At 65.0% G+C, this 55,804-nt stretch carries 55 protein-coding genes and 1 pseudogene (1 of these 56 cut by a window edge); 20 read left to right on the top strand and 36 right to left on the bottom strand.

The window, feature by feature from the left end:
- A protein-coding gene (gene trmFO, locus AC0QTX_RS17445) for a methylenetetrahydrofolate--tRNA-(uracil(54)-C(5))-methyltransferase (FADH(2)-oxidizing) TrmFO (protein WP_474605081.1) crosses the window boundary here: on the top strand, positions 1 to 592 show its final stretch. The gene continues 827 nt to the left of window position 1, outside the view; the window shows 592 of its 1,419 coding nt (coding positions 828-1,419); its start codon lies off the left edge, out of view; its stop codon occupies positions 590 to 592.
- Positions 593 to 865: 273 nt separating this feature from the next.
- Here trmFO and AC0QTX_RS17440 read toward each other — a convergent pair whose 3' ends face one another.
- From AC0QTX_RS17440 to yajC, 5 genes are all read right to left on the bottom strand, one after another.
- Positions 866 to 1,708: a phytoene/squalene synthase family protein gene (locus tag AC0QTX_RS17440; protein WP_474605080.1), complete on the bottom strand. Its 843-nt coding sequence runs from the start codon at positions 1,706 to 1,708 to the stop codon at positions 866 to 868.
- A 1-nt stretch (position 1,709) separates the two neighbouring features.
- A complete protein-coding gene (locus tag AC0QTX_RS17435) occupies positions 1,710 to 2,096 on the bottom strand; it encodes an Mth938-like domain-containing protein (protein ID WP_474605079.1) in 387 nt (128 codons plus the stop codon).
- Between the two features lie 4 nt (positions 2,097 to 2,100).
- Positions 2,101 to 3,039: a protein translocase subunit SecF gene (gene secF / locus AC0QTX_RS17430; protein ID WP_474605078.1), complete on the bottom strand. Its 939-nt coding sequence runs from the start codon at positions 3,037 to 3,039 to the stop codon at positions 2,101 to 2,103.
- 12 nt (positions 3,040 to 3,051) lie between these two features.
- Entirely contained in the window at positions 3,052 to 4,659 is a 1,608-nt protein-coding gene (gene secD / locus AC0QTX_RS17425) for a protein translocase subunit SecD (protein WP_474605077.1), read from the bottom strand.
- 87 nt (positions 4,660 to 4,746) lie between these two features.
- The gene (gene yajC, locus AC0QTX_RS17420) at positions 4,747 to 5,025 is read right to left on the bottom strand and encodes a preprotein translocase subunit YajC (protein WP_190846479.1); all 279 of its coding nucleotides are present in this window, start codon (positions 5,023 to 5,025) and stop codon (positions 4,747 to 4,749) included.
- A gap of 367 nt (positions 5,026 to 5,392) precedes the next feature.
- On the opposite strand from yajC, the gene AC0QTX_RS17415 reads away from it, so the two are divergent.
- Positions 5,393 to 6,268, top strand: a complete 876-nt coding sequence (locus AC0QTX_RS17415) for an ATP-binding protein (protein ID WP_474605076.1) — start codon at positions 5,393 to 5,395, stop codon at positions 6,266 to 6,268.
- An 86-nt stretch (positions 6,269 to 6,354) separates the two neighbouring features.
- Here the strand turns inward: AC0QTX_RS17415 and AC0QTX_RS17410 are convergent, their stop codons facing one another.
- The 14 genes from AC0QTX_RS17410 to AC0QTX_RS17345 all read right to left on the bottom strand — a co-directional run bounded on the left by AC0QTX_RS17410 (position 6,355) and on the right by AC0QTX_RS17345 (position 20,916).
- The gene (locus AC0QTX_RS17410; protein ID WP_474605075.1) at positions 6,355 to 7,398 is read right to left on the bottom strand and encodes a M23 family metallopeptidase; all 1,044 of its coding nucleotides are present in this window, start codon (positions 7,396 to 7,398) and stop codon (positions 6,355 to 6,357) included.
- Between the two features lie 168 nt (positions 7,399 to 7,566).
- Complete coding sequence (locus AC0QTX_RS17405; protein WP_474605074.1) at positions 7,567 to 8,253, bottom strand: protein-L-isoaspartate O-methyltransferase family protein; 687 nt, start codon at positions 8,251 to 8,253, stop codon at positions 7,567 to 7,569.
- A gap of 16 nt (positions 8,254 to 8,269) precedes the next feature.
- The gene (surE, locus tag AC0QTX_RS17400; RefSeq protein WP_474605073.1) at positions 8,270 to 9,031 is read right to left on the bottom strand and encodes a 5'/3'-nucleotidase SurE; all 762 of its coding nucleotides are present in this window, start codon (positions 9,029 to 9,031) and stop codon (positions 8,270 to 8,272) included.
- Between the two features lie 2 nt (positions 9,032 to 9,033).
- Positions 9,034 to 10,395, bottom strand: coding sequence for a serine--tRNA ligase (gene serS, locus AC0QTX_RS17395; RefSeq protein WP_474605072.1), 1,362 nt, complete (start codon positions 10,393 to 10,395; stop codon positions 9,034 to 9,036).
- A gap of 99 nt (positions 10,396 to 10,494) precedes the next feature.
- A complete protein-coding gene (gene tatC / locus AC0QTX_RS17390) occupies positions 10,495 to 11,298 on the bottom strand; it encodes a twin-arginine translocase subunit TatC (RefSeq protein WP_474605071.1) in 804 nt (267 codons plus the stop codon).
- A complete protein-coding gene (gene tatB, locus AC0QTX_RS17385) occupies positions 11,295 to 11,855 on the bottom strand; it encodes a Sec-independent protein translocase protein TatB (protein WP_474605070.1) in 561 nt (186 codons plus the stop codon). Before tatB ends, tatC begins: the two co-directional genes overlap by 4 nt.
- Before the next feature lie 73 nt (positions 11,856 to 11,928).
- Positions 11,929 to 12,174, bottom strand: a complete 246-nt coding sequence (locus tag AC0QTX_RS17380; protein WP_474605069.1) for a twin-arginine translocase TatA/TatE family subunit — start codon at positions 12,172 to 12,174, stop codon at positions 11,929 to 11,931.
- 59 nt (positions 12,175 to 12,233) lie between these two features.
- On the bottom strand, positions 12,234 to 13,355 hold the full coding sequence (locus AC0QTX_RS17375) for an ABC transporter ATP-binding protein (RefSeq protein WP_474605068.1): 1,122 nt from the start codon (positions 13,353 to 13,355) through the stop codon (positions 12,234 to 12,236).
- Entirely contained in the window at positions 13,352 to 14,083 is a 732-nt protein-coding gene (scpB, locus tag AC0QTX_RS17370) for an SMC-Scp complex subunit ScpB (protein ID WP_474605067.1), read from the bottom strand. The genes AC0QTX_RS17375 and scpB overlap by 4 nt, the downstream gene beginning before the upstream one ends.
- A 1-nt stretch (position 14,084) precedes the next feature.
- Positions 14,085 to 14,885, bottom strand: coding sequence for a segregation and condensation protein A (locus AC0QTX_RS17365; RefSeq protein ID WP_474605066.1), 801 nt, complete (start codon positions 14,883 to 14,885; stop codon positions 14,085 to 14,087).
- Between the two features lie 154 nt (positions 14,886 to 15,039).
- Positions 15,040 to 16,059, bottom strand: a complete 1,020-nt coding sequence (gene nagZ / locus AC0QTX_RS17360) for a beta-N-acetylhexosaminidase (RefSeq protein ID WP_474605065.1) — start codon at positions 16,057 to 16,059, stop codon at positions 15,040 to 15,042.
- A gap of 74 nt (positions 16,060 to 16,133) precedes the next feature.
- Positions 16,134 to 17,570, bottom strand: coding sequence for an SPOR domain-containing protein (locus AC0QTX_RS17355; RefSeq protein WP_474605064.1), 1,437 nt, complete (start codon positions 17,568 to 17,570; stop codon positions 16,134 to 16,136).
- 108 nt (positions 17,571 to 17,678) lie between these two features.
- Positions 17,679 to 19,439, bottom strand: coding sequence for an arginine--tRNA ligase (gene argS, locus AC0QTX_RS17350; RefSeq protein ID WP_474605063.1), 1,761 nt, complete (start codon positions 19,437 to 19,439; stop codon positions 17,679 to 17,681).
- Positions 19,440 to 19,701: 262 nt separating this feature from the next.
- A complete protein-coding gene (locus AC0QTX_RS17345; RefSeq protein WP_474605101.1) occupies positions 19,702 to 20,916 on the bottom strand; it encodes a deoxyguanosinetriphosphate triphosphohydrolase in 1,215 nt (404 codons plus the stop codon).
- Positions 20,917 to 21,004: 88 nt separating this feature from the next.
- On the opposite strand from AC0QTX_RS17345, the gene erpA reads away from it, so the two are divergent.
- Together erpA and AC0QTX_RS17335 are read left to right on the top strand one after the other, a co-directional pair.
- Positions 21,005 to 21,331, top strand: a complete 327-nt coding sequence (gene erpA / locus AC0QTX_RS17340; RefSeq protein WP_474605062.1) for an iron-sulfur cluster insertion protein ErpA — start codon at positions 21,005 to 21,007, stop codon at positions 21,329 to 21,331.
- A 90-nt stretch (positions 21,332 to 21,421) separates the two neighbouring features.
- Complete coding sequence (locus AC0QTX_RS17335) at positions 21,422 to 23,281, top strand: hypothetical protein (RefSeq protein ID WP_474605061.1); 1,860 nt, start codon at positions 21,422 to 21,424, stop codon at positions 23,279 to 23,281.
- Positions 23,282 to 23,609: 328 nt separating this feature from the next.
- Here AC0QTX_RS17335 and AC0QTX_RS17330 read toward each other — a convergent pair whose 3' ends face one another.
- Positions 23,610 to 25,913, bottom strand: a complete 2,304-nt coding sequence (locus AC0QTX_RS17330; RefSeq protein WP_474605060.1) for an NADP-dependent malic enzyme — start codon at positions 25,911 to 25,913, stop codon at positions 23,610 to 23,612.
- A 99-nt stretch (positions 25,914 to 26,012) separates the two neighbouring features.
- Here AC0QTX_RS17330 and AC0QTX_RS17325 point away from each other — a divergent pair, with 99 nt between their 5' ends.
- A complete protein-coding gene (locus tag AC0QTX_RS17325; protein ID WP_474605059.1) occupies positions 26,013 to 26,633 on the top strand; it encodes a CatB-related O-acetyltransferase in 621 nt (206 codons plus the stop codon).
- Positions 26,634 to 26,760: 127 nt separating this feature from the next.
- Here AC0QTX_RS17325 and AC0QTX_RS17320 read toward each other — a convergent pair whose 3' ends face one another.
- On the bottom strand, positions 26,761 to 27,615 hold the full coding sequence (locus tag AC0QTX_RS17320; protein ID WP_474605058.1) for a glycosyltransferase family 2 protein: 855 nt from the start codon (positions 27,613 to 27,615) through the stop codon (positions 26,761 to 26,763).
- Complete coding sequence (aspS, locus tag AC0QTX_RS17315) at positions 27,612 to 29,420, bottom strand: aspartate--tRNA ligase (protein ID WP_474605100.1); 1,809 nt, start codon at positions 29,418 to 29,420, stop codon at positions 27,612 to 27,614. Before aspS ends, AC0QTX_RS17320 begins: the two co-directional genes overlap by 4 nt.
- A gap of 132 nt (positions 29,421 to 29,552) precedes the next feature.
- On the opposite strand from aspS, the gene AC0QTX_RS17310 reads away from it, so the two are divergent.
- Together AC0QTX_RS17310 and AC0QTX_RS17305 are read left to right on the top strand one after the other, a co-directional pair.
- Positions 29,553 to 29,780 carry a hypothetical protein gene (locus AC0QTX_RS17310; protein WP_474605057.1) on the top strand — a complete coding sequence of 76 codons (228 nt, stop codon included), beginning with the start codon at positions 29,553 to 29,555 and terminating at the stop codon, positions 29,778 to 29,780.
- A 697-nt stretch (positions 29,781 to 30,477) separates the two neighbouring features.
- Positions 30,478 to 30,840 carry a Rap1a/Tai family immunity protein gene (locus AC0QTX_RS17305; protein WP_474605056.1) on the top strand — a complete coding sequence of 121 codons (363 nt, stop codon included), beginning with the start codon at positions 30,478 to 30,480 and terminating at the stop codon, positions 30,838 to 30,840.
- A gap of 1 nt (position 30,841) precedes the next feature.
- On the opposite strand, the gene AC0QTX_RS17300 is transcribed toward AC0QTX_RS17305, so the two are convergent.
- Positions 30,842 to 31,258: a GNAT family N-acetyltransferase gene (locus tag AC0QTX_RS17300; protein ID WP_474605055.1), complete on the bottom strand. Its 417-nt coding sequence runs from the start codon at positions 31,256 to 31,258 to the stop codon at positions 30,842 to 30,844.
- 96 nt (positions 31,259 to 31,354) lie between these two features.
- On the opposite strand from AC0QTX_RS17300, the pseudogene AC0QTX_RS17295 reads away from it, so the two are divergent.
- From AC0QTX_RS17295 to AC0QTX_RS17280, 4 genes and pseudogenes are all read left to right on the top strand, one after another.
- Positions 31,355 to 31,670 (top strand): annotated as a pseudogene (locus tag AC0QTX_RS17295) (YnfA family protein).
- Between the two features lie 86 nt (positions 31,671 to 31,756).
- On the top strand, positions 31,757 to 32,137 hold the full coding sequence (locus AC0QTX_RS17290) for a hypothetical protein (protein WP_474605054.1): 381 nt from the start codon (positions 31,757 to 31,759) through the stop codon (positions 32,135 to 32,137).
- A 124-nt stretch (positions 32,138 to 32,261) separates the two neighbouring features.
- On the top strand, positions 32,262 to 33,512 hold the full coding sequence (locus AC0QTX_RS17285) for a beta-barrel domain-containing protein (RefSeq protein ID WP_474605053.1): 1,251 nt from the start codon (positions 32,262 to 32,264) through the stop codon (positions 33,510 to 33,512).
- Positions 33,509 to 35,677: a peptidase domain-containing ABC transporter gene (locus AC0QTX_RS17280; protein ID WP_474605052.1), complete on the top strand. Its 2,169-nt coding sequence runs from the start codon at positions 33,509 to 33,511 to the stop codon at positions 35,675 to 35,677. Before AC0QTX_RS17285 ends, AC0QTX_RS17280 begins: the two co-directional genes overlap by 4 nt.
- A 57-nt stretch (positions 35,678 to 35,734) precedes the next feature.
- Here the strand turns inward: AC0QTX_RS17280 and AC0QTX_RS17275 are convergent, their stop codons facing one another.
- A complete protein-coding gene (locus AC0QTX_RS17275) occupies positions 35,735 to 35,857 on the bottom strand; it encodes a bacteriocin (RefSeq protein ID WP_474605051.1) in 123 nt (40 codons plus the stop codon).
- A gap of 175 nt (positions 35,858 to 36,032) precedes the next feature.
- Here AC0QTX_RS17275 and rnd point away from each other — a divergent pair, with 175 nt between their 5' ends.
- On the top strand, positions 36,033 to 37,193 hold the full coding sequence (rnd, locus tag AC0QTX_RS17270) for a ribonuclease D (protein ID WP_474605050.1): 1,161 nt from the start codon (positions 36,033 to 36,035) through the stop codon (positions 37,191 to 37,193).
- A 305-nt stretch (positions 37,194 to 37,498) separates the two neighbouring features.
- Here rnd and AC0QTX_RS17265 read toward each other — a convergent pair whose 3' ends face one another.
- The 6 genes from AC0QTX_RS17265 to AC0QTX_RS17240 all read right to left on the bottom strand — a co-directional run bounded on the left by AC0QTX_RS17265 (position 37,499) and on the right by AC0QTX_RS17240 (position 44,243).
- A complete protein-coding gene (locus tag AC0QTX_RS17265) occupies positions 37,499 to 38,038 on the bottom strand; it encodes an NUDIX domain-containing protein (RefSeq protein WP_474605049.1) in 540 nt (179 codons plus the stop codon).
- A 4-nt stretch (positions 38,039 to 38,042) separates the two neighbouring features.
- Positions 38,043 to 39,563: an exopolyphosphatase gene (gene ppx, locus AC0QTX_RS17260; RefSeq protein WP_474605048.1), complete on the bottom strand. Its 1,521-nt coding sequence runs from the start codon at positions 39,561 to 39,563 to the stop codon at positions 38,043 to 38,045.
- 1 nt (position 39,564) lies between these two features.
- Positions 39,565 to 41,733, bottom strand: a complete 2,169-nt coding sequence (locus tag AC0QTX_RS17255) for an RNA degradosome polyphosphate kinase (RefSeq protein WP_474605099.1) — start codon at positions 41,731 to 41,733, stop codon at positions 39,565 to 39,567.
- Positions 41,734 to 41,879: 146 nt separating this feature from the next.
- Positions 41,880 to 42,572: a P-loop NTPase family protein gene (locus AC0QTX_RS17250; protein WP_474605047.1), complete on the bottom strand. Its 693-nt coding sequence runs from the start codon at positions 42,570 to 42,572 to the stop codon at positions 41,880 to 41,882.
- Complete coding sequence (locus tag AC0QTX_RS17245) at positions 42,565 to 43,683, bottom strand: AI-2E family transporter (RefSeq protein ID WP_474605046.1); 1,119 nt, start codon at positions 43,681 to 43,683, stop codon at positions 42,565 to 42,567. The genes AC0QTX_RS17250 and AC0QTX_RS17245 overlap by 8 nt, the downstream gene beginning before the upstream one ends.
- Before the next feature lie 29 nt (positions 43,684 to 43,712).
- Positions 43,713 to 44,243 carry a CDP-alcohol phosphatidyltransferase family protein gene (locus AC0QTX_RS17240; protein ID WP_474605045.1) on the bottom strand — a complete coding sequence of 177 codons (531 nt, stop codon included), beginning with the start codon at positions 44,241 to 44,243 and terminating at the stop codon, positions 43,713 to 43,715.
- Positions 44,244 to 44,627: 384 nt separating this feature from the next.
- Here AC0QTX_RS17240 and purM point away from each other — a divergent pair, with 384 nt between their 5' ends.
- From purM to AC0QTX_RS17225, 3 genes are all read left to right on the top strand, one after another.
- Positions 44,628 to 45,698, top strand: coding sequence for a phosphoribosylformylglycinamidine cyclo-ligase (gene purM, locus AC0QTX_RS17235; protein ID WP_474605044.1), 1,071 nt, complete (start codon positions 44,628 to 44,630; stop codon positions 45,696 to 45,698).
- Complete coding sequence (purN, locus tag AC0QTX_RS17230) at positions 45,698 to 46,366, top strand: phosphoribosylglycinamide formyltransferase (protein WP_474605043.1); 669 nt, start codon at positions 45,698 to 45,700, stop codon at positions 46,364 to 46,366. The genes purM and purN overlap by 1 nt, the downstream gene beginning before the upstream one ends.
- A 71-nt stretch (positions 46,367 to 46,437) precedes the next feature.
- Positions 46,438 to 46,848, top strand: coding sequence for a cupin domain-containing protein (locus AC0QTX_RS17225; protein WP_474605042.1), 411 nt, complete (start codon positions 46,438 to 46,440; stop codon positions 46,846 to 46,848).
- Between the two features lie 81 nt (positions 46,849 to 46,929).
- On the opposite strand, the gene AC0QTX_RS17220 is transcribed toward AC0QTX_RS17225, so the two are convergent.
- The 3 genes from AC0QTX_RS17220 to ndk form a co-directional block, all read right to left on the bottom strand.
- On the bottom strand, positions 46,930 to 47,295 hold the full coding sequence (locus AC0QTX_RS17220) for a hypothetical protein (RefSeq protein ID WP_474605041.1): 366 nt from the start codon (positions 47,293 to 47,295) through the stop codon (positions 46,930 to 46,932).
- A gap of 271 nt (positions 47,296 to 47,566) precedes the next feature.
- Complete coding sequence (locus AC0QTX_RS17215; RefSeq protein WP_474605040.1) at positions 47,567 to 49,720, bottom strand: molybdopterin-containing oxidoreductase family protein; 2,154 nt, start codon at positions 49,718 to 49,720, stop codon at positions 47,567 to 47,569.
- Positions 49,721 to 50,105: 385 nt separating this feature from the next.
- Positions 50,106 to 50,528 (bottom strand): nucleoside-diphosphate kinase, encoded by a 423-nt coding sequence (ndk, locus tag AC0QTX_RS17210; protein ID WP_196264062.1) that lies wholly within the window; start codon positions 50,526 to 50,528, stop codon positions 50,106 to 50,108.
- Positions 50,529 to 50,695: 167 nt separating this feature from the next.
- Here ndk and AC0QTX_RS17205 point away from each other — a divergent pair, with 167 nt between their 5' ends.
- Complete coding sequence (locus AC0QTX_RS17205) at positions 50,696 to 51,100, top strand: DUF2147 domain-containing protein (protein WP_474605039.1); 405 nt, start codon at positions 50,696 to 50,698, stop codon at positions 51,098 to 51,100.
- Between the two features lie 121 nt (positions 51,101 to 51,221).
- Here the strand turns inward: AC0QTX_RS17205 and AC0QTX_RS17200 are convergent, their stop codons facing one another.
- Positions 51,222 to 51,929 (bottom strand): glutathione S-transferase N-terminal domain-containing protein, encoded by a 708-nt coding sequence (locus AC0QTX_RS17200; RefSeq protein ID WP_474605038.1) that lies wholly within the window; start codon positions 51,927 to 51,929, stop codon positions 51,222 to 51,224.
- 188 nt (positions 51,930 to 52,117) lie between these two features.
- Between AC0QTX_RS17200 and AC0QTX_RS17195 the strand changes: the two genes are divergently transcribed.
- A complete protein-coding gene (locus AC0QTX_RS17195) occupies positions 52,118 to 52,369 on the top strand; it encodes a hypothetical protein (RefSeq protein WP_474605037.1) in 252 nt (83 codons plus the stop codon).
- A gap of 35 nt (positions 52,370 to 52,404) precedes the next feature.
- The gene (locus tag AC0QTX_RS17190; RefSeq protein ID WP_474605036.1) at positions 52,405 to 52,767 is read left to right on the top strand and encodes a hypothetical protein; all 363 of its coding nucleotides are present in this window, start codon (positions 52,405 to 52,407) and stop codon (positions 52,765 to 52,767) included.
- Positions 52,768 to 52,782: 15 nt separating this feature from the next.
- On the opposite strand, the gene AC0QTX_RS17185 is transcribed toward AC0QTX_RS17190, so the two are convergent.
- Both AC0QTX_RS17185 and AC0QTX_RS17180 read right to left on the bottom strand, forming a co-directional pair.
- Positions 52,783 to 53,241, bottom strand: coding sequence for a GNAT family N-acetyltransferase (locus tag AC0QTX_RS17185; protein WP_474605035.1), 459 nt, complete (start codon positions 53,239 to 53,241; stop codon positions 52,783 to 52,785).
- A complete protein-coding gene (locus AC0QTX_RS17180; RefSeq protein ID WP_474605034.1) occupies positions 53,238 to 53,879 on the bottom strand; it encodes a glutathione S-transferase family protein in 642 nt (213 codons plus the stop codon). Before AC0QTX_RS17180 ends, AC0QTX_RS17185 begins: the two co-directional genes overlap by 4 nt.
- A 164-nt stretch (positions 53,880 to 54,043) precedes the next feature.
- Here AC0QTX_RS17180 and AC0QTX_RS17175 point away from each other — a divergent pair, with 164 nt between their 5' ends.
- A complete protein-coding gene (locus tag AC0QTX_RS17175; protein WP_474605033.1) occupies positions 54,044 to 55,237 on the top strand; it encodes an MFS transporter in 1,194 nt (397 codons plus the stop codon).
- A 17-nt stretch (positions 55,238 to 55,254) separates the two neighbouring features.
- Complete coding sequence (locus AC0QTX_RS17170; protein WP_474605098.1) at positions 55,255 to 55,665, top strand: DUF4345 domain-containing protein; 411 nt, start codon at positions 55,255 to 55,257, stop codon at positions 55,663 to 55,665.
- Positions 55,666 to 55,804: the final 139 nt, after the last annotated feature.

Raw genomic sequence — 55,804 nt, 5'->3', positions numbered from 1 at the left:
GCTGCGCCAGGACAACGCGCTCGGCACCCTGTTCAACATGGTGGGCTTCCAGACCAAGCTGAAATACGGCGCCCAGAGCGCGATCCTGCGCATGATCCCGGGCCTGGAGAACGCGGAGTTCGCGCGCCTCGGCGGCATTCACCGCAACACCTATCTCAACTCGCCCAAGCTCCTCGACCCGACGCTCCGCCTGAAGGCGATGCCGCGCCTGCGCTTCGCCGGCCAGATCACCGGCTGCGAGGGCTATGTGGAGAGTGCTGCGGTCGGCCTCATGACCGGCCGCTTCGCCGCCGCCGAGCGACTGGGCCGTCCGATCCAGCCCCTGCCCCACACCACGGCGCTCGGCGCGCTCATCAACCACATCACCGGCGGGCATATCGAGACCATCGACGAGGGGCCGCGCTCCTTCCAGCCGATGAACGTCAATTTCGGCCTCTTCCCGCCGCTGGCGCAAGCTCCGAAGGCCGAAGACGGGAAGCGCCTGCGCGGGCCGGCCAAGGCCGTCGCCCGGAAGAAGGCGCTGACGGACCGCGCGCGGGGTGATCTGGCAGTGTGGATGTCGGGTGGTGTGCTGCCGCAGGCTGCGGAGTAGTCACACATTGTCATCCCGGACATCGAAGATGATCCGGGATCGCGACCAGGATTAAGCGCTGGCATCTCAACATTGTCATCCCCGCGAAGGCGGGGATCCATAAACGCTACGTATCAAAAAGGGGCGATCAGTGTCGCACTCTTCTCTGCAGCGTTAGCCATTATGGATCCCGGGCTCCGCTGCGCGGCCCCGGGATGACAGTGCTGGACTGGTTTGCACGATCTAGGATCTGGTTTCGCCTCATCCGGGATGACACCAGAGGGCACGGCGCTCCTAAAACGGTCCGCGCCACAACGCCCAGATGCGCCGCCATTGGGGCAATTCCACCACCGTATGAAACGGGTCGTAGTCCCGACGCTCCATGGCCCTGAGATAAGGCTCCACCAGTGCAATCGGCTGAAACGCCGGCTTGGCGGCATTCGGGATCGTGGTGCGCAGAGCACGCGCCTGCTCGAGATGCCTGCGGGCAACGGCGCGAAGATCGGCGAGCGCTCCCTTCAGGCCTGGCCCGCCGCGTCCCGTGACGATGTCCTCGCGCACCACGCCGTGTTTGTTAAGAATATCCGCCGGCATATAGACCTGTCCCTGCCGCGCATGGATCGGGAACGCACGCAGCAGACCCGCGATGGCATAGGCCACACCGCCATGACCAGCCGCATCGGCGGTGCCGGGATTCGACCCGTCCGAGAGGATGAGGCTCGAGAGCTGGATCAGACTCGACGATGTCTCGCCGCAATAGCCTTCCAGGTCGTTGAGGCTGGGCATGGGATCCTCGTAGAGATCGAAGATCCTGGCATCGATCAGGTCGACCAGGGACTGCCGCGGCAGTCGGAACCGGACAATGGTATCGTCGAGCGCTGCCGCCACGGGGTTGGCCCGCACATCGCCCCGCGCCTCGCCCTGGAGGGCATCGCGCCACCATTGCAGGCGGATCTCGCCGACGAGCGCCTCGCGCACCGCCTCGCGAACCCGGGCGATCTCGAAGTTGAAGGCGTAGAGCGCGTAGAGATGCGGGCGCTTGTCGGCCGGCGCAAAGAAGCTGGCCCAGTACCGGTCCGGATCGGCTTCGCGCACGAGCGCCTCGCAATGGGCGAAGTTGGAGATCTCTTCCGCCATCTCAAGGGACGGCGATCAGGGCGGCGCCAACCTTGCGGTTCTCGGCGAGCAGGATGTTGTAGGTACGTGCAGCGGCCCCGGTCTGCATCACGTCGAGCCCGATTCCCGCCTCACGAAACCTATTCCGGAACGCAACTGGCAGCGCCGCGATGTCGACGCCCGTGCCGAACAGCAGGAGTTCGAGCGCATCGCCCTCGGCAAAGATCGGATCGAGCACCTCGCCCGTCAGGTCTGTCATGGCCGCGACAGGCCAAGCCTTGACCCCCGAAGGCAGCGCGAGCAGGGAGCCGCGATGGGACATGTCCGCGAAGCGAAAGCCCCCATTGCCATAGGCATCGAACGGGTAGCGTCCCGGCAGGAACCCGTCGTAGAGGCGGCCAGAGCTCATCGGCTTACTCCGCTGCGGCGGCCCTGCCCTCCGGCACCTTCACGGTCTCCGACCCGCGCAGGCCGATGTAGATCAGCATGGGAGACGAGATGCAGATGGCCGAATACGTACAGATGACCACGCCATAGAGCATGACCTGCGCGAAACCCTGGATCGCCTGACCGCCGAACAGCACCAGGGCCAGAAGCGAGAGCGCGGTGGTCGCCGCCGTCATCACCGTACGGGACATGGTGTGGTTGATCGACAGGTTCAACAGTTCTTCGGCCGGCATCGTCTTGTAGCGGCGCATCAGCTCGCGGGTTCGGTCGAACACCACCACCGTTTCATTGAGCGAATAGCCCACGATGGTCAGGATCGCCGCGATCGAGGTCATGTTGAACTCGTGACCGGTGATCACGAAGAAGCCGATGGTGAGCACGATGTCGTGCAGCGTGCCGATGATGGACGCCACTGCCAGCTCCCGCTCGAAGCGGAACCAGAGATAGAACAGCACCGCGATGACCGAGAGCACCACGCCGATGGTACCGGACTGGACGAGCTCGCCCGAGACGCGGGGTCCGACGGTCTCGACGCGGCGGAACTCGTAATCGGCGCTGAACGTGTCACGCGCCTTCTGAACCACAGCCGCCTGTGCTGCCTCGCCTCCCTCCTGAATCGGGAAGCGGATCGAGACCTCGCCGGCGGAGCCGAATTCCTGCACCTCGACATCGCCGAAGCCGAAGCCCGCGGAGGTCTGCCGGATCTGGCCGACATTGGCCTGACCCGATTTGGCCTGGATCTCCATGAGCGTGCCGCCCCGGAAGTCGATGCCGAAATTGAGGCCGCCGGTCAGGAGCATTACCGCGGTCAGGATCGAGATGACGGCCGACAGCGGGAATGAGAAGCGCCTGAAGCGCATGAAGTCGAAATGGGAGTTTTCGGGCCAGAGGCGAACGAGGCGCACGATACGCACTCCTTAAAACGGAAGGACTTTGGGACGCATCGAGTGGTACCAGAGCGCAATCATCATGCGCGTCAGGGTCACGGCGGTAAGAACCGTCGTCAGGATGCCGAGGATGAACACGACTGCGAAGCCGCGCACGGGGCCGGAGCCGAGGAAGAACAGGATCACCGCCGCAATGGCCATGGTGCTGTTCGAGTCGACGATTGTCGCGAAAGCACGGTCGAAACCCGCCTGAATCCCTGAGACGATGGACCGGCCTGCACGCACCTCCTCGCGGATGCGCTCGTAGATCAGCACGTTGGAATCCACCGCTGTGCCGATGGTGAGCACGATGCCGGCGATGCCAGGAAGGGTCAGGGTGGCCTCCAGCACGGACATGAGTCCGAAGATAAGGCCCACATGGACGATGAGCGCGATGTTCGCGAAGAGGCCGAACAGGCCATAGGTGGCGAACATGAAGATGATCACGAAGATGGCCGCCACGTAGGTGGCCATCTTGCCGGCCTCGATGGAGTCGCGTCCGAGTCCCGGGCCGACGGTGCGCTCCTCGACGATGGTGAGCTTGGCCGGGAGGGCGCCGGAGCGGAGCAGCACGGCGAGGTTGTTCACCTGCTCGACCGTGAAGCTGCCGGAGATCTGGCCCGAGCCGCCGGTGATGGGCGACTGGATCGTCGGAGCCGAGATCACCTGGTTGTCGAGCACGATGGCAAGCTGACGCCCGAGGTTTTCCGTCGTCGCCTGGCCGAAGCGCTGCGCGCCACGGATGTTGAAGCGGAAATTGACGATGGGCTGGTTGGTCTGCGTGTCGAAGGCCGGCTGGGCATCGATCAGGTCGCCGCCCTCGGCGATAATCCGGCGTTCGACGGGAACCCGCTGGCCGCCGGCATCCTGCATCGGCAGCATGTCCACATCGGTCGCGCCCTGTTGGGCAAGCAGGCGGAACTCGAGGTTGCCGGTCTCGCCGAGCAGAGCCTTCAGCTGCTGCGGATCCTGGAGACCCGGGACCTGTACGAGCACTCGGTCGGCGCCCTGGCGCTGAATGCTGGGCTCGGTCGTGCCCGTAGCGTCCACGCGGCGGCGGATGACCTCGATGGACTGGTCGACGGCTCGGCGCACGCGCTCGTTGGTGCCGATCTCCGAATAGGTCAGCGTGATCACGCCGTCCGGAGCCGTGTTGATGTCAATGGTGTTGCCGCCGGTCTGGCCAAGCATGGCGTTGCCGACGGGCTGAGCCAGCTCGCGCAGGCGCGGCAGCAGCCGATCGCGGTCTGCCGCATCCGGCACGCGGATCTGAACGCCGCGCTGAACCGTCTGAATGCCGTTCTGAGACGACACGCGGGTGTCGCGCAGGATGCGGCGGACGTCGTCGCGCAGGGTGGTGACCTGCACGCGCATCAGATCCTGGGCGTCGACTTCGAGCAGAACGTGAGACCCGCCCTGCAGGTCGAGGCCCAGCACGATCGCGCGGGACGGGACGAGCCAGGACGGCACCCAACCCGGGATCGCATTCAGATACGCCTGACGCTGCTCACGGGACATCATGCTCGGAACCGCCAGAAGCAGACCGATCAGAATGACCCCCACCGTGGCGATGATCTTCGATCTCGAGAAGCGCAGCATCGTCAGCTCAACCTTTCAAACTCTTCTGCCGCAGCGTGCTGCGGCGAACCGGCCCATCCGCGCACGAAAGGGCCGGCCTTGTCCCACTCAGGCCTTGACGGGCTCGCTCTTGGAGCGGACGTCGGAAATCATGGCCCGGGCCACCTTCACCTTCACGCCGTCGGCGATCTCGACCTCGATGTCGGCCGCGTCCTCGGTCACCTTGGTCACCTTGCCGATGATGCCGCCGGAGGTGACGATGGTGTCGCCGCGACGCACATTCTTGATCATCTCCTGGTGTGTCTTCACCCGGCGCTGCTGGGGCCGGATGATCAGGAACCACATGATGACGAATATGAGGATGAACGGGACGAATTGAAGGATCATCTCCATTCCGCCCCCCGCGGGGCCCCCCTGTGCGTAGGCAGGTGAAATGAACAAGCGGCTCTCCATGGATAAAGGCGCGTGGCAGGCACTTATGGGGCCTACCCGCGCCGGACGGGATACAAAGCGTGGCGGACTATACCCATCGACTCGACGAAATCAATGAAGTTACAGGCGCATCGTGCGGAAAAGTGGTCCCGGTTTTCCGGACCACACGATGCACCTTTTCCAGCAGTGAGCATCGGACTGAACCCAAAAGTGCCCTCCACTTTTGGGGCCGATGCTCGCTTTCCCAAGGCTCCTTCCATGGACCCATTGACGCTTTTTGCGCTAAGCAGTCGCTTTCCGCCCCTTCTGGCCCGGACCTGAAATGCCCACAGACCTCAATTCTCCCGAAACCCTGTCGCTTCTTACGCGCATCGCCGCCGCCCTGGAGCGTCTTGCTCCCATCAGCACGGCTCACGCCGATTTTACGGCGGCGGACGCATTCGTCTGGCAGGCGGCGGGGCGCAGGCTCTCCCCGGTGGCGAAAGTGAACCGGGTCGAAATGAGCCTCCTGCGGGGCATCGACCGGGTGCGGGACCAGCTGGCGGAGAACACCGGGCGGTTCGCCGGGGGGCTGCCGGCCAACAATGCCCTGCTCTGGGGCGCCCGGGGGATGGGCAAATCCTCCCTGGTCAAGGCGGTCCATGCGGAGATCAACCACACGCGGCCCGGTGATTCCCGTCCTCTGAAACTCATCGAGATCCACCGGGAGGACATCGAGACCCTCCCCGACCTCATGAGCCTGCTGCGGGCCGATCCGCACCGCTTCATCGTGTTCTGCGACGACCTCTCCTTCGACGCGGACGATACTTCCTACAAGTCGCTCAAGGCCGTGCTGGAGGGCGGGATCGAGGGACGGCCGGACAACGTGATCTTCTACGCCACGTCCAACCGCCGCCACCTCCTGCCGCGCGACATGATGGAGAACGAGCGTTCGACCGCCATCAATCCTGGCGAGGCGGTGGAGGAGAAGGTCTCGCTCTCTGACCGTTTCGGCCTCTGGCTCGGCTTTCACAAATGCAGCCAGGATGAATATCTCGAGATGGTATTCGGTTATGTCGACCATCTCGGGCTGGAGGCGGACCGCGACGCGATCCGCGCGGAAGCCCTCGAATGGGCGACGACCCGCGGCGCCCGTTCCGGTCGCACGGCCTGGCAGTTCATCCAGGACCTCGCGGGACGCCTGGGAAAAGCCATCTGAAACGACAAAGGGACGGTGGCTGAGCTCCACCGTCCCTTCATTCGATCGGCTTCAAAGTTCGAACCCGACCTAAGCTTTGTGCGGGATCAGCCGCCGAGATGCTTCAGCGGATCGACGGGCTGCGCACCCTTGCGGATCTCGAAGTGCAGCTGTGGCGAGGTCACGTTACCGGTCTGACCCGAGGTCGCGATCACCTGGCCGCGCTTGACCTGCTCGCCGCGCTTCACGTTCAGCGATCCGTTGTGGGCATAGGCCGAGACAAAGCCGTTCTCGTGCTTGATGAGGACGAGGTTGCCGTAGCCCTTCACCTCGCTGCCGGCGTAGGTCACCGTGCCGGCTTCGGCTGCCTTCACGGGGGTTCCTTCGGGAACGGCGATGTTGATGCCCTCGTTGCCGCCGTTTGCGCCGAAACCGGCGATGACGCGGCCGCGGGCCGGCCAACGGAAGTCACCCGATACGCTGGCGGTCGCCTCGGGTTCCGGCGCGGGAGCCTTGGCAGCTTCCGGCTGTGCGGCCGGGGCAGGAGCCGCCGGCACCGGAGCAACGGCCTTCACCGGCTCAGGCTGGGTGAGAGCAGCCACCTTGGGCTGCTCGACAACCGGCTTAGGGGCGGAAACGAGCGGCTTCGGGGCTGAAACAAGAGGCTCGTCGGTGGCCGAGGCGACCTGCATCGGAGCCGACTTTGCAGCAGCCGGAGCAGCGGGGGCCGGAGTCTGCGCCATGGCAGTCATGCCGGGGCGAACACGCCTGGCGGGCTCTGCGGCAGCGACCGGAGTGGTAGCTGCCGGCACCTTGGATGTGTCGACGAGGCGGAATTTGGGCTGAGACGCCGATTGGGCCGAAGCAGGCTGAACGGCCGGCAGAGGGCGCGGCTGGACGGAAGCGGGAGCCGAGGCGATGCGGGCGGACTGAGACAGGGGCTGGGTCTGCACGGGCGGCAGGGCCTGAGCCTGGACCGAAGCGGTCGGCATCGGAGCAGCCGCGTAGGAGGGAGACGACTGAGGCTGCGAAGGAGCCGCAGCGCCGGTATCCATCCGCTCGCTGGCGGCGAAAGGATTGGAGAAGGGGTTCTCCGCGAACCGCGCGCTGTCGGTACTGCAGGCCGCCGCGGCACTCCCGATCAAAGCCACCAGAGCGATCCGAGACACCGCACCCCAATGCCCAGAACTCACACGCAAACGCATCACTCAACCCCAACCGAACGCAACTCGATGGAGCGATTAAAAGCCTGTTCAGGTTAAGCAACGGTTGATGCCACGCACTTTGCCGTAACCTTGTCGAAAAAATTTTTGATTCCGTCAGAGAGTCGCCGCAATGCCCGTGACGAGGGGCGAAATCCGCAGCTGTGCGCCAGGGCTCTGCGTCAGCTCTCCGTCGGCATTGCGCTCGATCCTTACGAGGCGGGGCATGCCGTCGACGGTCAGGGCCCCCACGAGGCGCCCTCCGGGTCCCAGGAGCGGCATCAGCGTTTCCGGAAGCTCCGGACGTGCGCCGTTCAGCAGAATACGATCGAACCGATCCCGCACCCGCGTGGCGAGCCCGTCGCCTACCTCCAGGCGGACCTTGCCCGCTTCGACGATCTTGAGGTGCTGTGCCGCCGCGGCCGCCAGGGTGTTGTAGCGCTCGACGGAGGTCACCTCCGCGCCGAGCCGCGCCAGGAGCGCCGTCACGTAGCCGCTGCCCGTCCCGACCTCAAGCACGCGGTGGCCGGGCTGCACGCCGAGGGCCAGCAGCATGGCGGCTACGGTGGCCGGTCCTGTCATGGTCTGCCCGCAGGGCAGCGGCAGGGCGACGTCGGTGCGGGCGAGATCGGTGAAGCGGCGCGGAGCGAAAACCTCGCGCGGCACGAGCTCCATGGCCCGCAGGAGTGCCGTGTCGCGGATGCCCTTCGCCCGCAACGAGAGGATGAAGGACGCCGCCCCGATCGCTGCCTGCTCGCCGCGGGCATCGTCCGCCTCGGGCAGGAATGGCAGATCCTGGTTCATCGCGCCCGCACGACCATCAGCCGAAGGCCTGCGCGTAGCGGGTCAGGGTCGGCTCGTCAGTCATGTCGATGCGCAAAGGCGTGACGGCGATCCGCCGGTTGGCGATGGCCCAGAGGTCCGTGCCGTTGCCGGGGGTGAAGGGCCGACGCTCGAAGGCGATCCAGAAGTAAGGGTTGCCGCGCCCGTCCCTGCGCTCGTCGAGGCGTAAGAGTTCCTGTGTGCGCTGGCCCTGGTTGACGAGAGCCGTCCCCTCGACGTCTTGAGGCTCGCAATCCGGGAAGTTCACGTTGACCAGGATGCCCTTGTCGATTCCCGCCTCAAGGATCCTGCGGACCACCTTGGGGCCATGATGCTCGGCGCATTGCCAGCGGGGCGCCTCGCGCGTCGTCGGCCCATAGGCCTGAGAGAGCGCGATGGAGGGAACGCCGAGGATCGTGCCCTCGATGGCGCCCGCCACCGTGCCGGAATAGGTCACGTCCTCGGCCACGTTCTGCCCGCGGTTCACGCCGGAGAGCACGAGATCGGGCTTGGCGTCCCGCATGAGGTGGCGCACCCCCATGATCACGCAATCCGTCGGCGTGCCTCTGACGGCAAAGTGCCGGCTGGAGATCTCGCGCAGACGCAGGGGATCGTTGAGGGAGAGCGAATGGGCGACGCCGCTCTGATCCGTCTCCGGCGCGACGACCCAGACATCGTCCGAGAGGTTGCGGGCAATCGCCTCGAGGGTCTTCAATCCCGGAGCGTGTATGCCGTCGTCGTTGGTGCATAGAATGCGCATGTTCAGCCCTGACGCTCGATGCGGGTGAGGCCGCCCATATAGGGCTGGAGCACCGAAGGGATCGTGATGCTGCCGTCCTCGTTCTGGTAGTTCTCCAGAACGGCCACCAGCGTGCGGCCGACCGCGAGGCCCGAGCCGTTGAGCGTATGCACGAAGCGCGGCTGCTTCTCGCCGGCGGCGCGGTAGCGCGCGTTCATGCGGCGGGCCTGGAAGTCCGAGCAGACGGAGCAACTCGAAATCTCGCGATACATCCCCTGCCCCGGCAGCCAGACTTCGATGTCGTAGGTCTTGGTCGAGGAGAAGCCCATGTCGCCGGTGCAGAGCGTCATGGTGCGGAACGGCAGCTCAAGCTTCTTCAGCACGTTCTCGGCGCTTGCGAGCATGCGCTCGTGCTCGTCTGCCGACGTCTCCGGCGTGGTGATGGAGACCAGTTCGCATTTCACGAACTGATGCTGGCGGATCATCCCGCGCGTGTCGCGGCCTGCCGATCCCGCCTCGGCGCGGAAGCTCGGGGTAAGCGCGGTGAACCGCAGCGGAAGCTCCTCCTCGGACAGGATCTGCTCGCGCACGAGGTTGGTGAGCGTCACCTCCGCGGTCGGGATCATGCCGTATCGGGTGTCCTTGATCATCTTGGCGACCGCGTCCCGCGGCTGGCCTTCGAGGGCAGCCGCGACGACCTGCTCGAGCGCGTTGCCCGGGAAGGCCCAGAACTGGTCATCCTCGAACTTCGGCAGTTGGGCCGTCCCGAACATCACATCGTCCCGCACCAGCAGCGGCGGGTTCACTTCCGTATAGCCGTGCTCAGTCGTATGCAGGTCGATCATGAACTGGCCGAGGGCCCGCTCCAGGCGGGCGAGACCCGCTTTGAGCACGACGAAGCGGGAGCCGGAGAGCTTCGCCGCCGTCTCGAAATCCATCAGACCGAGGGCCTCCCCGAGTTCGAAGTGCTGCTTGGCGCTGTTCGACATCCGGGGCGAACCGACGCGGTGGCGCTCCACGTTGCCGTGCTCGTCGGCACCGACGGGCACGTCCGCCTTAGGGATGTTCGGGATGCCTGCCAGGGCCTCGAACAGGGCCTTCTCGGCCACGCGTTCGGCCTCCTCCAGCTCCGGCATCGTCTCCTTGATCCGGGCCACCTCGGCCATCAGTTCCTGAGCCCGCGCCTCGTCCTTCTTGGCCTTGGCCTGTCCGATCTCCTTGGATAGGACATTGCGTCGCTCGGTGGCAGCCTGCAGGGCGGAGATGGCGCTCTTGCGCCCGTCGTCGAGGGCGATCAGGCGGGTGGACAGGGGCTCCATGCCCCGGTTCCGGAGGCCTTGGTCGAAAGCCGCGGGATTCTCGCGGATGGAACGGATGTCGTGCATGGAATGTGGACCTGCTTGATCAAGGGGCCCTGTCCCTTCGACACGACCGCCCCTTCAACGTTTGCCGAGGATGGCGGCCGGTGTGGAGGCCCGAAGGCCCTACTCCTCTGCCGCGCGCGCGGCCTCGGCTTCCGCACGCTTCTTCTCGACCATGATGACGGAGAAGATGGACGCCTCGTAAAGAAGCAAGGTGGGGATCGCAAGGGCGAACTGGCTGATCACGTCCGGCGGGGTCAGAACCGCCGCGATCACGAAGACGATGACGATGGCGTAGCGCCGCTTGTCCTTCAGGAACTGCGAATCGATGATCCCCGCCCGGGCCAGCAGGGTCAGAATCACGGGCAGCTGGAAGCAGATGCCGAAGGCGAAGATCAGGGTCATGATCAGCGACAGATACTCGCTGACCTTGGGCAGGAACTCGATGGTCGGGCCGGATTCCATAGCCAGCTGCTGCATGCCCACGGAGAAGCGCATGAGGAGCGGCATGGCGATGAAGTAGACGCAGGCCGCGCCGACGGCGAAGAGGACAGGCGTTGCGACCAGATAGGGCACGAAGGCCCGGCGCTCGTTCTTGTAGAGCCCCGGTGCCACGAACTTGTAGACCTGCATGGCAATCACCGGGAAGGCCAGGAAGCCCGCCCCGAAGGCCGCCACCTGGATCTGGGTGAACAGGTATTCCAGGCCGTGGGTGTAGACGAGGCGCGCCGCCTCAGGCGAACCGACAGCCAGGACATAGGGCCAGACCAGGGCGTTGTAGATGTACTTGGCTGCGGCAAAGCAGGCGAAGAACATCACCACGAACGCGGCCAGCGCCTTGATGAGGCGCGAGCGCAGCTCGGTCAGATGCTCGATCAGAGGCGCGCGCGAAGCCTCGACCTCATCCTGTTCAACGGCAGTGGTCATACGACTTTCGCGTCCGGTTTTTCTGAGAGCTGTTCAGCGAGAGCAGCCTGCTGGGCTTCGTACTCGGCTTCCCGCCGCAGGGACTCCGCGATCTCCGCTGCCGGATCGGCGGTGGGCGGCACCGGCAGGTCGATGAGCGGATCGGCAGGCGCCGGGGCGCGGCCCTCGACGACAGCCTGCACCGAAGCATCGGAAGGCGCTTGAGCGGCTGCCTGGGCATCCTCCGGGGTACTCTCCGGTCCAGGCACCTTCTCGGTCGTTGCGACAGGTGCTTCGATGGAGGTTTTCAACTCGTCCCGGATCGACTGGATCGGATTGAAGCTCGTGTTGAGCGAAGGAACGGACTCGTTCACGCTCTGGAGCTGCTTCTTCACCTCGTCGAGCTCGGCCTCCCGCATGGCCTCGTTGAACTGGCCCTGGAACTCCGCCGCCATGCGGCGGACCTTGCTGGTCATCTGCCCCACGGTCCGCAGAGCCTTCGGCAGATCCTTCGGGCCGATCACGATCAGCGCGACGGCGCCGATCACCATGATCTCACCCCAGCTCATGTCCAACATGACGTGGCCTCGAACCTGCCCTTAGGTACTCACGCGTACTGATACACCGCATGAAGCGGCGGCTGACGACAGCTTAGCCGACCTTCTGATCGGTCGTAACGGTGGTGGTGGTCGTCGTGCCGTTCTGATGATCGATGGTCCGGACCGGCTCGGAGGGCTGCACCGGCTTTGCCGGAGTATCGTCCTCGGACATGCCCTTCTTGAAGGCCTTGATGCCCTTCGCGACGTCGCCCATCATGTCGGAGATCTTGCCGCGTCCGAACAGCAGGACGACGATCAGACCCACAACGATCCAGTGCCAAATACTCGTGCCACCCATGGCAATCCTCCTGCGCCCTCGAGGGGCGCGGCATTTCAGATAAAGAACTCGCCGCCAACCTATGCGTCGGACGCGGCGAAAACAAGGACATCCTTCGTATCGACATCGATGCCCACATCCTGTCCCTCCTGCACGTCAACGGGATCGTGAACACGAGCCTGGAGCGGACGGTCGACGCCCTGGACGTCAATGTGGACAAGGTCGACCTCGCCAAGGAAGCGCCGGGAGGCCACCCGGCCCGGCAGGCAGAAGCCTGCCGGCCTCAGCCTTACCCCCTGCGGGCGCACACAGACGATAGCCGGGCCATCCGGCAGGTGCAGCGCGGGGAAGACGCCGACAGGACAGGTGACCTGACCGTTCCGGACCACGCCCTCGAGCTCGTTGAAATCGCAAAAGAATCGCGCGGCGAAGAGGTTCGCCGGCCTCCGGTAGATCTCCTCGGCCTCGCCCTGCTGAATGATCGCGCCGGCCCGCATGAGCACGATCCGGTCGGCGATCCGCATCGCCTCCTCGGGATCGTGGGTCACCACGATCGTGGTGGCGCCGGTCTCCCGCAGGATGGCGACGGTCTCGTCGCGGATCGCATCGCGCATGCGGCGGTCGAGGTTCGAAAAAGGTTCGTCCATGAGCAGCACGCCGGGACGGGGGGCTATGGACCGGGCCAGCGCCACCCTCTGCTGCTCGCCACCGGAGAGGGTATGAGGATATTCACCGGCGTAATGCTCCAGGCCGACGCGGGACAGGGCTCGGCGAGCCGCGACCCCTGCCTCGGAGGCCGAGAGATCCTTCAGGCCGAACATGATGTTCTGCAAAATCGTCATGTGGGGGAACAGGGCATAATCCTGAAACATCAGCCCGATGCCGCGCCTCTCCGGCTCCACGAAGGCTCTCGGCCCGCTCGCCTCCTGGCCATCCATGAGAACACGGCCGGAGGTCGGGGCCTCCACCCCGGCGGCAATCCGCAGAAGGGTGGTCTTGCCGCAACCGGAATGGCCCAACAGACAGACGATCTCCCCCGGCTCGATGGTGAGCGAGACCCCATCGAGGGCGCGCTGGCTGCCATAGGCCTGGACGATGTTCTCGAAAGCGAGCTGGGCCGGAATCGAGGCGCCCGCCGTGCCGCGCTGCCCCCATCTGGGCAGACGGAAGCGGTCGAGGGCGCCGGCAGGCCTGTCGTTCATTCCTCGCCAGCCTCGGTCTGGTGCATGTCCAGGGGCTGCAGCAGATCGTCGTCGAGAGGGTCTTCGTCCTCGCGCAGGGCATCGGCATCGGACGGGACCGGCACTGAGAAGTCGGAGGGTACGCGGCCTTCGATGAAGCCCGCACCCTTCAGCTCCTCCAGACCCGGCAGATCCTCGATGGCATCGAGCCCGAAATGCTCCAGGAAGGCCGGCGTGGTGCCGTAGGTGACCGGACGCCCCGGCGCCTTCCGGCGCCCTCGCAGGCGGATCCAGCCCGTCTCCAGGAGGAGGTCGATGGTGCCCTTCGAGGTGGCGACGCCGCGGATCTCCTCGATCTCGGCTCGGGTCACCGGCTGGTGATAGGCAATGATGGCGAGGGTCTCCATGGCGGCGCGGGAGAGCCTGCGCTGCTCGACCACGTCGCGGGCGAGCACGAAGGACAGATCGCTCGCCGTGCGGAAGGTCCATTTCCCCGCGACCCTGACCAGGTTGACCCCCCGCATCGCATAGAGCTCGGTGAGGTCCTGCAGGATCTTTTCCACATCCGCGCCTTCCGGCAGGCGGCCGCTCAGATCCTCGGCGCTCAGGGGAGCCGCGGAGGCGAACAGCAGCGCCTCGGCGATGCGCATGGCCTCGCCGTGATCGGGCACATGAACGGGCTCCCGGATGACCTCGGAAGCTTCATCGTCCATCGCCTCGGGGGCTTCTTCCTGCATATCGGGCAGCATCTCAAACTCCTGCCTCGGCCGGATCGGCGATGGGCTTGACCCAGACCGGAGCGAAGGCCTCGTCCTGACGCATCGAGAGCTTGCCTTCCCGCACCATTTCCAGAGTAGCGGAGAGGGCCGAGGCCAGAACGGTCGGGCGCATGGCGGGCTCGACCATGTATTCCACAAGATAAGTATCGAGGGTCACCCAATCGCTCAGGTGACCGACCAGGCGCTCCAGGGCCTCCCGCGCCTCGACCAGGGACCAGACATTCCGCTTATGCAGCGAAACCCTGGCATTGAACCGCATCTGCCGCTGCTGGGCATAGGCCTTGAGCAGATCGTAGAGGCTCGCCTCGTAACGGGAATCCTTGTTGACGATCACCGGCTCTGGGGCGCCGCGGGCGAACACGTCGCGGCCGAGCCAGGAGCGCTCGCCCATCCTCTTGGCCGCCTCGCGGATCGCCTCCAGGCGGCGCAGGCGCAGGGCCAGGGCCGTGGCCAGATCCTCTGCGCTCGGCTCCTCGCCTTTGGGCGGCTCGGGCAGCAGGAGGCGGGACTTGAGATAGGCCAGCCACGCCGCCATCACGAGATAGTCGGCGGCAAGCTCAAGGCGCATGCGCCGCGCAGCCTCGATGAAGGCGATGTACTGCTCGGCCAGGGCCAGGATCGAGATGCGGTGGAGGTCGACCTTCTGGCGGCGCGCAAGTTCGAGCAGCAGATCGAGGGGTCCTTCAAAGCCGTCCACGTCAACGAGCAGAGCGGGCTCGCTCTCGGCGCGCTCGTTCAGTTCGACATCCTCGAAGGGTAAGGGCTTTGCCATTGACGGTACTCAACTCACTCCGGCTCGAGCATCGGGCCAAAAGTGGAAGGCACTTTTGGGCTCCACCCGATGCTCTCATTCTTGAAGAGCGCATCGTCCGATGCAGAAAACCGGGACCACTTTTCTGCACGATGCGCGACAAGCTTCATTGGCTTTAGGCGATCATCGCAAGAGCAGAATCGAGCCGCGCCCGGGCATCCACAGGATCCAGGGGCTCCGGATCGTGGGTGATGCGCGCTAACGCTGCGTGAGCGCGGCGCAGGGCATCGCCCGCCAGGACGGGTGCGGCCTCGGCCACCGCGGTCATCTCCTCCATGCTGCCGTTGCAGTGGAGGCCCATGTCGCAGCCGGCCGCGAAAGCGGCCTCGATCCGGCTCCGGAAGGACCCTGAAAGGGCATGCATGGAGAGATCGTCGGTCATGACCAGCCCGTCATAGCCGATATGACCACGGATGATCTCCTCCATGACGACGCGGGAGGTGGTGGCGGGATGATCCGGGTCGAGGGCCGTGTAGACCACGTGGGCCGTCATCGCGAGAGGCATGTCGGTGAGCATGCGGAAAGGCGCGAAATCGTGCCGCTCCAGCTCATCGCGGGAAGCCTCGACCACGGGAAGCGCCAGGTGGCTGTCTGCCCCTGCCCGGCCATGGCCCGGCATGTGCTTGACCACCGGCAGGACTCCGCCGGCTATCAGTCCCTCGGCGGCAGCCCGGCCCAGCACGGCGACCTGAGCGGGCGTCTTGCCGTAGGCCCGGTCGCCGATGATGTCGTGGGCGCCTGGCGACGGCACGTCGAGGACGGGCAGGCAATCCACGGTGATTCCAACGGAGCGGAGATCGTGGGCGATCAGCCGGGCTCCGAGACGGGTGATCTCCCGCTGGACGAGAGGGTCGTTGGCGTGGAGCTGCCCATAGGCGCGGCCGGCCGGGTATTTCGGCCAGTGAGGCGGCCCCATGCGCTGGACCCGGCCACCCTCCTGATCGATGAGGATCGGTGCGTCGGCGCGCCCGACGGTGTCCCTCAAGGAGGCGCAAAGCGCCCTCACCTGCTCAGGGCTGTCCACGTTGCGGCGGAACAGGATGAAGCCCCACGGCTGCGCCTCCCGGAAGAAGGCAGCCTCGTCGGGGGTGAGCTCAAAGCCGGAGCATCCGGCAATAAAGGCGCGGGTGGTCATACCCGCGCCTTACGTCCCCTGCTCGGCAGGGTCAAGAATTCTTGCTGGCCTAGCTTGCTCAGTTCCAAGCTAAGTCAGTTCTTGGCCACGAAGCACTGGCCACCCTGCCCCTGCAGCTTGGAGCAGAGGGAGGACGCCTCCTCCTTCGACATCGGTCCGACGCGGACGCGATAGACCGTGTTGCCGTTCACCTCGGCCTTGCGGATCAGCGACGGCTTTCCTTCGAGATCGGAATACTTACGCTGGAACGAGGTGAAGACGGATTGGGCCGAGGGTTCCGAGGTTGCCACGCCCAACTGCACGGCAAAGCCGCCGGTCGGGGTGGTCTCCGCTGGGGCAGGAGCGGTTGGCTGAACCGAGGCCACCTGCTGCGGTGCAGGAGTGCTGGCGGGAGTCGCGGCGGCCGGAGTGGGCTTCGGGGTCGGAGCGGGGGTAGCCGGCGCCGCCACGGGCGTGCTGGCGACCGGCCTGGGCTGCGCCGCCGGGACCTGAGCTGAAGCGGTCTGGACCGGAGCGGGCTGAGCCTGCGGAGGCAGGGTCATCGCCGCCGGAGCCGCAGGCTGGGGAGCAGGTGCCTCGCCGGCGGTGGTCCCGTCCGGACGGATCGTGACGGTGCGAACCTTCTTCGGCTCGCCGAGGTTCAGGCTGGCAGTCTGCTGTGGCTTGCCCGATGCGCCGAGGGTGCCGCCGGTGGCGTCCGCCACGGCATTGCCGTTCATGCGCACTGCCTGCTGCACGTCGACGGGCTGCTCCTCGCGGTTAACCACCTTGGTCGCGGCGTTCTGGTTGGCGCGCTCGTAGATCTGCTTGTTCTGGTTAGGGATTTCGACCCCACCCGGGTTCTGCGGCTGCACCTTGGTCGGCTCGTTGTTCGCCTTGATCAACGGCGGCTCGCCGCCCGTGATGGAGGAGGAACCAGAGGCCAGGTAAGCTCCGCCACCGCCGAGCACCAGAGCGCCGATCACGGCCGCGATGGCAACCGGGCCTTTACGCGAGCGGGCCTTCTCCACCGGCGGATAATCGCGGTGGGCGGTGTCGTCATAACCCTGGTCGGGGTACTGAGCGGCCTGGTCCGAGTAATAATCCTGGGCGTAGGCCTCGCTGCCATAGGAGTCCTGCTCGTAGGACGCCTGGTCCTGATGGACAGGCTGGTGCGCATAGGCCGGTTCGGCAGCACGCCCATGGGTCTGGGGGTAGCTGTCCTGATGAAGGGACTGCGGAGCCTGCCCTGCATGAGGCGCACGGAGCGGGATCTCGCGGGTGGGCGTCATAGTGTCGCGGACCGCAAAAAGGTCATCGGCTGACGCGCCCTGCTGGCGCGGACGGGACGACCCGTCACTGGCCAGAATCGATTGAAATGGATCGTCTTGCCCTACGATACGGGCCAATTCCGCCAGCGGATCGTTCCGCGCGGCAGAGGCCTGATGGTTCTGCGGGGCACCCGCCTGGGCGAGTTGCCGTTCAATCTCGTTGAGGTCGATGGCAAAACGGGGCTTCGGTGATTCGCTCATGCGCCGGATCTCCAGTTACGCGACAGGAGCACCTGTTGCTCCGCCGGCACGACGTGACAGGACCCGATGCGATCAACCCCCTAAGCGGTTGATCCGCTTAAGGAAACACTATCGCATTTCGTCAGGTGCCGTAACGCCCAGGATTGCGAGACCAGATGCGAGCACACCCTTCAGGGCATGCACGAGAGCGAGCCTCGCCTGTGTTGAATCTTTATCAGTTAGATTAACAAAGCGTAATTGCGGCAAGTCTTTGCCCTTATTCCATAAGCTATGGAAGGCGCTCGCGAGGTCGTAGAGGTAAAAAGCGACCCGGTGAGGCTCATGCGCTTCCGCCGCCGCCTCGATCACCCTGGGGAATTGCGCGATGCGGTGGATGATGTCCATTTCCGCTTCGTCGCTCAGGATCGAGAGATCGGCCCTCTCAAGCTGAGTCGCCGAGAAGTCCGCGCCCGGGAAGGCCTCGGCCGCCTGACGGAATACGGACGCGCAGCGGGCATGGGCGTACTGGACGTAGAAGACCGGGTTGTCCTTGGACTGCTCGACCACCTTGGCGAGGTCGAAGTCCAGGGTCGCGTCGTTCTTGCGGAAGATCATCATGAAGCGGGTGGCATCCCGGCCCACCTCGTCGACCACCTCGCGTAAGGTGACGAAATCTCCCGAGCGCTTGGACATCTTCACCGGCTCGCCCCCGCGCAGCAGCTTCACCATCTGGCAGAGCTTCACGTCGAGGTCGGCCTTGTTGTCGGAGACCGCCCTCACGGCGGCCTGCATGCGCTTCACGTAGCCACCATGGTCGGCTCCCCAGACGTCGATCATGGAGGCGAAGCCGCGCTCGAACTTGGAGCGATGATAGGCAATATCGGAGGCAAAGTAGGTATAGGAGCCGTCCGACTTCAGGAGCGGACGGTCCACCTCGTCGCCGAAGGCGGTGGCGCGGAACAGGAGCTGCTCGCGATCCTCCCAATCCTCGTCCTTCTGTCCCTTGGGCGGCGGCAGGCGGCCCATATAGACCAAGTCGCGGGCTTTCAGCCCGTTGATCAACTTCGCGACCTCGCCGCCGTTCCCCTGCTGCAGGGAGCGCTCGGAGAAGAACACGTCGTGATGGATGTTCAGCACCGCGAGGTCGTTGCGGATCATGTCCATCATGGCGTTGATGGACGCCTCGCGAACCAGCGGCAGCCACTCGGCCTCGGGCTTGTCGAGCAGGCTCTGGCCATGCTCCGTGGCAAGCAGTTCGCCGACGGGCTTGAGGTAGTCGCCCGGGTAGAGACCTTCCGGGATATCGCCGATCTCGTGGCCGAGGGCCTCCCTATAGCGGAGATAGGCCGAGCGGGCGAGGACATCGACCTGTGCGCCGGCATCGTTGATATAGTACTCGCGGCTGACCTTGTAGCCGGCGAAATCGAGCAGTCCGGCGAGCGCGTCGCCGAACACCGCGCCACGGCAATGGCCCACATGCATCGGGCCCGTGGGGTTCGCCGAGACATATTCCACGTTGACCGGAGCGCCCGCCCCCTGCCCGCTCCGGCCAAAGCCGTTTCCGTCGACGACGACCGCGCGCAGCACCTCGTGCAGCACCTGCGGGTTCAGGCGGATGTTGATGAAACCGGGGCCGGCGATCTCGACCTTGGTGACGCGGGGGTCGTCCTGGAGGTCGGCGACGAGCAGCTCGGCCAGGGCGCGCGGGTTCATGCGCGCTTCCTTGGCCAGCACCATGGCGGCGTTCGTGGCGAGATCGCCGTGGGAGGGGTCGCGCGGCGGCTCGACGACTACGCGGCTGACGTCCAGCCCCGATGGAATCTTAGCCCCTTCGGCCAACCGGCCGAGCGCATCCGCAACCCGCTTCTCGAACAGCCCGAAAATGTTCATGGTACTCATCTCAATGGGGCAACAAGGCCCTGATCGCAGCCGGAAAACGCTTCGTGAGCCCGTTGCACCTGACTGCCCTCCTCCCCCTTGTGGGGAGGAGTTGGAGGTGGGGGTGTGGGCGATAACCTAGCAGGCTCTGGCGCCAGCACCCCCTCCCTTGATCCCTCCCCACAAGGGGGAGGGAAGTCCGCGCCATGCCCCTCAATGGGCCAGCACTCAGGGTTAAAGTCTGCGGGTAGACTTTCAAAAGGCTCAGCCGCGCCTAACGCAAGTCTGGCGTCACGTCAAACAGGCGCCGGTGCTCGAGGATGGCATAGCGATCCGTCATGCCGGCGATGTAGTCTGCCACGCGGCGCGCAAGGCGTGCCTCGTCGTCCCTCGGCAGGTCGGCCTGCCACTCCTCCGGCATGAGTTCCGGCTCCGCCTTGAAGCGGCGGAACAGGTCCCGCAGCACGTCGTCGGCCTGGGCCCGGACCCTCATGACATCGGGGTGGCGGTACATGCGGGCATAGAGGAAGCGCTTGATCGAGGCATCCGCCTCCGCCATGGCCTTCGAGAAGCACACCATCGTGCTCCCCGCCTGCCGGATGTCGCCGGCGCTCTGCGGCGCCAGGGCCACAATCCGGCGCTCCCCTTCCGCCACCACGTCCTCCACGAAGCGGGTGATGACGCGCCGGGTCAGTTCGTGGATCCGGCGCGAGAGGTCGAGGTTCGGATACCGGGCATCGATCTCGGCCAGAAGTTCCGCAATGAACAGCACCTCGCGCAGGTCCTCGATCCGGAACAGCCCAGCCCTGAGGCCATCGTCGATGTCATGGGCGTCGTAGGCGATGTCATCCGCGATGGCCGCGGCCTGCGCTTCCCCTCCGGCATGGGTGGCGAGTTCCAGGTCCTGCTGGGCGTTGTATTCGAGGACCGCCAGCGGAACGCCCCGGGCCGCATAGCGCAGGGTCGGCCTGCCTTCAGCATCGAGGAGCGGCCCGTTGTGCTTGACCAGTCCTTCCAGGGTCTCCCAGGACAGGTTGAGCCCGTCATATTCCGCGTATCGGCGCTCCAGACGCGTGACGACGCGCAGGGCCTGGGCGTTATGGTCGAAGCCGCCGAAGGTCTCCATGCATTCGTCCAGCGTATCCTCGCCCGTATGCCCGAAGGGCGTGTGGCCGAGGTCGTGGGAGAGCGCCAGCGCCTCGGCCAGATCCTCGTCGAGCCCGAGGGACCGAGCCAGAGCCCGGGCGATCTGGCTGACTTCGATGGTATGGGTCAGGCGGGTCCGGAAATGGTCGCCCTCGTGATAGACGAAGACCTGGGTCTTGTGCTTGAGCCGCCGGAAGGCCGAGGAGTGGATGATCCGGTCGCGGTCGCGCTGGAACTCGCTGCGGGTCGGGGAGACCGCCTCAGGGAAGAGCCGCCCGCGGCTCTCCCATGGGTCGCAGGCGTAAGGGGCTCGCCATCTCTCGCCAAAGGGCCGCACACATATCCCCGGGTTGAAGCCTTGTCAGGGCGCACTTACCTTGGTCATAGCATTTAGTGCAAGATTTGCGTCCTTCGATGGACTGGAAGCAGCCATGACCGGTATCACCCTGACAGACCGCGCCGCCCGCCGCATCAACGAGATCATGGCCGGGGAGCCTGACGGCTCCCACCTGAGGATCAGCGTCAACGGCGGCGGCTGCTCGGGCTTTCAGTATGCCTTCGACGTGGACCGGACCCGGCAGGACGACGATCTCGTGATCGAGAAGGACGGCGCTACCGTGCTGGTGGACGAGGTATCGATCCAGTACATGGACGGTTCGGTCATCGACTTCGTGGATGACCTGATCGGCCAGTCCTTCAAGATCGAGAACCCCCATGCCACGGCCTCCTGCGGCTGCGGCACCTCGTTCTCGTTGTAAAGCCGTTACATAACCCCCTATTCTCCCCATCTGAGCGCCTTTTCGGCTAAAGGATGGCGGCATCCGATTCGGCAGGCTCTGGGAGAATTCATGAGACTTCGTTACCGCGCCGGCGTTGCCGCCCTCGCTCTGCTTGCAGGCTCGACCGCGCTGTCGTTCGAGCCCGCCGTTCTGCGTGACCTCGTCGTCGACCATGATGGCCATCGTATTGCCATCGGCGCCGTCCGGGTCCCGCTCTGGAGCACGGCCTTCGCCCAGTCCGCCGACAGCTTCAGCCTGGATAATGTGAACTTCACCTTCGGGTTGACCTCCTACGAAGCCAAGCGCATCGAGTTCACCGGCGTGACCTCTTCGCGAGCCGATATCGAAGCCCTCTTCTCATCGAGTTCGACCGAGCCGATGGAGAGCCGCCTCAGGCGGATCAATGCGAAGCAGGTCACGATCCCCGAGGCCCGGGTGAAGCAGACCATGGGCAAAGAAACCCAGGCGACTACCTACCGCAATGCGGTGCTGAACGATGTCGCGCAAGGCCGCATCGCCTCAATGGTGGTCGAGGCGATGGCCATGGAATCGTCGGGCACCAAGGACAAGGTTGTCATCACCGGCGGCCGGACGACCATGAGCGAGGTCGACCTGCCGGCCATGGCACGGCTCTATGAGGCCAAGGCCGATGGCCCCTCCACCCCCATGGCCAAGATCTACGGGGCGTTTTCGCTGGAGAACATGCAGTTGGTGGACAGCCAGGAAGGCGTCACCTTCAAGATCGCCCGCATCAGCGGCCGCGACTTCCTCGGGCGTCCGACGAAGGATTCCTGGAACGGCACCATGAGCCTCATGACCGAGATGGCCGACAAGGGTGATCTCTCTTCGGAAGATCAGGCCAGGCTTCTCCCGGCAATCGCCGATGTGGTCGACGCCTTCCAGATCGGCTTCATGGAGGCTTCCGGGATCGAGGTGAGTTCCAAGGGCAAGGATACTCAAGGCCAAGCGCGGATTGCCCGGATCGCCTATACGGGGGGCACGGATACCCAGCCGGCGGACATGCGATGGGAGGGTTTCGAGTTCTCCGACAAGGACAACCGCATGAAGCTCGACTCGTTGAGCCTCACCGGCTTCTCATTCCGGCAGACCCTCGACGGTCTCAGGAACCTTCCGGGCAAGTCCTTCGATGACATCGATGCCGCGACAGCGCGCAGCCTCGTCCCGACCCTTGGCACCCTGCGCCTGACGGGCTTCTCCATTGATGGAACGAGCGAGGATGAGGGCAAGAAGGTCAAGTTTCAGGCAGCGCTGAAAGGCTTCGAGCTGACGGCGGACAAGCCGGTGAACGCCATCCCGACCAACTTCCGCATCGGGCTGCAGAACCTCACGATGGCTCTGCCCTCGAACGGCACCGATGACGCCATCAAGGAACTTGTTGCCCTCGGCTACAGAAATATCGATGTCTCGCTCCTGGCCGCCGCCACCTGGAACGAAGCCTCCAACGAGATCATGCTCAGCGAGGTCTCCGCTCAAGGGCAAGAGATGGGCACCGTCACTGTCACAGGCCTCATCGCCCACGCCAGCAAGGATCTCTTCAACGCAGACACGGCCATCGCCACGGTGGCGCTTGCCGCGGCCAAGGCCAAGGCGCTCGATATCACGGTGGAAAACAGGGGGCTGTTCGATCGCTACCTGACGAAAACCGCCAAGGAGCAGAAGTCGACGCCGGAGGCCCTGCGGCGCACCTATGCGGCGGCGGCTGCCTTCGTGGTACCGGCGATGATCGGCAATTCGGAACAGGCTCAGACCCTGAGCCAAGCCATCGGCCGGTTCATCGCCAAGCCCGGCAAGCTCACGCTCCATGCGACGCCCAAGGACCCCTCAGGCTTCGGGCTCGTGGACGCGCTGGCGATGTCCGAGCCCAAGGATGCGCTGGACAAGCTGAACATCAGCGCAAAGGCGGAATAACCCTCCCTCGCGTGATACCAACCTCATCCTGAGAGGCTGGCCCATAAAGGATGTGGCGGTGCTTTCCTCCCCCTTGCGGGGAGGGTGTGCCGCGCAGCGGCCGGGTGGGGGTCGCAAGGTCGGAACGCTGCGCCCGATGGATATCGGCGAGGCCTTCCCTACCACGTCATCACCGGCCCTGTGCCGGTGATCCCGATCGCATGAAACGCTGAGCCTCACAGAATCGGGATGGCCGGGACAGGCCCGGCCATGACAGAAAGGTCTCGCCCAGCTAAATCACCCCTACCCCTCCCCGCAAGGGGGAGGGAAAATAACCGTTCGCGAATACTCAAATCAGCATCGGCTGATCCTGCTCCGCCGCCTGCGCCTCGACGACCGCGATGGCCGTGAGATTGACGATGCCGCGTGCCGTCACCGAGGGCGTCAGGATATGGGCCGGCTTGGCCGGGCCGATCAGGATCGGGCCGACCGGGAGCGAGTCCGCCAGGATCTTGGTGAACTGGAACGCGATGTTGGCGGCGTCCAGATTGGGCATGATCAGCACGTTCGCCTCGCCGATCAGGCGCGAATGGGGGTTCACCCGCTCGCGGAGCATCTCGGACAGGGCCGAATCCGCCTGCATCTCGCCGTCGACCTCGAGGTCCGGCGCGCGCTCGTTGATGCAGGCCAGCGCCTCGCGCATCTTCACGGCCGAGCGGCTGTCGGCGGCGCCGAAATCCGAGTGCGACAGGAGCGCGATCTTGGGCTCCATGCCGAAGCGGCGCACGTGGCTTGCGCAGGCGATCGTCATGTCGGCGATCTGCTCTGCGGTGGGGTCGAACTGCACATGGGTGTCGGCCAGGAAATAGGCGCCCTTCGACGTGATGACGAGCGAAAGGGCCGCCATCTCGTTCACGCCGGGAGCCAGCCCGATGATGTCCTTGATGTGCTTGACGCGCGACTGGAACCGCCCTTCCAGGCCGCAGATCAGTGCATCCGCGTCCCCTCGCCTCACCGCGAGCGCGCCGATGACCGTGGAGTTGGTGCGCACCAGGGTTCTGGCCGCATCCGGCGTGATGCCCTTGCGGCCCGCCGCCTCCACGTAAGTGGCCACGTAATCGCGGTAGCGCGGATCGTCCTCCGGGTTCACCAGCTCGAAATGGCGGCCGATCTCCATGGAGAGGCCGAAGCGCTTCATGCGGGTTTCGACCACGTTTGGACGCCCGATCAGGATCGGCCGAGCGAGGCCTTCCTCGACGATGACCTGCACGGCGCGCAGGACCCGCTCATCCTCGCCTTCGGCATAGATCACGCGCTTGGGGCTCGCCTTCGCCTGCGAAAACAGCGGCTTCATGATGAAGCCGGAGCGGAACACGAAGCGACCGAGGGACTCGGCGTAGGCCTCCAGATCGGCCAGAGGGCGCGTGGCGACGCCGGAATCCATGGCCGCCTTCGCCACGGCCGGCGCGATGCGCAGGATCAGGCGCGGATCGAACGGGCTAGGGATCAGGGACTTGCGCCCGAAGGGATGCGCCTCGCCGCCATAGGCCCGGGCCACCACCTCGGACGGTGCCTCGCGGGCCAGGCTTGCAATGGCCTTCACGGCCGCGGCCTTCATCTCCTCGTTGATGGTGGTTGCGGCCACGTCGAGGGCACCGCGGAAGATGTAGGGGAAGCACAGGACGTTGTTGACCTGGTTCGGATAATCGGATCTCCCGGTGCAGATCATCGCATCGGGGCGCGCAGCCTCCGCCTCCTCCGGCATGATCTCCGGGTAAGGGTTGGCAAGCGCCATGATGAGCGGGCGCGGAGCCATCTTAGCCAGCATCTCGGGCTTGAGCACGCCGCCAGCCGAAAGGCCGAGAAACACGTCCGCATCCGTGATCACGTCGTCGAGCGTGCGGGCGTCGGTGTCCTGCGCATAGACCGATTTCCAGCGGTCCATGAGTTCGTTGCGCCCCTCATGAACCACGCCCTTGATGTCCGTGACCCAGATGTTCTCGCGCCTGGCGCCGAGCGACACCAGCAGGTTGAGGCAGGCGAGCGCCGCCGCGCCCGCCCCGGAGGTGACGATCTTCACATCCTCGATGCGCTTGCCGGCAAGCTCCAGGGCATTGGTGACCGCAGCCCCCACGATGATGGCGGTGCCGTGCTGGTCGTCGTGGAAGACCGGGATGCCCATGCGGGCTTTCAACCGCTCCTCGACCTCGAAGCATTCGGGTGCCTTGATGTCCTCGAGGTTGATCCCGCCGAAGGTCGGCTCGAGGGCTGCGATCACCTCGACGAGCTTGTCCACATTGTTTTCGGCCACCTCGATGTCGAACACGTCGATGCCCGAGAACTTCTTGAACAGGACCGCCTTGCCCTCCATTACAGGCTTGGAGGCGAGCGGGCCGATATCGCCGAGGCCCAGGACGGCCGTGCCGTTGGAAATGACGGCGACCAGGTTCTGGCGGGAGGTGAGATTGGCGGCCTGGGCCGGATCGGCCGCGATGGCTTCGCAAGGGGCGGCGACGCCAGGCGAATAGGCCAGCGCCAGGTCGCGCTGGTTCCCGAGGGGCTTCGTCGGCTGGATCTCGAGCTTTCCGGGGCGCGGGTGCTGATGGTAGAACATCGCTCCCGATTTCAGATCCTGCGAGATATTATCTCCCATCCCCGACGCTCCCTGCCCTGACCAAAACGTTCCGGAGGCCCTTGTGCGCGCCCTGCCCCCCTGCCGTCAATGTTCTTCTCTGGCCCTCGGGGCCGCCCGATGAAGCTTGGGCATCGGCTGAAGAACTGGCGCAACCCGCACAATCAGACGCGCATCCACCTCGCCAGGATCGCAAGCCGCCGCGGCTACGAGATTGGCGAGTTCACCTACGGCAAGCCCAAGGTACGCTTCCCCGAGTCCGGGAAAAAGCTCACCATCGGCCGCTATGGCTCGATTGCCGACAAGGTCGAGATCCTGCTCGGCGGCAACCACCGCCCCGAGTGGGGCAGCACCTATCCGTTCTCCGCCTTTCGGGAACTCTGGCCCACCGCGCCCAGGAGCGACGACTATCACACCTCCCGCGGCGACGTGGTCATCGGCCATGACGTCTGGCTCGGCTCCGGGGCGATCATCATGTCGGGCGTGACGGTGGGGCATGGCGCGGTCGTGGCGGCCCATGCCATCGTGACCAGAGACGTGCCGCCCTACGCCATCGTGGGCGGCAACCCGGCCAGGGTCATCCGCTACCGCTTCGACGAGGCGACTATCGCGGACCTGCTCGACGCCCGGTGGTGGGACCTCCCGCGGGACAAGATCGCCACACTCATCCCGCTCCTGCAGAGCGACCGGATCCGTGAGCTGATCTCAGCCGTCAAGGTGCTGCGGATGCAGGGGATGTGAGAGACTCAGAACCACCTCTCTCGTCATGACCGGCCTTGTGCCGGTGACCCGATCCGAGGAGTGCTCCGGTGTCGTGCTTTTTCGCATCGGGATGGCCGGGACAAGCCCGGCCATGACAACAGCTAATTCAAAACGCCTTGCGCCCCATCATCGCCGCCCATGCTCCCGCGGCCGAGCCGGCATAGCGCTCGATGAGCTTCCGCCGGAACGTCAGGATCGCTCCGACCGTCTTCAACGCATTGACCAAGAACATCCCCGGCGCCGGATTGGGCAGGCTGTATTTGCGGCTCACATAGGCCCGCGACCAGGCCTGGTGCCAGCGGGAGGTGAAGACGCGGCCGGGCTTGTGGCCGGTGGAACGTCCGCGCCCATGGCGCACGACCGCCTGAGGGACATAGATCAGCGCGGACCCGGAATCCGCTATCCGGCGGCAGAGATCGTCGTCCTCGTAGAACAGGAAGATCTTGTCGTCGAACCCGCCGAGCTTCAGGAAGACATCGCGACGGATGAGAAAGCACGCGCCCGATAAGAACGGCGCGCAGGCCTCGCCTTCAGGCACCACGAGCTTGCCGCCGGGATTGTGCAAATAGGGCGCGAGCAATGAGCGCGCCTGGTAGAACACGCGCCCATCGGGCTCGACGATCTGCGGCGCCAAAAGCGCCGCATCGGGATAGCGCCTTGCCGCGTCGACGAGCGCATCGACCGCGCCCTTCCCGACGATGCAGTCCGGATTGACGATCAGCACGAACTCGCTCTCCGCAGCCTGCACGCCCCTGTTGTTGGCGCGGCCATAGCCCTCGTTGCGGGCATTGCGGATCACCTTCGCGCCCTGCCCTTCGGCAATGGCGAGGGTGTCATCTGTCGAGGCGTTGTCGACGACGATGACCGGCACGCTGTCCGTCCGCAGCGCGCCGAGACACTCCGGCAGCGCATGGGCGCTGTCGAAGGTCACGACGATGGCGGTGACGTCGCTGCGGCTCATTTCTCCGGCAGGTTCAGCCGGATGTGCAGCTCGCGCAGCTGTTTAGGCGTCACGTCGGAGGGCGCGCCCAGCAGCAGGTCTTCCGCCTTCTGGTTCATGGGGAAGAGCGTGATCTCACGCAGGTTCTGCGCGCCGCAGAGCAGCATCACGATGCGGTCCACGCCCGCTGCCATCCCGCCGTGGGGCGGGGCGCCATAATGGAAGGCGCGGTACATGCCGCCGAACCGCTCCATGACCTCCTTCTCGCCGTAGCCGGCGATCTCGAAGGCCTTCACCATCCGGTCGGGACGATGGTTGCGGATCGAGCCCGAGGCCATCTCGTAGCCGTTGCAGACCATGTCGTACTGGAAGGCCGTGATCTTGAGGATCGTGTCCTTGTCAGTGGGATCAAGCGCCATGAAGGCGTCGTGGTCGAAGTTGGCCATGGAGAACGGGTTGTGGGAGAAGTCGATCTTCTTCTCGTCCTCGTTCCACTCGTATTGCGGGAAGTCGACGATCCAGCAGAACTCGTAGCGGTCCTTGTCGATGAGGCCGAGCTCGTCGCCGATGCGCGTGCGCGCCTTGCCGGCAAGCGACGCTGCCTTGTCCTCAGCGCCCGCCGAGAAGAACACCGCGTCGCCCACCTTGATGCCGGCCTTCTCGCGGATGGCGGCCTGCGCGGCTTCCGGGATGAACTTGGCGATGGGGCCTTTGCCGGTGATCTGGCCGCCCTCTTCCTCGAACACGATGTAGCCGAGGCCGGGCGCGCCTTCCGTGCGCGCCCAGTCGTTCAGCTTGTCGAAGAAGGAGCGTGGCTGGGAAGCTGCACCCGTCGCCGGAATGGCACGCACGACGCCGCCGGACTTGATCACGTTCTTGAACGCGTTGAAGGTCACGTCCTCGCGGGTAAAGACCTCCGACACGTCGGCGATGATGAGCGGGTTGCGCAGGTCCGGCTTGTCGTTGCCGTATTTCAGCATCGACTCGAAATACGGAATGCGCGGAAACACGTCCGTCACGGGCTTGCCGTCCGCGAATTCCTTGAAGGTGTCGCGGATCACCGGCTCCATGGTCTGGAAGATGTCTTCCTGGGTGACGAAGCTCATCTCCACGTCGAGCTGATAGAACTCGCCAGGCAGGCGATCGGCGCGCGGGTCCTCGTCGCGGAAGCACGGGGCGAGTTGGAAGTACCGGTCGAAGCCCGAGATCATGATCAGCTGCTTGAACTGCTGCGGGGCCTGGGGTAGCGCGTAGAACTTGCCGGGATGGATGCGCGACGGCACCAGGAAGTCGCGCGCGCCCTCCGGCGACGAGGCGGTCAGGATCGGCGTCGTGAACTCGAAGAAGCCGCTCGTCTGCATGCGGGAGCGCAGCGAGTTGATGATCGCGCCGCGCTTCATGATGTTGTTGTGCAGCTTCTCGCGGCGCAGGTCCAAGTACCGGTAGGTGAGCCGGGTCTCCTCCGGATATTCCTGGTCGCCGAAGACCGGCATCGGCAGCTCGGCCGCAGGACCCAGCACTTCCATGTCGGTGATGTAGAGTTCGATCATGCCGGTGGGCAATTCCGCGTTCTCCGTGCCGGCCGGGCGCTTGCGCACCTTTCCGTCAACCCGGATCACCCATTCGGAGCGCGCCGTCTCGGCCATCTTGAAGGCCGGAGAATCCGGGTCGATCACGCACTGCGTCATGCCGTAATGGTCCCGCAGGTCGATGAACAGCACGCCGCCATGGTCGCGGATGCGGTGGCACCAGCCGGACAGGCGGGCCATCCCGCCGACATCGGATTCGCGGAGCGCGCCGCAGGTGTGAGAACGGTAACGGTGCATGGAGGCGGACATGGAAAAGGCCTGCTGGTTCGGTTTGAAGCGCAACATCCATGGGAGGCAGGGGAAGTCAAGGCGGAAGGCTAAAATCGAGCCTGTGCGAGGGCGCTCCCTCCCCGGTTCGGGGTGGCGGCTGTGGGCTTTGTCTTGGCTTGTCTCGGGCTTGAGGGAAGCGCGGGAGCAAGGCTGCTTCGCTTCACTCCGGTGGAGCGGGCGAAGATCGGGTCGGGACGGGAGTTCCGCCCGGACGGGAAGCACCTGCCTCCCGCGCACGGCTTTTCGACCCTGAGCCTCGCGCTCCGGCGGGATCAGGGACAGCACCCTCAGACCCGCTTCACGGCGCTTCTCGAGCGCAGCCCTTGATAAGGATCCTCGGGCTGGCGAGGCTTGGGAGATCGACGACGCCAGCCTGCCCGAACAGGTTCAGCGTCCCGTGCCTCCACTCAGGGCCCTGACCGTCAGGGGGTGCGACTCCCCTGGCCTGTCAGAACCGTATCCTGCCTCCACAACCGACGCCTCGGGCGCGTCCCTCGCGAGGCAGGGCATCGAAGGTATGGCTCAGCTTAAGGGAATTGTAAAGAACAAAAAGTGAACGCATTCTCTCCTTCGCGTCATGGCCGCCCCCGTACTGGATCCGGGAACGGCCATCCACGTCTTCATACCGTTTTGTTTCCCTCCACCCTCATCCTGAGGAGGTCGCGGAGCGACTGTCTCGAAGGAGGCTCCAGAGAGCTCTGGGCGATCCTTCGAGACGCAGACTTCGTCTGCTCCTCAGGATGAGGGCGGAGAGGCGGATAGGAAAAAGGCTGATCCCCGGAACAAGTCTGCAATTGACGAAGGAGGGTGTCAGGGCTGGCGGAGCATCAGCGCAGGGACATTTGGCCGTTGCGTGCGCTCGACGGAGCGCTCTGCCCCGCTTAGCATGCGACGGGCATAAGCAAGATGACTACCCCCTTCGGTCTGTCGCCAAGGCCAGTTTCCGTGACTACCGTTCAGCACTCCTAGGAGGTGGAACGTGCACAGGTCTGCTGCGATAATTCGAGGGCCGAAGGGTGATGTCGTGAGGCTAGTCGTCATTCTCTCAGGCTGCGCCGCTTCGGCCCTGCTGGCCAGCCCTGTGCGAGCGACCTTCGTGGATGGCAATGATCTCCACGAACAGTGCCGGACCAGAAGTGCCAGCGCGCTGAACTACATCCTCGGCGTGCATGACACCCAGCAGAGCGTGGCCGGGCTTGGAAAGCAGGAGAAGCTGATCTGCCCCTGGGGCAGGGTCAGTTCAGGACATGTGGTCGAGGCTGTGTGCAAATACCTCCAGAACAATCCCGATCAGCGCCACCGCTCGGGGGCCAGCATCGTTCTGAAGGTGCTTGGAGACGCATTTCCCTGCAAACAGCCTGCCTCGACAGCACCAGCCCCTCAGTAACTCATCCCCACCGCTTGGCCATCCAGATCCTGTCGTGGCCGGGCGGACGATCCTTGAGGCGGCCGATCTCGGCATAGCCCTGCCTCCGGTAGAACTCCTCCGCCTGGAAGGTCGATGTGGTCAGCTGCGCGCCGATGGCGCCATGCATCCGTGCGGCCTCCTCGGCCATGTCCAGCAGGCGGGCGCCGTAGCCCTGCCCGCGCAGGGCCTCGTCGACCCAGAAGTGGTCGACCTGAAGCCAGCACAGGGCGATGGCTCCTCGAATGCCTCCTCGCACCCGGTTGTCATCGTCTCGCAGAAGCAGGGTCAACGGGATCCATGGCAAGGGGCCGGTCTTCTCGATCAGGTGTGCGCGCAAGCCGGCGGTGACGTCATCGGCACCGGGCGGGTTGGCTTCCTCAAGAACCTCGATCTGCATGAAGGCGCCCTGTGATCTACCCTGTCGGATTGGATCGATCTTGTAAGGATCAAGCAGGATGAACCGCAACCGTACTCAAGACCCAAGCAGACGACCATTCTTTTCAATGCCCTGGCTTCCTTGGTGGAGATTGCAGGCTGCTTCACGTTCTTTGGCTTGGCTGCGCCTCGGCAAATCACCCCTATGGCTGATACCGAGGGTGTATCGCTGGCCCTGTTCCCCTACCTGCTAACACTCGTCGAGAGCGATGCCGCCGGCCGGGACCTACGCGGCCTATGGCGGCGTCTACATCATCGCCTGCATCGACTGGCTCTGGGCCGCGGAGGGGATATGACTGGAACGATGGGATCTCACAGGAGGTGCCGCCTGCCTCCTGGGAGCGGCTCTCATCCTGCTCGGGCCACGTACCTGAAATCGCTCCCGATTTCCGGCCTTTTTCACCGGAAAAGCAGCCGTCAAATCCTTGCAGAACAAAGGGTGAAACCCCATATTCCTCCTATGGTTACCACCCTTGCAACATCCCTGTTGAGGCCGGCCCGGAACGCTCCCGTCGAGGAGCGGATCGAGGGCGCTTGGCACGTCTATCCGCTCGATGCGGCACTGGAGCTCGACTATGTGGACCAGGCCGGCAATGCGACCCGGCGCTGGGTGCTGGCGCGCGAGCTGAAAGTCGGTCCGGGCAAAATGCTCTTAGGCGGCATCGACATCCTGCTGGACGACGGTTACCGAGGCTTTCGGGTCGACCGGATCCAGCGCCTGGAAGATGCGGAGACCGGGTTCGTGGTCGAGCACAACATCCTCGACTGGCTCATGAAGCTCGCCGAACGGCAGGCTAAGGCGCGTAAAAAACACCTCGCCCGCATGCAGGCGGGGGCCTGACCCTCGGCTTAACCCTCTTCTGCGACAGAAAAGCCGAACCGGCTCCGTCGCCTCCCGTCTCCCTTGTGCCACCCTGCCCTTTCTGCAACATAGTCTCATAACAATGTTGCGTTGAGGGGATGGGGTGGCCCAGCGATCCTTGTTCCGGCCGCAGGCCGTGACGGCGGCCACGGGCGAGCACTCGTCCGTGTCGCTGCCTGTTGCGCCCCTCTCCTGGCAGCTCCTCGGCGGCTTCATCCTCGCGTGCGTCGCAGTCGTGGTGCTTTTCCTCGGCACGGCCGAGTACGCCCGCAAGGAGACCGCGGGCGGCTCCCTCGTGGCCGCGGGCGGGGCTGTACGCGTCAGCGCGCTCCGCGGGGGCGTGGTGACGGACCTTGCGGTCAAGGAGGGCGACCGGGTGGCGGCCGGCCAGCCGCTCTTCACCGTGGCCTCGCGCCAGGGACTCGAGGCGGGCGGCACCCTCGATGCGGCAGTCCTCGCTTCTCTCGACACCCAGACCCGGGTGCTGAAGGACCAGCTCGCGGCGGATCCCGCCCGAATGGCGAACGAGATCCGGCGCCTCGACGCGACCATAGCGTCCGTGACGGCCGAGCGGGATGCGCTCATCGTCCAGCGCAGGCTCATGGCCGAGCGCGTGCAGGTGACCGAGGAGCGACGCAAAACCATCGCGCGGCTTGCGGAACAGGGCCACACCACCCGCGCCACCCTGCAGGAGCAGGACGAGGCCCTGCTCTCCCGGCGCCAAACTCTTGCCGAGATCGACCGGGACCTGGCCGCGGCCGAGAAGAGCTTAAGCCAGACGCAGCTTCAGCGCGAGCAGCTGCCCGTCCAGCAGGCCGAGCGCCTGGCGCAGCTCCGGTTGAACCTCGCCGATCGGGAACGGCAGCGCGCCGAGGTGCAGGCACAGCGGGCGCAGGTGATCGCCGCGCCTCTTGCCGGGCGGGTCACGGCCCTGCAGGTTGCGCCGGGCCAGATCGTCGATGCCAACAAGCCCCTGCTCACCCTGCTGCCTGACGGCGCAGTTCTTCTCGCGGAGCTGTTCGTGCCGAGCCGGGCCATCGGCTTCGTCGAGCCCGGCCAGCGGGTGCGGCTGATGGTGGATGCCTTTCCGTACCAGCGCTTCGGCACGCTGGGCGGTTCGGTCGAGACCGTCTCGCAGGCGGTGCTCTCGCCCACCGACGTGATCGGCAAGGTGGCGCTTACCGAGCCCGCCTATCGGATGACCGTGCGCCTCGACCGGCAGGCCATCGACGCCTTCGGGCGCGAGGTGCCGCTGCAGCCCGACATGACGCTCAAGGCCGATATCGTGCTGGAGGGCCGTTCCCTCATCGCCTGGCTGTTCGAGCCGCTCATCAGCGTCAGGAGGCGGATGTGAAGTTCTCCGCCTCCCTCGATTATTTCGGCTCCCCTCGCCTGCCGGCGATCATCCAGTCGGAAGCCGCCGAGTGCGGCTTGGCGTGCCTTGCCATGATCGCGACCTATCACGGGCGCGAGGTCGACCTGAATGCGCTGCGCCGCCTGTTCTCCATCTCGCTCAAGGGCGTCACCCTGAAGGACGTGCTGGTCATGGGCCAGCGTCTCGGCATGTCGGGGCGCGGATTGCGGCTCGAGCCGGAGCAGCTGGGGCAGATCAAGCTGCCCTGCATCCTGCATTGGGACATGAACCACTTCGTGGTGCTGAAAGACGTCGGCGCCAGGAAAGTGACGATCCACGATCCGGCGCTCGGCGTGCGCTCTCTCACCCTCGAAGAGCTCGGCCACCATTTCACCGGCATTGCCCTCGAGCTCACGCCGACGCAAGGGTTCGAGCGGAAGAAGGAGACCTCGCGCCTCAGCCTCACCGCCCTCTGGGGCCGGATGCGCGGGATCAAGCGGGCGCTTGCCCAGGCCCTCGTCCTCTCCGCCGTGCTGCAGCTCGTGGTGCTGGCCGCACCCTTCTACATGCAGCTTGCCGTGGACGAAGCGGTGATGAAGGGGGACGGGGGCCTGCTGACGGCACTTGCCCTCGGCTTCGGTCTTCTCATGCTGATCCATATCGGCGCCGATTGGCTGCGCTCCCATGTGCTGCTCTTCTTAGGCGGCGCGCTCAACTTCCAGATGGGTGCCAACCTCTTCCACCATCTGGTGCGGCTTCCCTTGAGCTGGTTCGAGAAGCGCCATATCGGCGATCTCGTCTCGCGCTTCCGCTCGGCGGAGCCGATCCAGCGGCTGATCTCGGAAGGGCTGGTGGCCGCCCTCGTCGACATGGTGATGGCGACGCTGACGCTGGCCATGATCCTGATCTACAGCCCCAAGCTGTCGGGCATCGTGTTCGCGGCGCTTAGCCTCTACGCCGCCTTACGCTTTGCGCTCTATCGCGCCTTGCGCCAGCGGCAGGAGGAGATGATCGAGGCGGCCGCCAAGGAGCAGACCACCTTCATCGAAACGGCCCGCGCCATCCAGAGCATCAAGATCTTCGGCCGCGAAGCCGACAGGGAGGCCGTGTGGCAGAACCGCTATGCCGCCTCGATCAGCCGCACCATCCGCCAGGGCCGCTTCACCATCGGCTTCAAGGCAGCCAACGACCTGATCTACGGCATCGAGAACGTGCTGGTGGTCTGGCTCGGCGCCAAGGCCATCATGGCGAACGACATGACCATCGGGATGCTCTACGCCTTCATGGCCTACAAGGAGCAGTTCCTGACGAAGGCCACCAACCTGATCGAGACCGGCATCCAGTACCGCATGCTCGACCTGCATCTCGACCGCCTCTCCGACATAGCCCTCGCCGAGCCGGAGCAGGACCGCCATGGCGACAGTCTCGTGGCACGCCCGATCGCGGGAGCGGTGGAGCTGAAGGGCGTGAGCTTCCGCTATGCGGATACGGAGCCGGAGGTCCTGTCGGGCGTGGATCTCAAGGTTGAGGCCGGCGAGTTCGTGGCCGTTACCGGCCCGTCCGGCGGCGGCAAGACCACGCTCCTCAAGATCATGCTCGGCCTGTTCAAGCCGCTGGAAGGCGCGGTGCTCATCGATGGCACACCCATTGCGCATTTCGGCACCCAGGCCTTCCGCCAGCAGATCGGCGTGGTGATGCAGGACGATCAGCTCCTGTCGGGCAGCATCGCTGAGAACATCTGCTTCTTCGACACGCGCATCGATCTCGACTGGATGCGGGACTGCGCCAGGGTGGCCGGGATCGACGACGAGATCATGGCCATGCCCATGAACTACAACACGCTGATCGGCGACATGGGCACCACCCTGTCCGGCGGGCAGCGCCAGCGGGTGCTGCTCGCCCGCGCCCTCTACCGCCGCCCGCGCATGCTCTTCATGGACGAGGGCACCTCGCATCTCGACCTCGACAGGGAGCGGGAGGTGAACCGGGCGCTCGCGGAACTGAAGCTCACGCGCATCGTCATCGCCCACCGCCCGGACACGATCCGAGCCGCCGACCGGATCGTGGTGCTGCGCGAGGGCCGGGTCTCCCCACCCATGGACGGTGACGTGCTGACCTTCGCCGATGCGGCACGGCACGCAATGGGCACGACGGGGCTGAGATGAAAAAGGCGCGGCTGTTGAAAGCCGCGCCTTGTCCTTTCCGGCAAGGCCGGAGCCGGATTAGTAGAGAATGACGCGGCGGTCCTTCTTGCCGCCGGCAACCTGAGCCAGTTCTTTCTCGCTCAGCTCGACAATGGCTTTCTTGTCATTCTTCTTATCAGTCTTGATCTGCGTCTTGTTCATGAAGACCCCCTACTGTTCGGGTGCCTTTGCGGCATGTCCCCTGGCCAGAAAGCCAGTGATACATCATAACATTAATTAGGAGTCAATCGGCACGATTTTACCTTACTCGGAAGCATTCGGCGCCGTCGTTGACGACGGACTCGCGGGCTTTTGCCGGATAGGGTATGAACCCCTCATGGACCTGATCACCTCCACCGACGCCTTGGCCGCCGCCTGCAGCCGCCTCAGCCAGCACCCGTTCGTCACCGTCGACACGGAATTCCTGCGCGAGACCACCTACTACCCCAAGCTCTGCCTGATCCAGATGGCGGGCCCCGACCCGGCGGATGCGGTGCTGATCGACCCGCTCGCCGATGGCATGAGCCTGGAGCCGTTCATGGCGCTCATGGCCGACAGGAACGTGGTGAAGGTCTTCCACTCGGCCCGGCAGGATCTGGAGATCATCTGGAATCTCGGGGGCATCGTGCCCGAGCCCCTGTTCGACACCCAGGTCGCCGCCATGGTGTGCGGCTACGGGGACTCGGTGTCCTACGAACAGCTGTCCAACGACCTTGCCAAGGCGAAGATCGACAAGTCGTCCCGCTTCACCGACTGGTCGCGCCGCCCTCTCAGCGATGCCCAGCTCACCTATGCGCTGTCGGACGTCACCCATCTGGTGAAGGTCTATGAGGCTCTCGTGAGCCAGCTGCAGGAGAACGGCCGCCTCGAATGGCTCGGCGAGGAGATGGCTGTCCTCACCTCCCCGGAGACCTATCAGGCCGATCCGGAGAATGCCTGGCGCCGCCTCGCCGGGCGCCTGCGCAAGCCGCGGGAGATCGCCGTGCTGATGGAGATCGCCGCCTGGCGCGAGCGTGAGGCGCAAAGCCGCGACGTGCCGCGCGGGCGCATCCTCAAGGACGACGCGGTGATTGACATCGCCACCTCGGCGCCGCGCAGCGTAGAGGCGCTTGGGCGCCTGCGTACCATCCCCAACGGGTTCGAGCGCTCCCGCACGGGCGGCGAGATCCTCGAGGCGGTCGAGCGGGCGCTCGCCCGCGATCCGGCCACGATCCCCATGCCCGAGCGCAGCCGCGGCCGCAACAACACCGGCTCCGTCGTCGACCTCCTGAAGGTCCTGCTCAAGGCCGTGGCCGAGCAGGAGGGCGTGGCGCCGAAGATCATCGCCACCGTCGAGGAGTTGGAGGCCATCGCCGAGAGCGACGATGCCGACGTGCCCTCGCTCCACGGCTGGCGGCGCAAGCTCTTCGGCGAAAAGGCGCTGGCGCTCAAGAATGGGCAGCTCGGGATGGTGCTGGAGCGCGGGCGGGTGAAGCTCAGGGAGATTGGGGCGACTTAAGGTGCCGGCGGACAGGTGCCCTCACCCGTCATGGCCGTGCTTGTCACGGCCATCCACGTCTTTGCTGCCGTTCCCAGCACTGCAACAGTACCCCAACTGTCATCCCCGCGCAGGCGGGGATCCATAAACACGACATTCGCAAGAGGAATGCGGCGGCTTTCCTCGCGCTTTGATCCGAATCGTCAGCGGTTATGGTTTCCGGGCTCCGCTGCGCGGCCCCGGAATGACAGTGGAGGATGTAGTGCTGGAGAAACGCGGATGCCAGGAACGAGTCCGGTCATGACGGCGGGCAAGGCCGAGGCTTGTCAGAGAAGCCCCTTCAGCCGCAGCAATCCGAGCGATGACACCGTTGCCGCATCCTTGATGCGCCCGTCGGCGATCATCCTGAGGACCTCCGCAACGGGGAATGCGCGGCTCACCATATCCTGCTCGGTCCGTTCGCGCTGGGCTTCCCCCGCCTGAAGCCCCTGGGCGAGATAGATGTGGTAGCCCTGGGTCGAGTAGCCGTAGCACTCGAACAGATGACCCACATGGGTCATGGTGGCAGCCGTCAGCCCCGTTTCCTCGCGCAATTCGGCCCGCGCAAGCTCCAACGGATCGGTCCCGGGCGCATCTTCCCATGAGCCCTGGGGCAGCTCCCAGAAGCGGCCCTGCACGGGATAGCGATATTGCTCCACGAGATGGATCAGGCCATCGTCGAGCGGAACGATGACGGCAAAATCCGCCTTCTCGACGACACCATAGATGCCGGGCGAGCCATCCAGCCGTTCGATGGCATCCTCGCGCACGCGCATCCAGCGGTTCTCGTAGACGATGCGCGACGCCGTGGTCTTGATCTCGGCCATCGCGTCACACGATCTCTATCGATTGTTCCATGTTGAGGAGCTTGCCCAAGCCCCGCATGCGGCCGGTCAGGCGCTCATTGGCGAGCGGCTCCATGTGGGCCGGCAGCTGCAGCACCACCCGGTTGCCGCGGGCAAGAAGCGGCGCATGGGGCAGCACCCCCTCCATGGCAACCGAGACCGGGTAGGCGACGCGCATGAGCGCAGCCAGCAGCCGGGCCCGTTCCATGAGGCGCGGGCCGGCGAGCGTCTTGATGCGCGAACTCACCTTGTCGGGGGAAAGCCCCTCGTGCCGGAAGAAGATCGACAGGGCGAGATAGGCGCGGCCCGGATGGTCGAGCCCGGCGAAGGCTCCATAAGCGATGAGGTTGAGGCTCTGCTCGCCCCGGTAGTCGGGATGTGCGCGCCAGCCGATATCGGCCAACAGACAGGCCGCGCGGCGCAGCCGCGCGTCGTACTCCGTTTCCGGCAGGCCGAGGCTCCGGATGAAGGCTTCCGTCCAAGCGCACAGCTCCTCGCCATGGCGGGGCGAGCGGGAGCGCAGGAGGTTGAGGTCGCTCGCGGCCGCGATGAGCGGATCGCGTTCGCGGGTTTCCGGGTCGAGCTTGTCGAACAGCACGCCCTCGCGGACGCCGAAAGCGGAAATCGCCACCTCCTTGGGCTCACCGAGGCGGATGATCTCCTCCAGCACCATGGCCCCGTAGGCGAGCAGCGGACGGCGGGCTTCCGAAATGCTTTCGATATCCTTCAGCGTCTTCGAATCGGCCTCCTCCACGAGATGCAGGAAGTCGAGGCCATCCTCGGGATCGAGGATGTAGCCGTGCATGACGTGGAGAGGATAATTCTGCGCCGCCTGATGCAGCTTGGCGAGCGCGCGCCAAGTGCCGCCCACGGCATAGAACGTGCGTCCGTGCACGTGTTCCAGATATTCCGGAGCCCGGCCAAGGGCTTCGCGCACGATCTTCTGAGCTTTCTTCAACGAGCCGCCGCTGACGTCCTGCAGGGCAAGGCCGCCGAGGGGCATGGTGATGCCCTGCCCCACCTGCGAGCCGCGCACATCCACCAGCTCCAGGCTGCCGCCGCCCATGTCCCCGACGATGCCGTCCGGCTCATGAAAGCCGGCGATGACGCCAAGGGCCGAGGCCCTCGCCTCCTCGGCACCCGACAGCAGGCTGATCGGCTGACCGCAGGCCTTCGCGGCGGCCTCCAGGAAGGCGGGCCCGTTGGAAGCGTCGCGCGCTGCCGCAGTGGCGAGCACGAACACATCCGACACGTTCATCGTGTCGCACAGAACGCGGAATCGCGCGAGCGCCCGCAGGGCCCGGTCGACGGCCTCCTCGTCGAGGCGGCCGGTGGTTGCCACATGGCGGCCGAGACCGCAGAGGACCTTTTCGTTGTAGATCGGCGTGACGGCGCGGGAGAGACCCTCGTAGGCCACAAGACGCACCGAGTTCGAGCCGATATCGATGATCGCGACCGGGCGTCCGAGCTTGAGCCGTCCCGGAGCCTCGAAGCTGAGGGCCGGCACGCTAGCGCTGCCCGCGCTTGGCGAGCGCTTTGGGGCTGGAGATCTTGAGGGACTTGCCACGGCCTGACAGACTTGGGTTCGTCATGAAATACTTGTGGGCGTTGAATGGTTCCTCGCCCTTGGCGGGCACCACCCGGTGACTCGTTCCGTCGGGTAATACCGTCCAGCTCTGCTCGTTGTCGAGCAGGTTGGCGAGCATAATCTGGTCGAGCACCTGCTGGTGCACGGTGGTGTTGACGATCGGCATCAGCGCCTCGACGCGGCGGTCGAGGTTGCGCGACATGAGGTCGGCGGACGAGATGTACACATGGGCCTTGGGGTTGGGCATCCCATGGCCGTTGCCGAAGGCATAGATGCGCGTGTGCTCCAGGAAGCGCCCGACGATGGACTTCACGCGGATGTTCTCCGACAGCCCCTTGATGCCGGGCCTGAGGCAGCAGATGCCGCGCACGATGAGGTCGATCTGCACGCCGGCAGCAGATGCATCGTAGAGCGCGTCGATGATGTCGGGATCGACCAGCGAGTTGCACTTGCCCCAGATTGCGCCAGGCCGTCCCGCCTTGGCGTGTGCCACCTCCTCGTCGATGTGCTGAAGGAGCCGCTTCTTGAGAGTGAGCGGCGACACCGCCATGCGCTCCAGCTCCGCCGGCTCCGCATAGCCGGTGACGAAGTTGAAGATGCGCGACACGTCGCGTCCGATCACCGGATCGGCGGTGAAGTAGGAGAGATCCGTGTAGATGCGCGCTGTGATCGGGTGGTAGTTGCCCGTGCCCACATGGCAATAGGTGATGAGCTGGCTGCCCTCGCGGCGCACGACCATGGACAGCTTGGCGTGGGTCTTCAGCTCGATGAATCCGAACACGACCTGAGCGCCCGCGCGCTCCAGGTCGCGCGCCCAGCGAATATTGGCCTCCTCATCGAAGCGCGCCTTGAGCTCCACGAGCGCCGTGACGGACTTTCCGGCTTCCGCCGCTTCTGCGAGGGCCGCCACGATGGGCGAGTCGGACGAGGTGCGGTAGAGCGTCTGCTTGATCGCCACCACGTTCGGATCGCCCGCCGCCTGGCGCAGGAACTGCACCACGGCATCGAAGGATTCGTAAGGATGGTGGACGATGATGTCCTTCTCGCGGATGGCCGCGAAGCAATCGCCGCTGTGCTCGCGGATGCGCTCGGGAAAGCGCGGGTTGTACGGCTTGAACTTGAGGTCGGGGCGCTCGAGGGCCACGAGCTGCGACAGGTCGCGCAGGCCCATCATGCCCTCGACGACGAAGACCTCGTCGTTCGAAACCTCGGATTCGTCGGCCACGAAGAGGCGCAGGTCCTCGGGCATGGCCGCCTCGACCTCGAGGCGGATGACGCTGCCGCGGCGGCGCTGCTTGAGGGCCGTCTCGAACAGGCGCACCAGATCCTCGGCCTCTTCCTCGACTTCGATGTCGGAGTCGCGGATCACACGGAAGGCGCCCTGCCCCTGCACGTCGTAACCGGGGAAAAGCCTGCTCGTGAAGAGCACGATCATCTGCTCGAGGGCGATGAAGCGGGTGGCGCCGGTCTCGGCGAAATCCGGAAGCCGGACGAAGCGCTCGCCCCGTGACGGCAGACGGATCAGGGCGTTCAGCACCTTGCCGTCGCTCTGGCGCACCAGCTTCAGGGCGATGGAGGAGCCGAGGTTCGGGATGAACGGGAACGGATGCGCCGGATCGATGGCAAGCGGCGTGAGCACCGGGAAGACGTGGTTGAGGAAGTAATCCTCGAGCCATGAGGTCTCCGCCTTCGTCAGCCCTGTCCCCTCCACGAGGATGATGCCCTCCTCCAGCAGAGTGTCGCGCAACTCGCGCCAGCGCCGCTGCTGGTCGGAGGCGAGGTGCGAGACCGCGGTGGAGATCTTGCTCAGCTGCTCCTGGGGCGAGAGCCCATCCTGGGACACAGTCGCCACGCCGGAGCGCACCTGACCGCGCAGGCCCGCGACACGGACCATGAAGAACTCGTCCAAGTTCTCTGCCGAGATCGAGAGAAAGCGCAGCTGCTCCAGGAGCGGGTGATGGCTGTTTGAAGCCTCTTCCAGCACCCGCCGGTTGAACTGCAGCCAGGACAGCTCGCGGTTGATGAAGCGCTGGGGGAACTTCCGCAGGGCCGCACCGTCGAACTCGATATCCGGCGGGGCCTTCGGCAGCGGAGCCTCGCTGACGGTCTCCACCTCTTTTAGGGCAAACGCGCTACGCACCTCGGTCTCCGCCGTTTCCTTCTTCGACGTCCGTTTTGCTCTGGGCTTCGTGACGGTTTCACGACGGTTCGACAACAGGGCGTTGGTGTCTGGCTTCACTCGTTCTCATCCGTTTCCTGCGCGGCTCCAAGGATCTCGGCCGCGATCGCCCGCGAGACGCGCCGGCCCCGGCTCAGAGCCTCCCGGTCGAGGAGAGCCACGATTTCGGAGGCCTTGGCGAGCGAGCGTTCGATCCGCAGAGCAATATAGTCGACAACGGAGGTATCGACCACGAGTTGCCTGTCGACGAAGAGCTTTACCAGCACCGCCTTGAGGAGGGCATCGTCCGGCGCATCCAGGGCGACGCTGGGCGCCAGCCGCAGGCGGGACAGGAGATCGGGCGTTCTGAGAGACCAGCGGTCGGGAGGTGTCTCGCAGGTGATGAGAAGGGACGCCTTCCTCTCCCGAGCCAGGTTCAGGAGATGGAACAGGGCCGCCTCGTCGCGCTCCCCCCTGTCCATGTCCTCGATGGCGAGCGCCCCGTTCGAGACGAGATGCGGGACCTTGTCGTGGGTGATGGCCGCGGCATCGACGGTCCAAGCATGGGCGCTCGTCGCCCAGATGGAGGCCAGATGGCTCTTGCCGCTGCCGCGGGGGCCAACGAGCACGAGGATCGTGTCCGGCCAGTCGGGCCAGCTCTCGATCAGGCCATAGGCCTGCTCGTTGGAGGGGCTGACAAGGAAGTCCTCGGCCCCGAAACGCGGATCGAGGGGAAGATCGAAGGCCAGCTGCTTGGGGGCATCACGCATCGAGATCGGCCTTCTGGTCGATCTCGATGCGGGGATTGAGGATCACCGGGTCCGTGCCCCGGTAGAGCGGGCTTGCCAGGTACTGGCGCAGGGCAAAGCGGGCGATGACCCCGATAGCCGCCGCGAGGGGGACCGCCAGCAGCAGGCCGACGAAGCCGAAGAGCGCGCCGAAGGCCACCAGGGCGAACATGAGCCAGACGGGATGCAGGCCGACGGATTCGCCCACCAGCTTCGGCGAGAGGATGTTGCCCTCCACGAACTGGCCGAAGATGAAGATGCCGAGCGTCGCGGCAATCATGGTCCAGTCCGGCCAGAACTGCACGATGGCGACGCCCACCGACAGGATAAGGCCGGTGAGCGAGCCCACATAGGGGATGAAGCTCAGGATGCCCGCCGTCATGCCGATCAGGCCGCCGAAATTGAGGCCGATCAACGCGAGGCTGACCGCATAGAAGGTGCCGAGGATGAGGCACACGAGGGCCTGCCCGCGCACGAAGCCGGCAATCGCCCGGTCGATGTCACGGGCGATGTAGCGGATCGTGTCCCGGTGACGCGTCGGCATCCAGGAATCCACCGTCCTGACCATGCGGTCCCAGTCGACGAGCATGTAGAAGGCCACCACCGGCGTCACCACAAGCAGGGAGAAGATGCCGATCAGGGCCTGCCCGCCGGACCAGAGCCCCTGCAGGAAGGTGGTCATCCAGGCAATGCCCTGGCTGATCAGGTTGCCGACGGACGGGGGCGCGGCCGGAAGCACCTCCTCAATGCCGAGCCGCCGGACGAGCGGGCCGAGCTGCTCGGCCCCGAGCTCCTGAAGCCGTGCCACGTAGCCGGGCAGCCTCTCCACGAATGCGCCTACCTGCTGGGCCGCGAAGGGCACCAGGATCATCAGGGCGACGATGAAGACCAGCACGAAGAGGACGAGGATCAGCAGGCTGGCGCCCAGACGCCCGATCCCGATCTTCTGCATCCGGTCGGCCAGGGGGTCCAGCAGATAGGCGAGCGCAAAGCCGGCCACGAAGGGCAGCAGAATGCCGCGCAGCACGAACAGCAGCAGCACCGCGACGACCAGCGCCGCAATCCAGAACCCGATCTGCCGTTGGACCGTCATCGGCTCCCCATACCTTATCTTTCCGGCCTTCAGGTGGTCATGTGCCTGAGCCAGCCCCCGAGATAGGCACCGGCCGAGGCTACGGTCAAGGTGGCCACCAGAAGCATGGCGACATCCTCGAGCCCGGCGAGCTCCGCCCCGAAGGCATTGGCGGCGAGCGCGAAGGCCGCGAAGGCGATCTGGGCGCCCGTATTCAGCTTGCTCACAAGGAGCGGCTTGATCTCGACCGGGCGGCTCATGACCCACGACAGGAGCACGGCCGCCACGATCATCACGTCCCGGGACACCACGATGATGGCAAGCCAGCTCGGGATCGCCCCGACGACGGCCAGCGTCACGTAGATCGAGACGAGGAGCGCCTTGTCGGCGATGGGATCGATATAGGCCCCGAACTCGCTCCTCATGTCGAACCGGCGGGCGATGAACCCGTCGACGGCATCCGATATCCCGGCCACCACGAACAGGACGAAGGCCGCGACCCACCGCTGCTGCATGATCATGACGATCACGATAGGCACGATGATGAGGCGGCCGATGGTGATGATGTTCGGAATGGTCATCGGATCCCGATGATGGACGCTCGGGGGGCGGAGTTCAATCCGGGCGTTTGCGAGTGGGGATAATGGGTATTCTTTGTGGTCATTTCGGACGGCAAAGCCGATCCGGGATCGCGTGCAGGATGTAGCTCGGGTCTCCCTCTCCCTGAGGGAGAGGGTCGGGGTCAGGGGTTACAGATCTATCCGGAGCGGACACTAACCCCTCACCCGGACCTCCGGTCCGACCTCTCCCACCGGGAGAGGTGAAGAGGAGCCGCACTCGTCCAACGATCCCGGATCTCCGCTGCGCTTCGTCCGGGATGGCGGTGGAGCCACAATTCGGACCATGCAAAACCCCTTGCCTCCCGCCCCCGCCCGCCTTACTGCCCACCCAACACGGGGTGAGCCATGACGACCGAGAAGCAGACGAACGGCCTGACCTATGCCCAAGCGGGCGTCGACATCGATGCGGGCAACGCCATGGTCGACCAGATCAAGCCCCTGGTGCGATCCACGCGCCGTCCCGGTGCGGACGCGGAGATCGGGGGTTTCGGCGGGCTGTTCGACCTCAAGGCCGCGGGCTTCAAGGACCCGATCCTGGTTGCTGCCAATGACGGGGTCGGCACCAAGGTGAAGATCGCCATCGACACGGGCATTCATGACACCATCGGCATCGACCTCGTGGCCATGTGCGTCAACGACATCATCGTGCAGGGCGCCGAGCCTCTGTTCTTCCTTGATTACTTCGCCACCGGAAAGCTCTCGCCCGAGGTCGGCGTCCATATCGTCAAGGGCATCGCCGAGGGCTGCCTCCAGGCCGGCTGTGCGCTGATCGGCGGCGAGACCGCCGAGATGCCCGGCCTCTATGCCAAGGGCGACTACGATCTTGCGGGCTTCGCGGTGGGGGCCGCCGAGCGCGGCACCCTGCTGCCGAAGAGCGTGACCGTCGGCGACGTGCTGATCGGCCTGCCCTCCTCCGGGGTTCATTCCAACGGCTTCTCCCTGGTGCGCCGGATCGTGGAGCATTCGGGCCTCGCCTGGGATGCACCCGCTCCCTACGCACCGGGCAAGACGCTGGCCCAGGCCCTGCTGGAGCCGACCCGGATCTACGTGAAGGCCCTGCTGGAGGTTTTGAAAGGCGGCGAAGGCATCAACGCGCTCTGCCACATCACCGGCGGCGGCTTCCCGGACAACATCCCGCGCGTCCTGCCCGACGGCGTCGGCGTGCGCCTCGACCTCGATGCCATCGCTGTCCCGCCCGTCTTCGGCTGGCTCAGCCGAACCGGTGGCGTGGCGGAGGCCGAAATGCTGCGCACCTTCAACTGCGGTATCGGCATGATCGTAGTGGCGAGCGCGGCTCAGGCGGACGCCGTCATTGAGCGACTGTGCCAGGCGGGCGAGAACCCGGTTCGCATCGGCGAAACGATTGCGCACACGGGCGGCGAGCGCGTGCAGAATTCGGGCTCCCTGAAGCTCTGATGTCCCGCCGCGTCGCCATCCTGATATCGGGCCGCGGCTCGAACATGGTCTCGCTGATCGAGGCGGCGAGCGCTGCGGACTTTCCGGCCGAGATCGCCCTCGTGCTCTCGAACCGCCCCGGTGCGGAGGGATTGGCGTGGGCGAAGGCGGCCGGGATCGCGACGCTTGCCATCGATCACAAGGCCTTTCCCGACCGGGAGAGCTTCGACCGGGCGCTCGATGCCGCGCTGCGCGATCACGACATCGCCTGCGTCTGCCTTGCCGGCTTCATGCGGGTGCTCACCGACTGGTTCGTGGAGCGCTGGGCCGGGCGAATGATCAACATCCATCCCTCCCTCCTGCCCCTCTATCGCGGCACGCAGACCCATCGACGGGCCTTGGAAGATGGCGTTCTGGTGCATGGCTGCACGGTGCATTTCGTGGTGCCGGAGCTCGATGCCGGCCCCATCATCGCCCAGGCGGTCGTGCCGGTCGTGCCGGGCGATACCGAGGAGAGCCTGGCAGCACGTGTGATCGTGCAGGAGCACCGGATTTATCCTCAGGCGCTGCGGATGATCTGCGAAGGCACGGCACGGCTGGAGAATGGACGGGTTCTGTTCGCGCGCGGCTGGAATGCAGACGGCGCGCTGCATTCGCCGGCCGAGGCAGCGCGCAACGGATTGCAATGAGCGATTGACACATGCCCGCAACGGGCGTGGAATCCCAGGTGCTGGGGTGGCCTCTTTGACGGGAGGAAGCCATGAAATCGCTTAACCGTCGCCAGACCTTGCTCAACATTGCCGTAGCGTCTGTTGTTCTTCCAGTCGCACCTGCCGCCGCGCAAACCTCCGGCTCAACCGAAAGCCGGGAAATCGCCCCAGGGGTTCGTCGCGTAGACTACTCGAAGCGCGAGACGATGATCCCGAACTACAAAACGGTCTCGATGCGCGACAACATCTATCAGCCCGGCGCGAGCACCAGCGGTGCGAGCATGGGCAACGACATGGTCTGCCACATGCTCGAAGGCGAGTTGACCGTGGACACTGGATCCGGCGACACCCTCTACAAAAAGGGCGACGTATGGTCCTGCGCCAAGAACATGCCGGAGCGCAGCAGAAACACCGGCACCACGGTGGCCATCATGCGCGTAATCGACCTGCTGCCGGGGTAAAACCGGGCTCGACAGCCCCCATGCCTCAACAAAAAAGGCCGGGATCAACCCGGCCCTTCTGCATCGCGATCGATGATGTGGCTAGATCTGCGGCCGTGGCAGCTTGCAGGCGTCGAGAGCCGTGAGCGCCTTTGCGCGCGCAGTCTCGTTGAATACGCCGGTGTCGCGATAAGCCTGGACCTCGTCGGCATTCAGGGAGCGCATGGTGCGGCCCGCATAGCAGCCACAGGCCCGGTTCAGTGAGGATTCGCTGGCCTCGCTCTGGAGCTTCGCCTGCGTGATGGCGCAGGCCTGGCTCACGCGGGCTCGAAGCTGACCGATGCTTTCGGTCTTCAAGGCCGGATCGGGCTGGTACTGGGTGGGCATGTTGGAGGCGGCCGCATGGGCGGCGGTCGCGCTCAAGGAGACGGCAGCTGCGACGAGCAGCGCACGGACGGTCGAAATCATGGATAGCTCCCCAGAGATGAAATCACGTTCGGCGTTTAAGAATAGGCTTGGCCGTTCAGGATCAAGAGGAAGCGGCAAACAGGCTTAAGGAGATCTGACCGCACCTTTCCAGAGACCCTTGCCCTGCCTCATCCTGAGAGCCTGTCTGGAAATCCACCTGCTCCGTCATCACCGGCCATGTGCCGGTGATCCCGATTATATTGAGCGCCGTGCTCATCGGATCGGGATGGCCGGGACAAGCCCGGCTATGACGAAGAGGGTGTTTTTAGGTTCAGCCGACGAGCGCCTCGGGGCGGTGGTGCTTGCGCGCCACCGGCGGCTCCAGGGACGGGTCGAGTTCAGCCTTTTCCAGCGCCACCCGGTTGTCGTGGAACGCGGCTCCGCCATAGGGCGCCACCTGATCGCCGCCGGTGAGCGTGTTGATGCCGCGCCCATACGGGTGGGCGGCGTTGGGCCAGATGCCCTCGGCAATCAGCACGCCGCGCCGCACCCCGTCGAAGAGCTTGGCGCGAAGATAGACCTCGCCGCGATGGTTCTTCAGCTTCACCCAGTCGCCTTCGACAATGCCCTGCGGTTCGGCATCGCGCGGGTGGATCATCACCTCGGGCCGCCGCTCCTTATCCAGCGAGGTCGGCGTCTCGGTGAAGCTGGAGTTGAGGAAGTTGCGGGCCGGGCTCGTGGCGAGGCGGAACGGGTGCTCCTCGGTGGCCGCTTCGATCACGCCCCAATGATCGGGCAAGGCCGGCATGCTGGCCCAGGGGCCCATGGGGCCGTTGTTCGAGGACGGAATTTTCGTCCAGTCCGGCTTGAAGCGGAACTTGCCGTCCGGATAGGCGAAGCCTTGCAAGAAATGCGCCTCCTCGAAGGGCGGCTGCGCATCGACGTGAACCTGCGCCTCGAGGTTTTCGAGCGAACCCCTGCCCGAATTCTGCAGCGTCCAGTCGATGATTTCCCGCGGCTCCATGGCAAAGCCGCGATGCTCTGCGCCGAGGCGCCAGGCCAGCCCGCGGAAGACCTCGTGGTTCGAGCGGCACTCGCCCGGCGGGTCGATGAGCTTCGGGCCAACCTGGAAATGCTGGTGGCCGCCGGCGGAATAGAGGTCGTCGTGCTCCATGAACATGGTCGCGGGCAGCACGATGTCGGCCATCAGGGCCGTCTCGGTCATGAACTGCTCGTGGACGCAGACGAAGAGATCGTCGCGCATGAAGCCCTGCTTCACCAACTCCTGCTCGGGCGCAACGGAGACCGGGTTGGTGTTCTGGATCAGCATGGCCTTGACCGGCGGGCCGTTGTAGAGGGCCTGCGCGTCGCCGGTCAGCACGCGGCCGATCTGCGACTGGTCGAGAATGCGGATCGACGGATCGATGGCGTCTTGCCCCTCGATCAGGGCCTTGTTCCAGCGATAGATGCCGCTGTTGGAATGAAGCGCCCCGCCGCCCTCGTATTGCCAAGCGCCCGTGACGGCCGGAATCGACAGGGCAGCATGCATGTTGACCACGCCGTTGCGCTGCCGCCCGAAGCCGAAGCCCAGGCGGAAATAGGTGCGCTTTGTGGTGCCCACGAGCTTGGCGAAGGCTTCGATCTCCTCCACCGACAGGCCGGTGATGGCCGAGGCCCAGGCCGGATCGCGGGTCTTGAGGTGCTCCTCCAGCTCGCGCGGATAATCGGTATAGCGCTCAAGATAATCCCAGTCGGCATAACCGTCGCGGAACAGCACGTGCATCACCGCGCAGGCGAGCGCTCCGTCGGTGCCGGGCCGGACGAGCAGCGCCATGTCGGCCTGCTTCATGGTGGCGTTGTCGTAGATGTCGATGGCGACGATCTTGGCGCCGCGTTCCTTGCGGGCCTTCATGGCGTGGGTCATCACGTTGACCTGGGTGTGAACCGCGTTGGTGCCCCAGATCACGATGCAGTCGGAGACCGCCATCTCGCGCGGATCCGCACCCCGCAGGTGGCCGGTGCCGGCCACATATCCGGTCCAGCTCATGGCCGTGCAGATGGTGGAATACTGACCGGAATACTTCTTCACATGCCGCAGGCGGTTGATGCCGTCGCGCATCACGTAGCCCATCGTGCCGGCATAGTAGTAGGGCCAAACGGATTCAGAGCCGAACTCCTGCTCGGCTTCCAGGAATTTTTGGGCCACGATGTCCAGCGCCTCGTCCCAGGAGATGCGCTCGAACTGGCCGGAACCCTTCGGGCCCGTGCGCCGCATCGGATAGAGCAGCCGGTCCGGGTTGTGGATGCGCTCCGCATAGCGGGCGACCTTGGCGCAGATCACGCCCGCCGTGTAGCTGTTGGACTTGGCCCCGTGCACGCGGCCGATACTGCGCCCGTCGATCACCTCCACCTCGAGGGAGCAGACGGAGGGGCAATCGTGCGGGCAGACCGAGGCGCGGCGTTCGATGCGGGGAGCTTGGTTCATGGTGGGCGCATGATGAGGGAAACGGCTGAAAATGAAAAGGCACCTGATCTTCCCTCCCCCTTGCGGGGAGGGAGGCCGCGCAGCGGCCGGGTGGAGGTCGCAAAGTCATAGCGCTGCGCTCAATCATAGCGTCAACGCTGTTACCACGTCATCACCGGCCCTGTGCCGGTGATCCCGATTGGAAAAGGGCTACGCCTCACCGTATCGAGATGGCCGGGACAAGCCCGGCCATGACGTAGTGGGTTTAACGGAAAGGTCTCACCCGGTCGGACCACCCCCACCCCTGCCCCTCCCCACAAGGGGGAGGGAGGGAGCGCGTACCGGCCGCTCAACAAAAAAGGCCGCCTCGAGGGCGGCCTGATCATAGCCAAAGGCCAGTCGGAGCTTAGCCCACGATCTCGTTGCCCGAGAAGAACTGGGCGATCTCGATCTTGGCGTTGTCCTGGCTGTCGGAGCCATGGACCGAGTTCTCGCCTATCGACTTGGCGTAGAGCTTGCGGATGGTGCCCTCGGCGGCGCTCTCCGGGTTGGTGGCGCCCATGATCTCGCGGTAGCGGAGCACGGCGTTCTCACCTTCCAGAACCTGCACGACGACCGGGGCGGAGATCATGAAGTCCACAAGTTCGCCGAAGAAGGGGCGTTCCTTATGGACAGCGTAGAAGGTCTCGGCCTCGCGGCGGCTCATGAGGATGCGCTTCTGGGCGACGATCCGCAGGCCGGCCTTTTCGATGACTGCGTTGACCGCGCCGGTGAGGTTACGCTCGGTCGCGTCGGGCTTGATGATGGAGAAGGTGCGCTCGATAGCCATGACAACTCGCTTCTATTTGTTGGGGAAATGGTGAAGTGGGGCGCTTATAGCGGTGAGCCCCCTGGGCCTCAAGCGCCTTTTGACACGGCCCGCTTGGAAAGCTTAACCGCCTCCCCTAGTCTCTTCCTGGATCGGTCCGATGAAGACCGGCAGACAGGGAGTTCCCAATGAAACAAACCATTCTCGCCCTCGGCCTCGTCACGCTCGCCCTTCCGGCCTCCGCCCAGCCGGCGGACCCGAGCGGCACATACTTGAGCGAAACCGGCGAGACCAGGGTGCGCATCGCCCGATGCGGCGGCGCCTATTGCGGCACCATCATCTCCGTCCAGGGCGAGGCCAAGGACGTGAACAACCCGGACCCGAAGCTGAAGGGACGCAATCTGGTCGGAATCCAGATGATCTCCAACATCCAGCCCGCCGCAGAGGGCTTCACGGGCCAGCTCTACAACTACAAGGACGGTAAGACCTATAACGGCAAGATGAACTTTGCCGGCGGCAAGGCCATGCAGCTCTCCGGCTGCGTCTTCGGCGGCCTGATCTGCCGCTCGCAGACCTGGGCGAAGGTGAATTGACGGCCCGAGAGCGGCCTCACTCCCTTCGCGTCATGGCCGGGCTCGTCCCGGCCATCCATATCTTCAATCATGTTTGAGACATGCATCCCCGGAACAAGTTCGGGGATGACGACTGTAATCGCTAGCGCGCCTTCTGGCCGAACAGCACGGCCTGCACGGCCGGGTCCGTGAGGTCGGTCTTGTTGCGGTCCTCGGAGCTGACCTTGATACCGCGCAGGACCGCCGGGCGGGCGAGCATCGTCCCGAGCCAGCGCTTCACGTGCGGGAAGTCCTCGATGTTCTGGCCCTGGCGTTCCCAGAGCTTCGCCCAAGGGGCGATGGCCATGTCGGCAATGGAGTACTCGCCGGCCACGAACTCCCTGTCCGCGAGGCGCGTGTTCAGCACCCCGTAGAGCCGGTTGGTCTCGTTGGTGTAGCGGTCGATGGCGTAAGCCACCTTTTCCGGCGCGTAGATGCGGAAATGGTGCGCCTGTCCGAGCATGGGGCCGAAGCCGCCCATCTGCCAGAACAGCCATTGATCGACCTCGACGCGCTGCCGCTCGTCCTGGGGATAGAACCGGCCTGTCTTGCGGCCGAGATACTGCAGGATGGCGCCGGACTCGAACACGGAGATCGGCTCACCCCCCGGCCCGTCATGATCGACGATGGCCGGCATCTTGTTGTTGGGGGAGATGCTCAGGAATTCCGGCTTGAACTGATCGCCCTTGCCGATGTTCACCGGGTGGATCGCATAGGGCAGCCCGCATTCCTCGAGCATGATGGTGATCTTCCACCCGTTCGGGGTGGGCCAGTAATAGAGATCGATCGGTTGCTGGGCGGAAGCCGCCATTGGAATGCCTCTCCTGGGTGAAGACAAGGATCCGTGACAGGACGTTAGGACAAAAGATCGGAGCTGACACCCTCGCCTGCAACGAAAAAATCGGCGGGAGCGTGCATGGCAGCCAGACGGGGCTTGCATGTTACACAGCTTCGATTCAAACATGTTATAACATTTAGAATACTGCTGGGGGTGATTCGATGATGAACCGACTTGTGAGCTCCGTCCTTGCCGCTGGGGCAGTCGTTGCTTTGGCGGGGGCCGTGCAGGCTGCCGAGACCAAGCCGAGGAAGGAGCCGAGCGCTGCCCAGGTGGCTGCCCGCGAGCGCATGAGCAAGTGCAGCCTCGAGTGGAAGGAAGCCAAGGCCGGTGGCAAAGTCGCCAAGGACATGAAGTGGCCGAAGTTCTGGAGCGACTGCAACAAGCGCCTCAAGGAAGGCACGAAGGCCTGAGCAGCCGAGACATCCCGCACGAACAGGAGGTCTTCGTGAACTGGCTTTCCCGCATCATCACCAAGCAGGCCGCTCCCGCGGGGAAAGCCGTACCACCCCAGCAGGCCCTCTTGATCCGCCTCGATGGGGCGTCGCTCCCCCGGGCCATCTACGAGGAGTACGGCCTCTCGGATTTCGAGAGCCAGCTTGAGGTTGCCCTTGGCGGACACGGCGAAATCGACGGCCATGCCATCGGAGCGACCGATACGATCATCTATCTCTACGGCCGGGATGCGGAGGCGATGTACCGTGCCGTGGAGCGGATTCTGAAGACCCATCCCCTCGCCCAGAACGCGAGCGTGACGATCCGCAAAGGCCCACCCGGCACCGCGCGGCATGAGATCTACACGCTGAATTGACGGCTCCGAAGGTCTTCAGAGCTTCTTCTTGAAGCCTTCGTGGCTGCGGGAGAAGCCGAGGCGCTCGTAGAAGCGGTGGGCGTCTCCACGGGTCTTGTTGGAGGTGAGCTCCATGGCGCGGGCGCCGTGGCTGCGGGCGTGGTCTTCCGCGAAGGTCATCATCCTGGCACCGATGCCCGACGAGCGGCGCGCGGCCTTCACCTTCACGCTCTCCACCTTCACCCGCAGGGCACCCCGACCGGTGAGATTGGGAATGAAGGTGAGCTGGAACGTGCCGACGACCTCATTGCCGTCGACTGCTACGAACAGCTGGTTTTCGGGGCTGCGTTGAATAGCACCGAAAGCTGCCTCATAGGCGGGACGGGTCTCAGGCGACCAGGCATCGCCATGGGAGCCCAGCTCGTCCTCCTCGTGCAGGCGGATGATCGCTTCGAGATCCTCTGCCCATGCCTCGCGGATCAGGAGATTGCTCATGCGGCCTCGCGGGATTCAGACGGCAGCAGGTCTGTCGGGCGCTTGAACCCGGGCAGCGCTTCGAATCGCTTCAACCACGCAGTGACATTGCCGTAGGGCGCGAGATCGACTGCCGCGTCGGATGCATAGACGAGAACGCCGTAGACATCAATGTCGGCGATGGTCGGGTTCTCGCCCACGATCCAGTCGCGGCCCGACAGATGCCTGTCGAGGGTCTTGAGCGCCAGGGCCGCATTGGCCGCGCAGAGCTCGAGGGTCTCCTCTCCGCCCTTGAAGAACCCGGCACGGATGCCGCGGGAGCGGTAGATGGATGGCGCCAGGCGGTCGAAATCCCAGTAGAGCCATTCGCGGGTCTGGAGGCGCTCGTCGAGGGTCGCGCCTCCGAATCTGCCAAGAGTGTCGGCGAGATATTCCAGGATCGCCGCCGACTGGCACAGATGGCGACCGCTGTTGCGATCGACGAGAAGCGGCACCTGCCCGTAGCGCTGCTTGGCGAGATAGGGCGGCTGCTTGTGCTCCCCGGCCGCGAGGTTCACGTGCACATAATCGAAGGGCTCACCGGCGAGTGACAGCATCAAACCGACCTTATGGGTCGGGCCTGAGAGAAAGACGCCGTTGAGTTCGAACCGTGCCGGCATGAGAAGTCCCTGAAGCCATGGAGTTTCCGCAACCCTAGACGGAGCTTTTCGAACAGAAAAGAACCCTTGGTGAAAGATCTGTGATCTGGCGCAGGGCACGGCAAAACGATATGACAGCGCGGTAACTATGACGGTCGCACCGGCTCGATCGCCAGGAGGTCTTGGTGCGCGTCACGGACATCAGCTTCTTCATCTCTCTCTTCTTCGCCCGCCTGGCGGATCAGATGCTGCTGTTCCTAGTCCCCCTGGTGGTGTTCAAGACGACGCAGAGCGCAGCCCTGTCGGGGCTGGCCTTCTTCATTGAGACTCTGCCGCGCTACCTGCTGTTTTCCGTCTGCGGGATCCTCTGCGATCGCCGGTCGCCGGTGTTTCTTCTGATCATCAGCCAGCGCTTCCGCCTTCTCACCTGCGCCGTGGGCGTCGCCGGACATGAGCTACTTGGCGGCATCGGCTGGCTGATCGCTCTCTCGGCCCTCTGCGGGATTCTTTCGACTCAAGGGTTTCTCGCCCGGGAGGTGATGCTGCCGCAAATCTTCAGGCATCAGCGGTTCGAGAAGGTCCTGTCCTACTCGCAGCTGGGCGATCAGCTCGGTATGGTGATCGGTCCGATATTGGCAGCAGCCCTGCTCGGCGTGTGGCCCTGGCAGATCGTGGTCGGCATCACGGCGTTCCTTTTCCTGCTGGCGGATCTGGGCCTCACCTTTTGGCATCGCTCGAGCCGGGTCGAACTCGCGCAGCCGGAAGCCGCCCATGACAGCTGGACCGCCCCTTTCCGGATTGCCTTCAAGCACCTCTGGCATTTGCCGGGGCTGAGAAACGCCGCTGCTCTGGCAGCCGGTCTGAACTTCGTCTTCGGTGTGACGCTGGCCACATCGGCCGCGATGGTGACTGGCATCCATGGGCAGACCGAGCAGAGCTACGCGCTCCTGCAGACCGCCAGTGCCGTCGCAACCATCGTAATCCTGACCTTCCTTGCCCACGTCATCATCCCCTTGAGGGCAATGGGCGCCGTTGCCTACACGGCCATCTTCATCGGCGGCTTGTTGACGGCCATCGGCTCCGAATACTGGATCTATGCGGCAGGCTTCATCCTCGTCCTCGGCTTCGACAAGATGTTCACCGTCTACATCAGGAGCCTGCGCCAGAAGATCATTCCGCAGAAGGATTTCGGCAAGACCACGGGGGTGATGATCACCATCAACAACCTGTCGCAGCCCCTTGCCGGGCTGCTGGTTGGCGTGTTCTCGGGCCCGGGAAGTCTGGGCTTGGTGATCGGCGGCATCTCGCTTGTGATGGGTGCGATCGGGGTTATCGTCGCCATAAGTGCGGCACCTGTTCTCAAGCAGGCGAACAGATAGGAGAACCTATGCCCAGCATGGAACGTGAGCGGAAGCTCCTGCAGCAAAGCGTGGCGATCGTCGCCGCCATTCCAGTGGCAACCGGGCTCTACGGCGTCCTATTCGGACAGGCGCTGACGGGCGATGCGGTGAGCATCTCGGCGGAGAGCCATTTCCGCTTCCTGTCCGGCCTGCTGCTGGGCATCGGCCTCTGCTTCTGGAGCACCCTGCCGTCCATCGAGATCCATACGGGCCGCTTCAGGCTTCTGACGCTGCTCGTGGTCATCGGCGGTTTGGGTCGGCTCGTTGGCCTCGGCCTCACCGGACTCCCATCACTCTTCATGATCGGCGGCCTTATCGTCGAGCTGATCGTCGCGCCGGCCCTGTGTCTCTGGCAGACGCGGGTTGCCAACCGCTACGCGGAGGAGCACGGGGTGGCGGACGCTTAGGACCTCCACAGGCCGGATCAAGGATGGGGCTCAGGAATCCCGTGACGCCTGCTGAGCACGCTTAGAGCGTGCAGCGGTTGCGTGGAATCGGGATAGCTGACTCCATAGGGCTGGTTGTGGTCGGCCGGGAGGCGTCCTA

The organism is Microvirga sp. jy35 (genome assembly GCF_056148915.1).
Note: the sequence above shows the minus strand (reverse complement) of the source record. Positions and strands in the feature narration are given on the sequence as shown.

Coding starts and splice junctions, on each gene's coding strand:
- AC0QTX_RS17440 (WP_474605080.1), bottom strand. CDS start 1,708: ATGGCGGAAGAGATCTCCAACTTCGCCCATTGCGAGGCGCTCGTGCGC.
- AC0QTX_RS17435 (WP_474605079.1), bottom strand. CDS start 2,096: ATGAGCTCTGGCCGCCTCTACGACGGGTTCCTGCCGGGACGCTACCCG.
- secD (WP_474605077.1), bottom strand. CDS start 4,659: ATGCTGCGCTTCTCGAGATCGAAGATCATCGCCACGGTGGGGGTCATT.
- yajC (WP_190846479.1), bottom strand. CDS start 5,025: ATGATCCTTCAATTCGTCCCGTTCATCCTCATATTCGTCATCATGTGG.
- AC0QTX_RS17415 (WP_474605076.1), top strand. CDS start 5,393: ATGCCCACAGACCTCAATTCTCCCGAAACCCTGTCGCTTCTTACGCGC.
- AC0QTX_RS17405 (WP_474605074.1), bottom strand. CDS start 8,253: ATGAACCAGGATCTGCCATTCCTGCCCGAGGCGGACGATGCCCGCGGC.
- surE (WP_474605073.1), bottom strand. CDS start 9,031: ATGCGCATTCTATGCACCAACGACGACGGCATACACGCTCCGGGATTG.
- serS (WP_474605072.1), bottom strand. CDS start 10,395: ATGCACGACATCCGTTCCATCCGCGAGAATCCCGCGGCTTTCGACCAA.
- tatC (WP_474605071.1), bottom strand. CDS start 11,298: ATGACCACTGCCGTTGAACAGGATGAGGTCGAGGCTTCGCGCGCGCCT.
- tatB (WP_474605070.1), bottom strand. CDS start 11,855: ATGTTGGACATGAGCTGGGGTGAGATCATGGTGATCGGCGCCGTCGCG.
- AC0QTX_RS17380 (WP_474605069.1), bottom strand. CDS start 12,174: ATGGGTGGCACGAGTATTTGGCACTGGATCGTTGTGGGTCTGATCGTC.
- AC0QTX_RS17375 (WP_474605068.1), bottom strand. CDS start 13,355: ATGAACGACAGGCCTGCCGGCGCCCTCGACCGCTTCCGTCTGCCCAGA.
- scpB (WP_474605067.1), bottom strand. CDS start 14,083: ATGCTGCCCGATATGCAGGAAGAAGCCCCCGAGGCGATGGACGATGAA.
- AC0QTX_RS17365 (WP_474605066.1), bottom strand. CDS start 14,885: ATGGCAAAGCCCTTACCCTTCGAGGATGTCGAACTGAACGAGCGCGCC.
- nagZ (WP_474605065.1), bottom strand. CDS start 16,059: ATGACCACCCGCGCCTTTATTGCCGGATGCTCCGGCTTTGAGCTCACC.
- AC0QTX_RS17355 (WP_474605064.1), bottom strand. CDS start 17,570: ATGAGCGAATCACCGAAGCCCCGTTTTGCCATCGACCTCAACGAGATT.
- argS (WP_474605063.1), bottom strand. CDS start 19,439: ATGAACATTTTCGGGCTGTTCGAGAAGCGGGTTGCGGATGCGCTCGGC.
- erpA (WP_474605062.1), top strand. CDS start 21,005: ATGACCGGTATCACCCTGACAGACCGCGCCGCCCGCCGCATCAACGAG.
- AC0QTX_RS17335 (WP_474605061.1), top strand. CDS start 21,422: ATGAGACTTCGTTACCGCGCCGGCGTTGCCGCCCTCGCTCTGCTTGCA.
- AC0QTX_RS17330 (WP_474605060.1), bottom strand. CDS start 25,913: ATGGGAGATAATATCTCGCAGGATCTGAAATCGGGAGCGATGTTCTAC.
- AC0QTX_RS17325 (WP_474605059.1), top strand. CDS start 26,013: ATGAAGCTTGGGCATCGGCTGAAGAACTGGCGCAACCCGCACAATCAG.
- AC0QTX_RS17320 (WP_474605058.1), bottom strand. CDS start 27,615: ATGAGCCGCAGCGACGTCACCGCCATCGTCGTGACCTTCGACAGCGCC.
- aspS (WP_474605100.1), bottom strand. CDS start 29,420: ATGCACCGTTACCGTTCTCACACCTGCGGCGCGCTCCGCGAATCCGAT.
- AC0QTX_RS17300 (WP_474605055.1), bottom strand. CDS start 31,258: ATGCAGATCGAGGTTCTTGAGGAAGCCAACCCGCCCGGTGCCGATGAC.
- AC0QTX_RS17290 (WP_474605054.1), top strand. CDS start 31,757: ATGGTTACCACCCTTGCAACATCCCTGTTGAGGCCGGCCCGGAACGCT.
- AC0QTX_RS17275 (WP_474605051.1), bottom strand. CDS start 35,857: ATGAACAAGACGCAGATCAAGACTGATAAGAAGAATGACAAGAAAGCC.
- rnd (WP_474605050.1), top strand. CDS start 36,033: ATGGACCTGATCACCTCCACCGACGCCTTGGCCGCCGCCTGCAGCCGC.
- AC0QTX_RS17265 (WP_474605049.1), bottom strand. CDS start 38,038: ATGGCCGAGATCAAGACCACGGCGTCGCGCATCGTCTACGAGAACCGC.
- AC0QTX_RS17250 (WP_474605047.1), bottom strand. CDS start 42,572: ATGCGTGATGCCCCCAAGCAGCTGGCCTTCGATCTTCCCCTCGATCCG.
- AC0QTX_RS17245 (WP_474605046.1), bottom strand. CDS start 43,683: ATGACGGTCCAACGGCAGATCGGGTTCTGGATTGCGGCGCTGGTCGTC.
- AC0QTX_RS17240 (WP_474605045.1), bottom strand. CDS start 44,243: ATGACCATTCCGAACATCATCACCATCGGCCGCCTCATCATCGTGCCT.
- purM (WP_474605044.1), top strand. CDS start 44,628: ATGACGACCGAGAAGCAGACGAACGGCCTGACCTATGCCCAAGCGGGC.
- purN (WP_474605043.1), top strand. CDS start 45,698: ATGTCCCGCCGCGTCGCCATCCTGATATCGGGCCGCGGCTCGAACATG.
- AC0QTX_RS17225 (WP_474605042.1), top strand. CDS start 46,438: ATGAAATCGCTTAACCGTCGCCAGACCTTGCTCAACATTGCCGTAGCG.
- AC0QTX_RS17220 (WP_474605041.1), bottom strand. CDS start 47,295: ATGATTTCGACCGTCCGTGCGCTGCTCGTCGCAGCTGCCGTCTCCTTG.
- AC0QTX_RS17215 (WP_474605040.1), bottom strand. CDS start 49,720: ATGAACCAAGCTCCCCGCATCGAACGCCGCGCCTCGGTCTGCCCGCAC.
- ndk (WP_196264062.1), bottom strand. CDS start 50,528: ATGGCTATCGAGCGCACCTTCTCCATCATCAAGCCCGACGCGACCGAG.
- AC0QTX_RS17205 (WP_474605039.1), top strand. CDS start 50,696: ATGAAACAAACCATTCTCGCCCTCGGCCTCGTCACGCTCGCCCTTCCG.
- AC0QTX_RS17200 (WP_474605038.1), bottom strand. CDS start 51,929: ATGGCGGCTTCCGCCCAGCAACCGATCGATCTCTATTACTGGCCCACC.
- AC0QTX_RS17195 (WP_474605037.1), top strand. CDS start 52,118: ATGATGAACCGACTTGTGAGCTCCGTCCTTGCCGCTGGGGCAGTCGTT.
- AC0QTX_RS17185 (WP_474605035.1), bottom strand. CDS start 53,241: ATGAGCAATCTCCTGATCCGCGAGGCATGGGCAGAGGATCTCGAAGCG.
- AC0QTX_RS17180 (WP_474605034.1), bottom strand. CDS start 53,879: ATGCCGGCACGGTTCGAACTCAACGGCGTCTTTCTCTCAGGCCCGACC.
- AC0QTX_RS17170 (WP_474605098.1), top strand. CDS start 55,255: ATGGAACGTGAGCGGAAGCTCCTGCAGCAAAGCGTGGCGATCGTCGCC.